A 57,671-nucleotide genomic window follows, 5' to 3' on the forward strand; every position below is an offset into this window, starting at 1 on the left:
TGCCGAAGTACGCCGGCGTCACCGAGGACGCATCCACCGTCGGCGCCAGCCCCTGCGGCGTGGCGAAGGTCACCTCGTGGCCCGCGTCCAGCAGCAGCTTGACCGGCTGCATCAGCTCGTTGAGATAGAAGCCGGTGGACAGCACCTTGCCGTCCTTCAGGTCCAGGTGGTTCTCGTCGGACAGCACCACCAGCACGTTGGCGGCATGCGCGCCGGTGGCGCCCAGGGTCAGGGCCAGCGCTGCGGCCAGTCGGGTCATCAGGTTCATGGGGAGCTCCTATCAGGGAATGGCGGCCACTTTATTCATCGCCCCAGCGGCGATAAATTGGCCCCATCGCAAAACATCTGTTCCCCGGAGAGCCAAATGAGCCGCAAGTTCGACTACCTGGGCGATGTGGAGGTGTTCCTGGCGGTGGTCGAGCACGGCTCGTTCACGGCCGGCGCCGTGGCGCTTTCCACCACGCCCTCGGTGCTGAGCCGCGCGGTCACCCGCCTGGAAGCGCGGCTGGGCCGGCAGCTGCTGCAGCGCACCACCCGCCGCGTGGGCCTGACCGACGCCGGGCGGCTCTATCTGGAACAGGTGCGCACCGCCTTCGGCCTGCTGGACGACGCCGAGCGCGACGTACTGGCCCAGGATGGTGCGCTGGCCGGCCGCGTGCGCCTGAGCGTGCCCACCACCTATGGCCACTACCGGCTGCCGCCCGTGCTGGCGCGCTTTGCGCAGCAGTACCCACAGGTGCAGGTGGAACTGAACATCACCAACCGCAACGTGGACCTGGTGGCCGAAGGCTTCGACCTGGCCATCCGCCTGGGCCAGCTGCCGGACAGCGGGCTGGTGGCGCGAAAGCTGGAAGACGCTCCGCTGCTGCTCGTGGCTTCTCCGGAGTACCTGCAGCGCCGGGGTACGCCGCAGACGCTGGACGACCTGCAGCAGCACCTGTGCCTGCCCTTCGTGATGCCGCGCACCGGGCGGCTGGCGCCGTGGATCTTCCGCGACGACGGGCGCGACGTGGACTGGCTGCCGCGTTCGTCCATCGAGACCTCCGACGATGTGCTGGGCGTGGTGTCGCTGGCCGAACAGGGCATCGGCATCTGCCAGAGCTATGAATTCATCGTGCGCGAGCGGTTGCAGCGCGGGCAGCTGGTGGAAGTGCTGCCGCAGCTGCGGGGGCGATCGCGGCCGTTCTCGGTGATCTATGCGCCGCATCGGCGGCAGTCTGCGGCGGCAAGGGCGATGATTGAGTTGCTGGTGGGGAATGCGGCTGAGGCTGGCGTCGGCTGAAGCCGGGGGCTTGTTAACGGTGTCGGGATTGAACCGTTTTTCGGGGGTGTGCGGCTGATCGCGCGCCGTTGCGTGGCGAAGCTGACTAAGAACTGTTGCAAAGTAAGCTGTCGCGCTATTCGCTTGTGGCTACAGCGGCTCAAGGGACCAGCTGGCGCAGTTGGGCGCGCTGCCAGAAGCAACGGTGAATCGCTTCCGCAGCGCGGGCCAAAGTAGCCGGGCATGCTCCGGCCGCGGGCCGGCAGCGCGTGATTCACACGAATCTATTGCGGAGTAACCACTGAGCGGGCGCCAATTCATCAAGAGCGTAGACCGCGGGATCACCCTCTTTCCAGAACGCATCGGCGATCGAACGCCGTTGCGCTTGGTCCACGCCAGCGATCAACACCGGGTCGACCATGTCGAATTGCTGCAGCAACGGCTCCTCCTCGATCTTGACCTGCAGTCGCTTGGCGTAAGGCTCGGCGGTGTCCAGTGCCCCAACAAAGGGCGAGGCAAGAATCCTGGGAGGCTGGGCAGGCAGTTGCGCAGATAGCGCGCCTGCCTGCTTGCGCGCCCCGCCTCTGTCAGTGGAATCAAAGCATGGGGCATAGTGATGCCTCCGGCGTTGGAGACACTTCCTCCGTGGCGTACCAGATAGATGGAGCGAAGCATCAATGCGGATTCCTATCAGCTTGGCCTGATACTAGATGGGAATTCCCAGCCTCTTGCAGGAATGAGTGATTCGCTCCCATGCCCCGTTAGTCTGCCTCCAGTACCTGCGGCACATAGATGCGGCGCAACGGCAGCAGGCCCTTGTGTCGCGAATCAAACTGCTCGTAGTGGGCGAAGACCAGGTCCACCAGTTCATCGCCGTCGATCAGGCGCAGGTTGGCCTTGCCCTGTTCGAAATTGCGGCAGGCAGGGCTGTAGCTGCCCAAGGTCACGAACAGCCCGTATTCGCCGTGGGACAGCTTGCCGTACAACGCCGACACGTCCTTGTCGGTCACGGTGTTGGGGCTGCTCTTGACCTGCACCTTGATGATGGGCGGTTCGATGCCCAGGTGGTCCTTGTGGGCAATCACGTCCACGCTGGGTTCGTTCACCCGGGTCTTGCGCGCGTGGTAGCCCATGCATTGCAGCAGGTGCACCACAAAGTCCTCCAGCGGGAGGCCCTTCAATTCCAGCGCCAAACGCTTGAGCACGAAGTCGCGGGTGGTGTCTTCCATGTCATCGGTAACCAGGCCCACCGAATGGTCCTGGTCCACCGGCAACGCAGGTGCATACTTGCCGCCCACCGCCGCGCGGAACTCGTCCGCATAGCTCTTGACCTGGAACAGGCTGAGCGCCGAGCCGATTTCGTACAGCGCGCCCTGAATGAACTGCAGGCGTGGCACGTGGCTCAGCCATTGCACGCTGCGGCGGTGCGGATAGCCTTGGATGGCATCGGCCACGTACTGGTACGAGCCAGTGACGCGGCCAATGTGCACTTGCTTGTCCTGCTTGGAGGGGTAAACCACCAAGTCGCCGGCCTTCATCTCGTGGAGGAACCGGTAGGGAATACCCGAAACGGTGGCAATCCCGCCCTTCTTCGCCTCCGGGTAGGCCTGCACATAGCACTGCCGGAAGGCGTCGCGGTCGGCTGCCAGCCGCGACAAGTCGCCCATGGCATCCCAGCCAATGGCAATGCAGCCTTGTTTGAGGAACAAGGCGTCGGCATCGCCGGTGCGGCCTGCATGGATGCCCCACACTACTTCATTCATCTGTATGGCCTTGTGTCTGCATGTGGGAGTCAGCCGTCTTCACGGATATCCAGCGGTGGCAACGCAGCGACGATCTTCTGGGTTTCGAGGCTGACGGTGACCACGCGCTGGAACAGTTCCAGCGGGTACTTCGGATCGTGCATGGTCTCGATGGCCCAGTCGTTGGCGTCGTTGACGATGCCGCTGGCCTTGTCCACGCGCACGGCTTGGCGTTCCATCACCCAGTCGAGCGCAGCCTTGCCATTGACCACGTACTCCCAAGCCGCCTCCGGAATGTCACGCAGGGTGATCTTGTTGTTGTAGATCACGGTGCCGCGGTCGTTGACCGACTTGCCGGTGTCCGGGTCCTTCTTCTTTCCGAACTTCATCTTCTCGACGCGGTAGTCGGCGTCCGTCAGCTTGCCCTTGGTCTCAACCGTGAGCGGGTATTTCTCAACCGTTTCGTAGTTCAAGTGCAACGCGGCGAGATAACGCCCAGCTTTGCTGAAACGCCAGAAGTCCTGCGCGGTGCGCACGCGCGGGATGCGCGGCAGTTCCTTGCTCAGGTTGTCGGCATAACGTTCGCGGTAGTCGGGCGAATGCAGCAGGCCGTAGATATAGTAGAAGAGGTCTTCCTTGCTGATAGCCTTTTCGGGGTAGGCAGACTGGAAGTGAGCCAGGCCAGCGTCGGTGATGGCGTCGCGGCGGCGCGGGCCATCGCCGGTCCCGCCGGCGAACAGGCCGTTATCGATTTGCTGGACGGCTTCGTCGTAGAGGTAGAGGGGGAAGCATTGCGAGCCGGCGACAAAATGGAAGTTTGGAACGCTGTCGGCAATCAAGCTGCTGAATCCGGCGGACTCCCCCAGTCCGGTTACACAAATGACCATATTTGCGGCATCAGGACGTGGGAAAATTCGCGGCATCTGCAGGACGCGCTCATTGAGCGTGCGATTGAAGTAGAACCACTGACGAGCAAACGGGCGGTACAATCCCTGTGTCGCGCAACTGGCATCAAACTCCAGTGCCCGTCCCCTCACCAGTTCCTGTTTCAGATTGACCGACCAACTGATGCGCGTTTGATCCGTCTCGACGAACCCGTCCACCAGCGACTGCCGTTCCTTGTGGTTCAAATCCCCATGGACGGCATTGAAACGGGCAAGCTCAGCACTGTAAACATCAATCATTCTGGAAACGTTGGCCGCGAGCTTGGATTGGAGGGCGTTGTAGGCCCAAGCGTCACGTGACGTGACGACACCTTGCGAATAATTGTCGAACAGCTTTGGCGAATCTCCTCTCTTGTCGCCCAGCACAATGAAGCGATTGAAGCTGTCGTCACGCTGCTTGAGCCAGTCTCCGTGCTCGTCCGGGGTGATGACCTGCCATGCGTCGGCGGGGATGCCGGCGACGCTTGCATAGGTTTCGATCTTCTCCAGCTTATCCTCGCGACTGAGGTGATCGCCAATGTCGTGGAAGTAGATCTGTCCGCTCTGTGCGGCATCCGGGTTCTTGACCAGCAGGGAGATAGCGATGGGGGCGCGGCTGCCACTGCCGAAGATCTTGCCGCCCTCCCTGCGCGAGGTTTCGCCGCTGGTGCGCTGGTTGCCACGTAGGTGGAAGACGTACAGACTGGAAAACTCGTCGGCCAAGCACTTGCGCAGGCCATCGGCGGTATTGGCCTCCACAAAGCCCGCGTTGGTCACGAAGCCAATGACTCCCGCATCCCCGATGCGATCACTCGCCCAGCGGATGGCGCGGATGTAGCTGTCGTACAGGCCTTTGGAGAGCGCGGCATCAGAACGGGCCGCATAGGTCTCCGCAATGCGTTGATCCAGCGTCGGATAGCTGACGTTCTGGTTGTTGTCGTTTTGGCTGCCCTGGCCGATGGAATACGGGGGATTACCCACGATCACCCGAAGCTCCAGCTTCTTCTGTCGCCTGCGGCGCTTGCTGTTGTCCACCAGCAGCGCGTCCACCAGATCCTCCTTCTCATACATCTGGAAGGTGTCGGTCAGGCAGATGCCCTCGAAGGGCACGTAGTCGCCGCCGGCGATGCCGTGGTAGGTCGCCTCGATATTGATGGCGGCGATGTAGTAGGCCAGCAGAACCAGTTCGTTGGCGTGGATCTCGTGCCTGTATTTGTGCGCCAGCTGCTCCGGTCTGATCAGACCGGACTGCAACAGGCGGGTGATGAAGGTGCCGGTGCCGGTGAACGGGTCCAAGATGTGCACGCCCTGGCTGCCGAGGGTCTGCCCGAATTCCTGCCGCAGCAGGTGGTCCACGCTGTGCAGGATGAAGTCCACCACCTCCACCGGGGTGTAGACGATGCCCAGGCGCTCGGTCATCTTCGGGAAGGCGTTGCGGAAGAACTTGTCGTACAGCTCGACCACGATCTTTTGCTTGCCGGTGGCGCTGTCGATGCCTTCGGCCCGTAGCTTCACGCTATCGTAGAATGCCTGCAGGGTGTCGGCCTCCTTCTCCAGGTGCAGTTCTTCGAGCACATCGAGCACTGCCTGCATGGCCTTGGACATGGGGTTGTGGCTGGCGAAGCTGTAGTCGGCGAACAGCGCGTCGAACACCGGCCTGGTGATCAGGTGCTGGGCCAGCATCTCGATGATCTCGGCATCGGAGACCTTGTCGTTGAGGTCGTCGCGCAGTTCGCTTGCAAAGGCGCTGAAGGCGTCGCGGGCCTTGGCCTGCGTCTCGTCCTCCAGTAGGGCCTTGATCCGGTCGATGTGGGTCTGGGCGATCTTCGCGATATCGTTGGCCCAGTCTTCCCAGTGGTGGCGGTTGCCGCACTTCTCCACCACCTTGGCGTATAGGGCGCGCTCGACTTCGCCGATCTCGAACTCGAATTCGCTTTGCACTTCGGCTTCGTAGCCAGGCTGGGCTTCACCGATAGTGTGCTTGCCCTTGGCATTGGCCGCCTTGCGGGCATTGCCGTCCACCAGCCGCGCGGTCTTGCGCTGCACGGTTTCCGCGACGGCGATGACTTCCATCCGGCTGCGGTCCGGGCCGACCAGGTCGAGCTTGTTGACCATCGCGTCGAAGCGGTCGTCATGGCTGCGCAGCGCCTGCAGCACCTGCCAGACCACGGCATAGGTGCGGTTGTCGTTCAGCGCCTCGTGCGGCTCGATGCCTGCGGGGATCACCACCGGCAGCACCACGTAGCCGCGCTGCTTGCCCGGGGCGTTGCGCATCACCCGGCCGACCGACTGCACCACGTCCACCTGCGAATTACGCGGCGTCAGGAACAGCACGGCGTCCAGCGACGGCACGTCCACGCCTTCGGACAGGCAGCGCACGTTACTGAGCACGCGGCAAGTGTCGGGCGGCGTGGCTGCCTTGAGCCAGTCGAGCTTCGCTTCCTTCTCGCCGGCGGTCATGCTGCCGTCGACGTGCTTTGCCTCGCAGGTCATGCGCACGGCGTCCTCGATGTCCTCGGCGTCCTGGTAGGCGTCCACGACCGCCTTGAACATGTCGGCGATTTCCTTCGAGCTGACCTTGTGGGTCTTGCCACCCCGGCTGGGCTCGATGACCTGACAGAACGCGACCGCGCGCTTCATCGGTTCGGCGCTTTCGCCGGCACCCTCGTGGATGCCGAGCTTGGCCAGCGCCTTCCAGCAGCCGACGATCTTGGCGGCATCATCCACTCGCAAGCTGTTGTTCTCGTCCTTCAGCAAAGTCTGGAGGCGGCGATTGATGTGGCTTTCCTCGACTGCCAGCACGATGACCTTGTAGTCGACCAGCAGGCCACGCTTGACGGCCTCCGAGAAGGTGATGACGAACAACTGCTTGCCGTACCAGGCCTCGTTGTCCATCGAGTACAGGGCCACGTTGTCGCGCTCGGCTACGGCCTTGGCCTCGTTGCCGTAGATTCGCGGGGTGGCGGTCATGTACAGGCGCTTGGCCGCGCGGATGTACCCTGCGTCGTGCACGCGCACGAAGGCGGATTCGTCATCGCCTTCAAAGGTGGCGCCAGTGGTGCGGTGGGCCTCGTCGCAGACGATCAGGTCGAACTCGGCCAGGCCCTGCTGCTGGGCCTCGTGGATGACGGCGATGGAGTGGTAGGTGCTGAACACCACGGTCATGTGGTCGCCGTCGCTGCGCGCGGCCACGCCCTTGGCCAATGCGCGGGCATCGGTGGTGGCCGGGTAACGCAGTTCGTGGGCCAGGGTCTGGATGGCGTCGTCCTGCTTGCGGCCCTTCTTCTTGCCCACGTCGCTGTCCGAGCACACGGCAAAGCTATGCAGCGGGATGGCGCTTTCCTGGGTCCATTCGGTCAAGGTCTGCTGCAGCAGCGACAGGCTAGGCACCAAGAACAGCACGCACCTGCCTTTGCCGGCTAGGCTTTCGGCAATCTTGAGACTGGTGAAGGTCTTGCCGGTGCCACAGGCCATGATCAGCTTGCCGCGGTCGGCATCCGCCAAGCCGGCGGTGACAGCCTTGAGCGCGGATTCCTGGTGCGGGCGCAGCGATTTCTTCGGCTTCAGCGCGACGGCGGCCTTCGGCTGGAATTTCGCCCAGTTGATCTGGCTGGCTTCCAGGTCATGCAGGGTGATCTTGCTGACAGGCGGCTGTTGGTCGATCAGCGCGTTCTCGGCGTTGTCGCTCCAGTGATCGGTGCTGCTGACGATGACGCGGTGGGCGAAGGGCTTGCGGCCCGAGGCGGTGAAGAAGCTGTCGATGTCCTTCTTCTGCAGCCGGTAATCGGGGTCGTAGAACTTGCACTGGATGGCGTGGAGCGCGCCGGTGCCGACTTCCTCGGCGACCAGGTCGATGCCGTCGTCCTTGGCGCTGAAGCCGTGCGTGGGCGCCCATTCGGCCCAGGTCCACACCTGGCGATAGAGGTCCTTATAGGTGGCCTCATTGCGCAGGTAGGCGAGAATCAGGTCCTCGAAGTAGGTGCCCTTTTCGCGCTCGGTCATCGAGCTCTTGCGGAGGGTGTCGAGTAGGGTCTCAAGTGCAGTCACGAATCCGGATCCTGAAAAGCGGAAAATCGAAGAAAAAAATGGACGCTACAAGACTCCAACGCCATCTGAAATCAATGACATGCTCGGCATCGCGTGCCCCGTCCAGCCCTCGATTGTAGGGGCCACCGGCTTAAAGGGCGACTAGCGCGGACGATCGGCAGCCGGGATTATTGCCCGGATCCACGTAGACCCGCGGGAACCAGCCTGCGGGGTCGGCGGAAGGACTTCGCACTCGCCCCTGGACGCCGTCAGCTGCCGGATGACCCGGGCGGACTCCAGCCTGTCGACAAAATCATTGACGGGGGGTGTAGAAGTTCGGAATCCGCTCGTTCCCTTCGTCGGTGAATACCCAGTAGGCAAGTCTCCTCTTGGCGAATCCCTCACGTTGAGCTTCGTCACGGGCGGCGTACTGGGTGATGAAGAGCCTGTACAGCGCCCGCTCCTGGCGGACGCTCCGACGCACCCAGTTGGTTGTAGAAGGCGGTCCAGTCAGCGATCACCCGTGTGGCATGTACCTGGCTCTCGAATCTATGCCGGTGCAGGCATTGCTCTTCCATTGTCCGCATCACGTGTCGACGTACTGGCCCAGGACGGTGCGCTGGCCGGCCGCGTGCGCCTGAGCGTGCCCACCACCTATGGCCACTACCGGCTGCCGCCCGTGCTGGCGCGCTTTGCGCAGCAGTACCCGCAGGTGCAGGTGGAACTGAACATCACCAACCGCAACGTGGACTTGGTGGCCGAAGGCTTCGACCTGGCCATCCGCCTGGGCCAGCTGCCGGACAGCGGGCTGGTGGGGCGAAAGCTGGAAGATGCCCCACTGCTGCTGGTGGCTGCGCCGGACTACCTGCAGCGCCGCGGTACGCCGCAGACGCTGGAGGATCTGCAGCAGCACCTGTGCCTACCCTTCGTGATGCCGCGCACCGGGCGGCTGGCGCCGTGGATCTTCCGCGACGGCGGGCGTGACGTGGACTGGCTACCGCGCTCTTCCATCGAGACCTCCGACGATGTGCTGGGCGTGGTGTCGCTGGCCGAACAGGGCATCGGCATCTGCCAGAGCTATGCGTTCATCGTGCGCGAGCGGTTGCAGCGCGGACAGCTGGTGGAAGTGCTGCCGCAGCTACGGGGGCGGTCGCGGCCGTTCTCGGTGATCTATGCGCCGCATCGGCGACAGTCAGCGGCGGCGCGGGCGATGATTGAGTTGCTGGTGGGAAATGCGGCTGAGGCTGGCGTTGCTTGAAGCCGCGAGGCTCGCTGGCGTTGTCGGGTTTGAACCGCTTTTCAGGGTATGCGGTTGATTGGGCGCCATTGCCATCCGGCTCGGACTAAGAACTGTTGCAAAGCAGGCCGTCGCGCTATTCGCTTGTGCGGTGGGCGATTGCGCCAGTTTGATTCGCCATCAGCAGAGCAGCTGCGCAAATGCGTCTGCTGGCGTCGCGTGCTGCGCGAAGGGTGCGTGCAACAATAGTTCTTCGCTCTCGGATTCCGCGATTCCTTCGCGAATTTCTATTGGCATTCGAAGCGGCTGCGTAACCAACATGACGCGCCACCGACAACGGGTGGCCGGGCCTGCAAACCCGAACTGTTAGTTGTTTACGCTTACCCGCCGGCACCGTCCTTAACCGGTGCCGGCGGGTAATCCGTCGGCCTTTCTGGCGGGCGGTGCGTGGGGGTCTTCGGACCCGCCGGGTACTGACAACTATCGTCCGGTTTGCAGCCACGCATCGTCCGCCACCCTCTTCGCGGTGGCGCTGTTAAGCACAGCCACGGAAGCCGACGCCATGAACGAATCCGACACCTTCTCTTCGTACACCGTTGTTGAGCCCATCAATGACGACACTCCCCTGCCCGACCTGAACTCCCTGCTCGGCATCCTCAAGCGCATGCGCGGCTGCGAGGGAGCAGATGGACACCCTTGGCCAGAAACCGATGTGTCACCCGGCCGCCGCGTGAGCCTGGCTAGAACCGAGCGCGCAATGGTGGGAGCGCTGACGGTGCTGGAGTTGCTGCACGCGGCGGACCGCTGCCGGGTGGCAGCGGACCCGGAGCGGCATTTGGATGAGGGGGTGGTTGATGGGCTGTTTCTGGCTTGCCGGGGGTTGGTTGAGTGGGCTTGTCATGAGGTAAGGCCGGAGTGACCTGCCTGACCGGAGCGACGTACAGCAGATTTGATTGGGCGTCACATTGATTAACACGCGCCTCCTGACAGACGCGAACATAGCAGCTCCACCCGGCTGAAGAGCATCGGAGCAAATTCCTACATCAATGAGCGATCACGGTCGAGAGCGGCGAGCCCCAGCAAGCCCGTTCGATCATCCTCCGGAAAGGACGATGCATGCAAACGAGACCGAATGAGCTGCAGTCTTTTACCGTGGCGATGTCCTAAGGCCATCCTCCGGCATTTGGCCAGCGCTACCCCAACGCGAACTCGAGCTGATCGAAGAAGCGCGGGATACTCTCGTACTGGTACATCCTCCAGTAGGCGCGCGCCTGCTGGTCTACCTTCACATGTCCGAGCAGGCGAAAATCGCGCATAGATGGAAAAGTACGCGACGCTGCCGCCAGGGATGCCGCGTCGGTATCATTGAAGTATTCGCTACCCATTGAGGGCGCATCGAAGCTTCGAATCACCTCCCCCACGATCACAAGCGCAGCTACCACATGCATCACATCGAGAAGTTCGAGCTCGTACTCCTGTAAAGAAAGATGCGCTGCCGCGCGATCGGCGTGTTGCTTTAGAAGGCCGATCCGCTTGTGGAGTCGACCGGGAGCCTTGAGTAGGTCAGTATCTGTCCGCGCGTATTCACGAAAGAATTCCCTTAAAAAGACGAGGGCGCGATGAGCATCTTCGAAAGTATTGCTTCCTCGCTCGGACCAGTAGTGCGCATGCTCTTCGAGCACTCCGTCGGGCAAGCGGCCGAAATTACCTCCAGTAAGGTCTGGCTTGGTGGCATGATCAAAGACTTTCCGGCAATTCAGGGACAGCGAGTTCAGCGTTGAGAACTCTAGGTACGACTGCGATACGCGAAAGGGCAAGTCGCCCGAGGCATCCATATCTTCAGCAGCCTGCGCGGTGCCAAGAAAATAGTAGAACGCCGGAAGGCTCATGCTTGCGCGTGACATAACGCCTCGCAGAAAGTGGACTGATCGCAGCTTCCCGTGGAGACGAAACGGCTCTTCCTTCCGCCGCATCCTCTCTGCACGCGCATCGAGATCAAATTTTCGGCTCATTGCTTCGCGCCTGCCTGGCTACGCCGCTCAAGAGTCAGAAGTCGCCGCCTGACTGGACCAAGAACACCGACGCTAGCACCTTTACAATTAGTACTCATTATTGTCATCTTCCCACATATTTCGCGCAAGCCTATCAACATCAATGCCAAAGTACTCTATCGCATCATAATGACTAGTCGAAACATAACTATCACCTAATCCGCAAGCAAGAAGCTTTGAGTATCCTGAAATCTTCAATCCGCATGCAACGCAGAAGAACTCCTCTGGCCGCATTGCTTGACGTTCAATAACACCATCTTCCGCAGTTGATGTTTTGGCTACGCCCATTGCGCGCCCCTGCACGAGCGCAGTGGCGGTACAGGAGGGACAATTAACTCGATGACCATAGTGGCGCAAAGACGCAGCCGCAGCCTGGTCCAGAGCCGTCTTCCTGTCCTCGTCTGACTTCGAATCCCAAACAACCTTATGGGCATTGATAGCACCAAGGACGCTCTTCGCGGCGCCGTCATTAAGTGCTGATATATCTTCCCTCGCCTCTTTTGCCCCAGCATCTCCGAAAAGATTTTCCAAGGAAGACCCACAATGACTCAAGAGCACATCGCAGACAGCAAAGAAGTGCGGCCGCCAGGACGACGAGCTAGAGCTTTCAAAGTTCAGGTTTCCAGAATGAAGCTCCGAGTTTCTCTTTGAGAAATGCGCCAAGCAAAAGTTGACATGCTCGCGCGTAAACGCAGGGACCAATTCTTCAGCGCGCCCAATCAATTCTGTAATCGGGGCGGTTCGAGGAACGAATTTAGCCTTCTTTGGAGCATGCCCAAGTGCATAAAGAATATTATTCCAGTCGGAGCCGTCTGCCACAAGCGCAGGCGACACATGCGAAATTGACGCTCTTATCAACATTTCCATGAGAAAAGTTGACCAAAGCCCATACTGCCAATCGGTAGAATTAGCCTGCATAGCCTCCGAATACAAGTCAGACTTGGCTAAGTAGGAGCTCTTTGACCACTCGTGATCGACCCTAACTGCCATCTGTCCTCCCTCACTCCAAGTAGACCCTCTTCAGAACTCTTCCACGAGAACTCGACGACACTTCCGACCTGCCGTGCAGGGTTCGCCAATTGTCCACCACCAGTACTTGGCCAGGCTCATCTAGGGCAACGCTACTAATCCTCACATCCCGAATCCGATCGTTAATCATTCGCACAGCACGGACTGCTATCGAATTTACGGGCTCAAGGAATAGTGTATCCCAACGGAATATATCACCATCCACCATTCTTAGCGGAATCTGACGACCATCAAGCGGCCTCCGAGATCGCAAAATTGCCTTCCTAAAGAAGTCCCGTTCCTGGGGGCTAATCAGACTATCTCTGTGCACTATATTTGTCTTCACGTCGTGGGATCCCACGATACAAATAAGCGCAAAGTAGCGCGGAGGGATGCTCCAGTGAGCCATATCGGTATGAAATGGAAATACCCCTAATCCGAAATTATGGCTATAGCTGGGACCCATACCCACACCAACCCTTGGCACGAGCTCTTGAATTGGCTCAACGCCATAAATTTTGTCAATATTTCCTAAAGTCTGCTCGACTTCAGTAAATTCGAAGTTCCTAGAAATTTGGGTCTTCGCAAATCCGACATCTTGAAGCTGTCGTTGCCATGAACTCATTCCAAGACTCCAGAATTTTGAGAGCTCAACGGCTCATCCATAGAATATGAATTGGCCCAATGCGAACAGCTACAGTGGCTGCTTCACCTGAATCTCGGATGTCAACGAGCGCTCACCCTTTTTCTTCTGCCCTAATATTCCAATCACGCCGCTCTTTGGATTCTCCACAGGTTGTGCATACGAACTCACCCGTATTTGACCCCAAGTGATACTCCTGCTCTACTCGAGGGTGATTGCAGGGCTTATTCCCCCAACTTTTCCGAAGTTTTTCCGCCTCTCGCATTTGCATAGCAATCCCTTGTGTATGCCTGAGAAATTAGGTGTTGACCGTTTTGATCTTACGACCACAGAAGATCTTGGACAAGCTACCTCGAATTGACCCCCAAAGTGCCGGAAAGCCGCTTTGGATGTAAATCGCCATGAATGGCGCAAAGCACCTCATCAGCGCTCGCGGCGAACAAAAAAGGGCGCCTCTCGGCGCCCTTGTTCTTTCAACTCATTCCCACTCAATGGTCGCCGGCGGCTTCCCCGAGATGTCATAAACCACCCTCGACACCCCCCGCAACTCATTGATAATCCGGTTGCTCACCGTCCCCAGGAACTCATACGGCAGATGCGCCCAATGCGCGGTCATGAAATCAATCGTCTCCACCGCACGCAGCGCAATCACCCACTCATATGCCCGCGCGTCGCCCACCACGCCCACCGACTTCACCGGCAGGAACACGGCAAACGCCTGGCTGGTCTTGTCGTACAGATCCGCCTTGCGCAGTTCATCAATGAAGATGGCATCGGCCTTGGCCAGCAGCTCGGCGTATTCGCGCTTCACTTCACCCAGAATGCGCACGCCCAGGCCCGGGCCCGGGAACGGATGGCGGTAGACCATGGTGCGCGGCAGGCCCAGCTCGACGCCCAGGCGGCGCACTTCGTCCTTGAACAGCTCGCGCAGCGGCTCCACCAGGCCCAGCTTCATGTGCTCCGGCAGGCCACCCACGTTGTGGTGGCTCTTGATCACATGCGCCTTGCCGGTCTTGCTGCCGGCCGACTCGATCACGTCCGGGTAGATGGTGCCCTGCGCCAGCCACTTGGCGTTCTTCAGCTTGTTGGACTCTTCGTCGAAGATCTCAACGAACAGGTTGCCGATGATCTTGCGCTTGGCCTCCGGGTCGCTCACGCCTTCCAGCGCGGCGAAGTAACGGTCGGCGGCATTCACGCGCACCACCTTCACGCCCATGTGCTCGGCGAACATCGCCATCACCTGGTCGCCTTCCTGCCAGCGCAGCAGGCCGGTATCCACGAACACACAGGTCAGCTTCTCGCCGATCGCCTTGTGCAGCAGTGCGGCCACCACGGACGAATCGACGCCGCCGGACAGGCCCAGGATCACTTCGTCATCGCCCACCTGTTCGCGCACGCGGGCGATCTGGTCTTCGATGATGTTGGCGGCGGTCCACAGGGTCTGGCAGCCGCACACATCCACCACGAAGCGGCGCAGCAGCGCCTGGCCCTGCAGGGTGTGGGTCACTTCCGGGTGGAACTGCACGCCGTACCAGCGCTTTTCTTCGTTGGCCATGGCAGCCACCGGAATGCGGTCGGTGGTGGCGGTGATGGTGAAGCCCGGCGGTGCGACGGAGACGTGGTCGCCGTGGCTCATCCAGACATTCAGCTTCGGCTCGCCGCCGTGGTCGCTCAGGCCCTTGAACAGCGCATCGGGGTTGATCACGTTCACTTCGGCGTGGCCGAACTCGCGCTGGTCCGCCGCTTCGGTGGCACCGCCCAGCTGCGCGGCCAGGGTCTGCATGCCGTAGCAGATGCCGAAGATCGGCAGGCCGCTGTCGAACACTTCCTGCGGCGCGGCCGGGGCGCCCGGCAGCGTGGTCGACTCCGGCCCACCGGACAGGATGATGCCCTTGGCGCCGAACGCGGCGATCTCGGCCGGGTTGTGGTCCCACGCCCAGATTTCGCAGTAGACGCCCAGCTCGCGGATGCGGCGGGCGATCAGCTGCGTGTACTGCGCGCCGAAATCGAGGATGAGGATCTTGTCGTTATGGATGTTGGTCATGGTGCCGTTCCAGTGGTGTTTTTCGCAGCGCCCGGCGCTTCAAGGCTCTGCGTCAGCGTGGCGATGAACGCCTCGCGTTGTTGAATATGTGAGGGGTCTTCCTCGTCCCAGCGCAGCATCAGCAGGCCGTGCGGTGCGTTGGGGTTGGCGCGGTCGGCGCGCGGCAGCTCGGCAATTTCCTGCACTTCGGTGCCGGGCACGATGCGCCGTTGAAAGGCGTGCATCGGGTAACCGGAATCCACGGCGTTGCCCCAGAACGCGGACTGCACGCTCATCCGTTTCGGCTCCAGCGGCCCCAGCTCGGCGGTGACCACAGGATCTTCAAGCCTGTCACCCAGATCGGTAACGCACCGCAGGATGACCTGCAGCGGGCGCTCACCGGTGCCTTTCAGCAGCCAACGCTGCGCGCCAGCGGCCTGCACCTGCCAGCCCTTCGGCAGCGAGAACGCGTTCTGGCACGCCTGTACGTCCTTCACTTGCGAAACCGCCGCGCCCGGAGACCCGGAGCGCGGCGGCGGTTCGGACAACGAACAGCCTGCCATCAGCAGGCTGCCCGTAATCGCAAGAGCAGTTCGCAAGCGCATCAGGCGCGGTAGTTCGGCGGCTCTTTGGTGATGGTCACGTCGTGGACGTGGCTCTCACGCTGGCCGGCGCCGCTGATCTTCACGAACTTGGGCTTGCTGCGCATGTCTTCGATGGTGGCGCAGCCCACGTAGCCCATGGTGGCGCGCAGGCCGCCCATCAGCTGGTGGATGATGCCGCCCACCGGGCCGCGGTACGGCACGCGGCCTTCGATGCCTTCCGGCACCAGCTTGTCGGCGGTGGCGGCGTCCTGGAAGTAGCGGTCCTTCGACCCCTTCTCCATGGCAGCCAGCGAACCCATGCCGCGGTAGCTCTTGTACGAACGGCCCTGGTACAGCTCGGTCTCGCCCGGCGATTCCTCGGTACCGGCCAGCAGGCCACCGACCATGATGGTCGAGGCACCGGCGGCCAGCGCCTTGCCGATGTCGCCCGAGTAGCGGATGCCACCGTCGGCGATCAGCGGGATGCGGTCCTGCAGCGCTTCGGCCACCAGGTCGATGGCGGTGACCTGCGGCACGCCGACGCCGGCAACGACGCGGGTCGTGCAGATCGAGCCCGGGCCGATGCCGACCTTGACTGCGTCCGCACCGCTGTCCAGCAGCGCCAGTGCGGCTTCGCCGGTGCAGATGTTGCCACCGATGACCTGCACGTTCGGGAAGTTCTTCTTGACCCAGCTGACGCGGTCCAGCACGCCCTGCGAGTGGCCGTGCGCGGTATCGACCACGATCACGTCCACGCCGGCGGCGACCAGCGCTTCCACGCGGCGATCGGTATCGCCACCCACGCCGACGGCAGCGCCGACCAGCAGGCGGGTCGACAGATCCTTGGCAGCGTTCGGGAAGTCGGTGTTCTTCTGGATGTCCTTGACGGTGATCAGGCCACGCAGTTCGAACGAATCATTGACCACCAGCACCTTTTCGATGCGGTTGCGGTGCAGCAGCTGCAGCACTTCGTCAGACGCGGCGCCTTCCTTGACCGTGATCAGGCGATCCTTCTTGGTCATGATGTGGCGGACCGGATCATCCAGCTCGGTCTCGAAGCGCATGTCGCGGTGGGTCACGATGCCGGCCAGCAGGCCGTCGCTGCCCACCACCGGCACGCCGGAGATGTTGTGCGCCTGGGTCAGGGCCAGCACGTCGCGGATGGTGGTTTCCGGGCCGACGGTGATCGGGTCACGGATGACACCGGCCTCGAACTTCTTGACCTTGGCCACTTCCGCGGCCTGCTGTTCCAGGCTGAGATTCTTGTGGATGATGCCCATGCCGCCGAGCTGGGCCATGGCGATGGCGAGGCGGGCTTCGGTGACGGTATCCATGGCGGCGGACAGGATCGGAAGCTTCAGCTTCAGGTCTCGGGTCAACCGCGTTTCGAGGTTGACGTCCTTGGGCAGGATGGTCGAGTGGGCGGGGACGAGCGAGACGTCGTCGTAAGTGAGTGCTTCAGCCTGGATGCGCAGCATCGGCATACCCGAGATGTGGGGAAGCGCGACATTTTACCCTGTTTTCGCGTCGCGTGGCAGGGGGTAGATGCGACGCAGTGTCGCGCGGGCGGCGATCGGTTCAGGAGGGCTTGGGTGGGTGCCAACCTTGGTTGGCACGATCCGTCCGGCACCTGGACCCCAGATGGGCCGATGGCCCCGATGGATGTGTGCCAACCAAGGGTGGCACCTACCAGGAGCGGGTCGGCGGGAATCGCGGGGCATCAATGCAACCCCGGTAGCGCCGGGCCATGCCCGGCGAGCGCAGCGGCGCCGCAAACATCCGCCGGGCATGGCCCGGCGCTACCCTCAGGAGGCTTCTGCCGCTTCCAGGGTGTTCTGCATCAACGTGGCCACGGTCATCGGGCCCACGCCACCCGGCACCGGGGTGATCCAGCTGGCCCGCTGGGCGGCGGCCTCAAACCCGACATCGCCCACCAACCGGCCGTCATCCAAGCGGTTGATGCCCACATCGATCACCACCGCGCCCGGCTTCACCCACTCGCCCGGCACGATGCCCGGGCGGCCCACCGCCACCACCAGGATGTCGGCGTTGCGCACGGCCTGTTCCAGCACGTCCTTGGGGGTGAACTTGTGGCAGCTGGTCACGGTGCAGCCGGCAATCAGCAGCTCCAGGCCCATCGGCCGGCCGACGTGGTTGCTCACGCCGACGATGGTGGCGTTGCGGCCACGCACCGGCTGGTCGGTGTGGCCCAGCAGCGTGGTGATGCCGCGCGGGGTGCACGGGCGCAGGCCGAACTCGCGCAGCGCCAGGTGGCCGACGTTTTCCGGGTGGAAGCCGTCCACGTCCTTGCGCGGGTCGATGCGCTGGATCAGCCGGCGCGCGTCGGGGATGCCCGGCAGCGGCAGCTGGATCAGGATGCCGTTGATCTTCGGATCGGCGTTGAGCTGGTCGATCAGCTCGAGCAGCTCGGCTTCGGTGGTCCCGGCCGGCAGATCGTAGTCATGCGCCTCGATGCCGACCTTCTCGGCGGCACGGCGCTTGTTGCGCACATACACGGTCGAGGCCGGGTCGCCACCGACGAGCACCACGGCCAGGCCCGGACGGCTGCCACCGGCGGCCACGCGGGCGTCGACGCGCACCTTCAGGCTGACGAGCAGGTCCTCGGCGATACGGCGGCCATCAAGGATGCGGGCAGGATGCTGGGGGGCGGAATCGTTCATCGGGGGCAGGCGTGGGGCGGCGGGGACGCTATTGTCCCCGATTCAGGCCCCCTCGCCCACCGCCAATCCGGGCGGCCGCTGCGCTCGCCGGGCATGGCCCGGCGCTACCCCACCCGTGCGCACCACGGTAGCGCCGGGCCATGCCCGGCGAACGCGATGCGCGGCACCTCACTCTTCCTCTTCCGGCACATCCTGCGGGTTCAGCGTCTTGCTCTCGCGCTTCGGCGCAGTGAACGGCGTCGGCGTCGGCACGCCCTGCGGGCTGTTGCCGTAGACCATCCGCGCGCCGGCATTCAGACCACCACCGGCAATCTCCAGTTCAAAACGCTCGGCATCGCGGCGGCGGATCTCGGCGGCAATCTCCACCGCGTCATCCTCATCCGCGCCCAGCTCCACCAGCGCGGCCTGGCCGAACAGCACCGCCGATTCAAACGTCTCGCGGATCTGGAAATCAACACCGGCATGGATCAACCGCAGCGAATGCTCGCGGTCGAACGAGCGCACCATCAGCTTTGCCTGCGGGAACTCGTGCGACACCAGCTCAACAATGCGGTCAGCCGCCTCGGCCTTGTCCACGCACACCGCAATCGCACGTGCGGTGGCCGCGCCCGAGGCATGCAGCACGTCCAGTCGCGTACCGTCGCCGTAGTAGATCTTGAAACCGAAGCGCGCCGCGCTCTGGATCATCTCCACATCGTTGTCGATGATGGTCACGTCCACGTCGCGCGCCAGCAGCGACTGGCTGGCGACCTGGCCGAAGCGGCCGAAGCCGATCAGCAGCACGCTGCCGGACAGGCCATCGGCCTCGTCCACGCCGTCCATGTTCACCGTCGGCTTCGGCGCGATGCGCTTGTAGAGCAGCACTACAAGCGGCGTCAGCGCCATCGACAGCACCACCACGGCGGTGAAGTTGGCATTGATCTCCAGGTTGATCACGCCGGCCGATGCGGCGGCGGAGAACAGCACGAAGGCGAACTCGCCGCCCTGCGCCATCAGCACGCCCCGGTCAAGCGCCTGCGCGTGATCGCTGCCCATGATGCGCGCGACTACGTAGATGCACAGCGCCTTGGCCGCCATCAACGCCAGCACCAGGCCGAGGATCAGCTGCCAGTTGCCCGCCACCACGCCCAGGTCCAGCGCCATGCCGACGCTGAGGAAGAACAGGCCCAGCAGGATGCCGCGGAACGGCTCGATGTCCGCTTCGATCTGGTGGCGGAAGGTCGACTCGCTCAGCAGCACGCCGGCCAGGAACGCGCCCATCGCCATCGACAGGCCCGACAGCTGCATCAGCAGCGCCGCGCCCAGCACCACCAGCAGCGCGGCGGCGGTCATCACCTCGCGCGCCTTCGATTCGGCCAGCACGCGGAACAGCGGGTTGAGCAGGAAGCGGCCGACCAGCACCAGGCCGACAATGGCACCCACGCCGATCGCCACCGACAACCAGCGCGAGCCCTCGCCATCGGCGCTGCCCGCGCCCGGCGCCATCCAGGCTACCAGCGCCAGCAACGGCACGATCAGCAGGTCTTCGAACAGCAGGATGGAGACGATCTTCTGGCCCGACGGCAGCGCGATGTCACCACGCTCGGCCAGCAGCTGCATCACCACCGCGGTGGAGGTGAGCACGAAGCCGGTGGCGCCGATGAAGGCCACCTGCCACGGCAGCCCGAACAGCTTGGCGATGCTGGTCAGCACCAGCGCACAGGTGACGATCTGCAGCGTGCCCAGCCCGAAGATTTCCTTGCGCAGGCTCCACAGGTGCGAGGGCCGCATTTCCAGGCCGATCACGAACAGGAACATCACCACGCCGAGTTCGGCGGTATGCAGGATCGCCTGCGGGTCGGAGAACCAGCCCAGCCCGAACGGTCCGATCGCCAGGCCAGCGGCGAAGTACCCCAGCACCGAGCCCAGGCCGGCCCGGCGGAACAAAGGCACCATCACCACCGCCGCGCCCAACAGGGCCACGACCTTGACCAGCTCGCTGGTCGCTGCTTCTACCGCCATGCGGTGTGTTCCCCAAGATCCAGAATCGGGTTCAACAATAGAGCAATGCCGATGACGGCAATAGCACGCATGTTGCGCCGGATTGTCTTGGAAGTGGAACGATGCAGGGAGTGACTCCCGGCATCATCCCGAAACCATGCATCCGCGTCGGTGGGTGCCAACCATCACCCGCTTCGGTAGGTGCCAACCATCACCCGCTTCGGTAGGTGCCAACCTTGGTTGGCACGAGAGCGCCGACCAAGGTCGGCATCCACCAAGGCATTCCCCGGCCGGGGTTACCCACCCCGGCAGAACGCGGCGTAATCGATATATCCCGGGAACGGCACACCCGGCGCGCACACCGGACACTGCGGGTCCGGCCGGATGCCGGTCTCGCGGAAGCGCATGCCCAGCGCATCGAAGCGCAGCAGGCGGCCCACCAGCGGCTCGCCGATGCCCAGCAGCAGCTTCAGCACCTCGGTGGCCTGCAGCACGCCGGCCAGGCCAGGCAGCACGCCCAGCACACCGGCCTCGGAACAGTTCGGCGCAAACTCCGGCGGCGGCGGTTCCGGGAACAGGCAGCGGTAGCACGGCGCCACGCCGCGCTGGCGGCCGGCGTCAAACACGCTTACCTGGCCGTCAAAGCGCTCGATAGCGGCATACACCAGCGGTCTGGCGTGCTTGATGCAGGCGTCGTTGAGCAGGTAGCGCAGCGGGAAGTTGTCCGAGCCATCCAGCACAACGTCCACGCCGTCGAGCAGCGCATCCACGTTCTCAGAGGTCACCCGCTCCGGCACCGCCTCGACCTCGATGGAGGGATTCAGCGCCAGCAGGCGCTCGCGAGCGGAATCGACCTTGAGCTGGCCGACGCTGGCTTCGGTATGCACGATCTGCCGGTGCAGGTTGCTGCGCTCCACGCGGTCGTGGTCGGCGAAGCGCAGGTGCCCTACCCCAGCGGCCGCCAGATAGAAGCCGGCTGGCGCACCCAGGCCGCCCGCGCCCAGCACCAGCACGCGCGACTGCTGCAGCCTGCGTTGCCCGGCTTCACCCACCTGCGGCAACAGCAAATGGCGCGAGTAACGATCGTAGAAATCACGGTCGGCGGCGCTGGCCAGCGGCTGCACCAAGGGCAGCGACTGCTCGCGCCAGGCCACGGTACCGCCCGTCACGGAAGCGACGTTTGTGTAGCCGGCCTCCAGCAGGAACTGCGCAGCATCGGCCGAGCGTTTGCCGCTCTGGCAGATCAGCAGGATCTCCTGGTCGTGCCGCAGCAGATGCGTGGCCGGGTCGGCCTGCAATTCGCCCTTGGCCACGCCGCGCGCGCCCTCGGCCATCCCGCCGGCCCGTTCATGCGCCTCGCGCACATCGATCAGCACGGCGCCGTGGGCCAGGCGCTCGCGTGCCTGCGCGGGGGAAAGCTCTTGGATGCTCATGGCCGCATTATCGCGCACGCGGCGGCAAGCCGCCTTGACCGATACCTGCAAACATGGGGTAGTGCCGGCCGCTGGCCGGCATGGCCATGAACGCACCGGACGACCCGAGGTTGCCGGCCAGCGGCCGGCACTACCGGTAGGGGCGCGAACAAAAAAGGCGGCCCTGCGGCCGCCTTTTTCGTGAATCACTTGCCCTTGACGTGCTTCATCAAGCGCCGCTTGGACTTGATCTGCCGCTCGGTGAGGGCGTTCTTCTTGCCCTCGTACGGGTTGGTACCCTCGCGGAAGATGAAGCTCACCGGCGTGCCGATCAGCTTGAAGCGCTTGCGGAAGAAGTTCTCCAGGTAGCGCTTGTACGACTCCTGCAGTTCCTTCAGGCGCGTACCGTGCACGATGAAGGTCGGCGGGTTGGAACCGGCGGGGTGCACGTAGCGCAGCTTGGAGACGTGGCCGCGAATGGTCGGCGGCGGGTTGGTCTCGTAGGCCACTTCCAGCGCCTTGTTCACTTCGCTGGTGGTGAAGGTCTTGTTCGCCGATTCGTGCGCACGATGCACCGCACGGAACAGCTCGCGCAGGCCCGAGCCGTGCTTGGCCGAGATGCGCACCGATTCGGCCCACGGCACGAAGCCCAGCTTCAGCGACAGCATGGTTTCCGCCTGCTCGCGCTGGTACTCGGTCAGGCCATCCCACTTGTTGATGGCGATCACCAGCGCGCGGCCGGCGTCGAGCACGGCACCGAGCACGGTGGCGTCCTGGTCGGTCACGCCTTCGGTGGCGTCGAGCATCAGCACGGCCACCTGGCACTGCTCGATCGACTGCATGGTCTTGACCACCGAGAACTTCTCGACGACCTCATCCACGCGCGAACGACGGCGCAGGCCGGCGGTGTCGATCAGGCGGTACTCACGGCCGTCGCGCTCCAGGTCCACCGCGATCGAGTCGCGGGTGGTACCCGGCACGTCGGAGGCGATCATGCGCTCCTCGCCGAGGATGCGATTGACCAGGGTCGACTTGCCCACGTTCGGGCGGCCGACGAAGGCGATGCGGATGCGGTTCGGATCGTTGTCCAGCTCTTCGCCGCTGCCTTCTTCCGGCAGGCGCTGGATCACTTCGTCCAGCAGGTCGTCCAGACCTTGGCGATGCGCAGCCGAGACGGTCAGCATCTCGCCGAAGCCATAACGGGCGAACTCGGAACGCACGCTGTCCTCGTCGGTGCCGTCGATCTTGTTGATCAGCAGCAGCGTCGGGCGCGACAGCTTGCGCAGCCAGGCCAGGATCTCGTCGTCCAGCGCCGAGGTGCCCTCGCGGGCATCGACGACGAACAGGATCAGATCGGCTTCGGCCGCGGCCGCACGGGCCTGGCGCGTGGTGGCGCCGGCCAGGCCTTCGTCTTCCCCGGCGATACCGCCGGTATCCACGACGAGGAAATGATTGTCCTCGTCGAGGCGGCAGACACCGTAGTTGCGGTCGCGGGTGACGCCGGGCTGGTCGTGGACCAGCGCGTCACGGGTGCGCGTAAGCGCATTGAAAATAGTCGACTTGCCGACATTCGGCCGTCCAACCAGGGCGACCAGAGGCAGCATCGCGATTACTCCAATTTTTTAGTTTGCCAACCGGAAGGCGGTCAGCTTGCCATCCACGTTCTGCACCAGCAGCACACCGTCTACGACGACCGGCTGGGCCAGCAGGGCGTCGCCGCCACTTTTTGCCCGTGCCGCCATCGCACCATCGGAGGCCTGCAACCAGTGCACGTATCCCTTGTAGTCACCGACCACGACGTAGTCGCCGTGCAGTGCCGGGCCGGTCAGGGAGCGACGGGCCAGTGCCGTCTGCGACCACATGGCTGCGCCGCTGGCCTTGTCCAGGCCGAACACGCCGCCCTTGTTGTCGGTCACGAACACATTGCCCGACGACACCGCCACGCCACCTGCGCCGCCATGGTCGCGCGCCCACAGCGGGCGACCGGTCGGGCCTTCGATGGCCATGGTCTGGTTCTTGAAGCTGCTCACGTACAGGGTGTTGCCGTCGAGCACCGGTGCGCCGTCGACGTCCGCCATGCGTTCCAGCTCGGTGCGGCCTTCGCCGTTGCCGAGGTTCTGTTCCCACAGCGTGCGGCCATCCTGCTGGGCCAGGGCCGCAACCGCGCCCTCGTCCTTGCCGATGAACAACACGCCCGGGCCGGTCACCACCGGCGCGTTGCCGCGCACGGTCAGCGCCGGCAGCTCGCTCGGGTTGAACCACTTCTGGGTGCCATTGCCGACATCGAAGGCGGTCACACGACCGTCGTTGCTGCGCACGTAGACCATGCCCTGGGCAACGGCCGGCGCGGCGATGACTTCACCCGGAACACGGGCGCGCCACTTCTCGCTGCCGTCGTTGATGTCCAGCGCGATGACCTGGCCATCCAGCGTGCCGATCACGACCAGGTTCTCACCGACACCCGGGCCGCCGGACAGGCGCAGCTTGGCCTTCTTCTTTTCCTTCTTCGGCTCCCAGGTCCAGACCTTCTTGCCGGTCTGCAGGTCGATGGCGTGCACGCCACCGGTGATCGCCGCAGCGAACACGTGGCCGTTGGCCACCGCCGGGCCCTGGCGCACACCGATGCGACGCTCGCCCTTGCCGAGGTTGACCGACCAGATCTTGCTGACCTTCACGGTCGGCTCGAACTTGACCAGCTCAGCCGGTTCCTGTGCCTTCTTCGCCGCCGCGTCCTTGCCAGCGAACCAGCCCTTCATGGTGCCGCAGCCGGTCAGGGCCATGCCCATCAGGAGCACGGTGGCGACGCGGGTGATCATGACCTTCTGACTCATCAAACCGACTCCGCAGGGGCGGCAACGGTGCCGCCGGCGTCCATAACCTTGGTTTCCAGCAGGCGCCGCTGCGGCGCTGCCACGTCCAGCGTCTTCAGCGCCTTCTCGTACTGTACGCGGGCATCGTCACGCTTGCCCTGCGCCATCAGCGCATCGCCATGGATTTCCAGGCTGCTGCTGTCGGTGGCGCTGCCCAGCAGCTTGATGGCCTCGTCGCTCTTGCCGGTGGCCACCAGCAGGCGGGCCACACGCTGGTCGACCACGCGCTGCAGGTCGCCTTCGACCTTCACGTTGCGCAGGGTGGCCAGTGCCTCTTCGTTCTTGCCGGCGTCGACCTGGGCCTTGGCCAGCTGCAGCGCCGCGAGGTCGCCGTAGATGCTGGACGGACCGGCTTCGAGCGCCTTGACCGCCTTGGCGGCGTCGTCGAGCTTGTTCTGCTGCAGGCCCTGCAGGGCCTTCTGGTACTCGACATTGGCCGAGGCCAGCTTGCTGCCCTGCTCCTTCTGGTACCACTGCCAGCCGGCAATGGCACCGATGGCGATGACTACGCCACCGAGGATGCTGGCGCCATTCTTCCGCAGCCAGCTGCGGACGCGTTCACTTTGTTCGTGCTCGTCGAGCAGATCGTCGATCGCCATGCGTACTCTCGCCCCGCCCGTCGGGAGGGACCATTGGGTTTAATCGAAGGTGGTGAAACCGCGCCTCAGTGCGAAACCGGGACTACGGAGCCTTCAGAGGATACCTGAAAGCGTGCCACGTTGGCTCGCTGGTAGGGGGTCAGATCGACGATAGCGCCGTTCTGCTGAACCTGGACCGCCGAGGCGTTGCCCAGGGTCACCCGGGTCACCTGGCCCGGCGTGAAGCTGCGGGTCTCGCCGGACTTGATCAATGCCTTCTCGACGGTGCTGCCGTCCGGGCCGCCGATGTCGACCCAGCTGTCGCCGCTGAACTGCATTTCCAGCGCATTGCCGGCAGCCGGGGCCGGCGCCGGGCGCGGCACCGGGGCCAGCGAGGCGACGTAAGGGGTGGCCGCCGGCTTGCTGGCCGGGGCCGTGGTCGCTTCGGCCGGGGCGGCCGTCTCGCTGACGGTTGCGGACGGCGTGACCGGCACGGCGGCCGGGATCACGTCCAGCGAGGCGGTGCTCGGCGACGGGGTCGCGCTGCCGTCGAAGTGGCCACGGGTGGCGAACCACACCGGCACCGCCAGCACGGCGGTGATGCCGACATACAGCACGCGCCGGCCGAGGTTCTCGGCAATGCGGCGCGCACGGGGGGTATGGGTATGGCTGACCAGAGTGGGCGGAACCACCGGGCCGACCTGGGCCTGTTCCAGCAGCTCGCCCACGTCCACGTCGAGCAGGCGCGCATAGCTGCGCAGCTGGCCGCGCACGAACACCGGCGCCCCCAGCTTCTGCCATTGTTCCTCTTCCAGCGACTTGACCACCTGGACCGGCATGCGCAGGCGCGAGCCGACATCTTCGAGGGTCAGTCCGGCCGCTTCACGGGCCTGGCGCAGGCGGGTGCCGCAGCCGGCCGCAGTCTCGAGAGCGCTCACAGTCTGGTCATCAATCACAATGCATCAACCCTGGAGTTAGGAGCCCGCTTCCTGCGGAAATTCCTGTCGAATCCGCTGCAGATAACGATCAGATGCCGCCCGATCGCCCAGCCTCGCTTCGATTTGAGACGCAAGTTGTAACACGGAACGCGTTGCGGGTGCAGCCGCAATCCTACGTTCGGCGAACGCCCGGGCCTCCATGTAGCGGCCCTGGCGGAAGCTCAGCTGGGCCATCGACTCCAGCGCGACCGGGTTGGCCGGCGCCGCGACGAGCGCCGCGCGCAGGTCGCGTTCGGCACGTTCGAGCTGGCCAGCGTCCAGCGCGCAGCTGCCGGCATTGGCCTGCGCTTCGCCCGGGGTGGCATAGCCCGGCGCCTGCAGCGCCCGGTCGAACCAGACCAGCGATTCGGCCGGCTGGCCCTGCTGGCACAACCAGGCACCGTAGTTGTTGAGCACGTCTCCGCGCTGCGGCGCCAGTTCGGCGGCCTTGCGGAAATTCTCGCCCGCCTGGCGGGTGCGGCCACGACGGTCATCGATGCCGGCCTGCAGCACCAGCGCATCGGGCGCCTCCGGCGCCAGCTTCAGCGCTTCGCGCACCTTGCGCTCGGCGGCGTCGAGATTACCGACCTGCATGTCGCGGGTCGCCAGGGTCAACAGGTCGCGCCAGCGCACTTCGCGCCGCACGCTTTCCGGGTCCCCCACCGAATAGACCGGTGCCTGGCTCGGCCCGAGCTTGGCCTTGGGATGGGATTTGCAGCCGCCGACCGCAACGGCCAGCACGCCTGCGAACAGAACCAGCCAGAGGCGGTCAGGCCGCGGCATCACTCCCCTTCCCCGCCTGCAGCGTCTTGTTGAACTCCGCCTGGCGGCGGGTGCGGTCCATCACCTGGCCCTTGAGCTGGCCACAGGCGGCGTCGATGTCGTCGCCACGGGTGCGGCGGACCATGGTCAGCACGTTGCTGTCGAGCAGGATCTTCTGGAAGGCGCGGATGTGCGCTTCTTCCGAACGCTCGTAGCGGGTGCCCGGGAACGGATTGAACGGGATCAGGTTGACCTTGCCCGAATCCTTGGCCTGCACCGCGTTGTCGAACTGGCGCATCAGGCGGGCCAGCTCGCGGGCATGCTCGGGCTTGTCGTTGATGCCCTTCATCAGGGTGTATTCAAAGGTGACCGACTCGCGGCGCTTGTTGGCGCGCAGGTAGCGTGCGCACGAGGCCATCAGCTCGGCGATCGGGTACTTCTTGTTGAGCGGCACCAGCGTCTCGCGCAGCGCGTCGTTCGGCGCATGCAGCGACACCGCCAGCGACACGTCGCTTTCGGCAGACAGGCGGTCGATCTGCGGCACCAGGCCAGAGGTCGACAGGGTCACGCGCTTGTTGGCCAGGCCGTAGCCCAGGTCGTCGCGCATCACGCTCATGGCGCGCACGACGTTGTCGAAGTTCATCAGCGGCTCGCCCATGCCCATCATCACCACGTTGGTGAGGCGGCGCATCTGGTGCGGCACGTTGCCCAGGTGGCGTGCGGCAACCCACACCTGGCCGATGATCTCGGCGGTGGTCAGGTTGCGGTTGAAGCCCTGGGTAGCGGTGGAGCAGAACGTGCAGTTCAGGCCGCAACCGACCTGCGAGGACACGCACAGCGTGCCGCGGGTCTTGTCCGGGATGTACACGGTCTCGATGGCGTTCTTGCCATCCACGCCCATCGCCAGCAGCCACTTGTGGGTACCGTCGGCGGAGGGCTTGTCGAACACGATGTTGGGAACCAGCACCTCGGCATGGGCCTGCAGCTTGGCGCGCAGGACCTTGCCGAGGTCGGTCATTTCATCGAAATCGGTGACGTAGCGATGGTGGATCCACTTCATCACCTGATGGGCGCGGAACTTCTTTTCGCCGAGAACCTCAACGAAAAACTTCTCCAGGCCCGCGCGATCAAGGTCGAGCAGGTTCTGCTTGCCAGCCGTGGGTGCCGACTTCGGCAGCGGCTGGATGGCGGGGGACTGTACGACCTCGTTCACGGCATTACTCTCAGCGCGAGACGACTTCGGTGGCGGCGAAGAAGTAGGCGATCTCAATCGCGGCATTCTCGACCGAGTCCGAGCCGTGGGCGGCGTTGGCATCGATGGATTCGGCGAAGTCGGCGCGGATGGTGCCCGGCGCGGCTTCCTTCGGGTTGGTGGCGCCCAGCAGATCGCGGTGGGCCAGGACGGCGTTCTCGCCTTCCAGGGCCTGGATCATCACCGGGCCGGAGATCATGAACTCGACCAGCGCGTTGAAGAACGGACGCTCGCGGTGCACGGCGTAGAAGCCTTCGGCTTCACGACGGGACAGCTGCTTGTACTTGGCGGCCACGACCTTCAGGCCGGCCTTCTCGAAGCGGGCGTAGATTTCGCCGATGACGTTCTTGGCAACGGCGTCCGGCTTGATGATCGAAAGGGTGCGCTCCAGCGCCATGGGATGTCTCCAATGGAATCGGGCCGCTGATGGCCCGAAGGGTAACATGAAAAAAACCCGCGTCGGGACGCGGGCTTAGCCTGATAAACGTAGGCGAATTGTAAAAGATAAAGCTGCGGCATGGTAGTGCCGGCCGCTGGCCGGCAACCCCGTCGCGGCCAAGGGTCGGATTCCCGCAGGGGCTCTGACCCATTCCGGGGCCCACCGTTGGGGTCGGAGCCCCATTCGGGGATCCGACCCCACCCCATCGCATTCACCCACCTGAGTGAAATCTGACCGGCCCGGGCAATTTTGCTGCACTGCAAAATGCCATACGCTACCGTCTGGTCCTAGTATCAAACAATCGTTTGATTAAGGTCCGCCCGCCGATGGCCAAACCCGCCCACTTTTCGACCAAGGACCGGATCCTCGGCGCGGCCGAGGAGCTGTTCGCCCAGCACGGCTTCGCCGGCACCTCGCTGCGCCAGGTGACCAGCCAGGCCGATGTCAACATCGCTGCGGTCAACTACCACTTCGGCTCCAAGGAAAACCTGGTCAACGAGGTGTTCCGCCGCCGCATGGACGAGATGACCGGCGCCCGCCTGTCACAGCTCGAACGTGCCCGCGCCGAGCACCCGGGCGAACTGCGCCCGGTGCTGGCCGCCTTCGTCGAGCCGGCGCTGGCGCTGGCCCAGGACCGCCAGAACGGCGGCGCCTTCGTGCGCGTGATCGCCCGCGCCTACGCCGAGAAGAACGACAACCTGCGCAAGTTCCTGTCCGACCACTACGGCCACGTGCTGCGTGCGTTCGGCAAGGCCATCGGCGAATGCGTGCCGGACCTGAGCAAGGAGGAGCTGTACTGGCGCCTCGACTTCCTGGCCGGCTCGCTCACCTATGCCATGGCCGATTTCGGGCTGATCAAGCGTCCCGCCGGTGTCACCGAAGCGGCGCATCGTGCCCATGCCGCCCACGAACTGATCCATTTCGCCGAGGCCGGGTTCCGCGCCGCCGCACGCGCCAGCGCCCTGCCCGCTTCCCTTTGATTCCACCCAGTAACTGCTGACCAACAAAGGCCCTACACCATGTCCAATTCCCTGCTAGTCCGCCGCGCCGCCGTGCTGGGTGCCGGCGTCATGGGTGCCCAGATCGCCGCCCACCTCACCAACGCTGGCGTCGACACCGTGCTGTTCGACCTGCCTGCCAAGGAAGGTCCGGCCGACGGCATCGTGCTGAAGGCGATCGCCAACCTGGGCAAGCTGAGCCCGGCGCCGCTGGCCAGCAAGTCGCTGGCCGAAGCCATCACCCCGGCCAACTACGAGTCCGGCCTGGAGCAGCTGAAGGACTGCGACCTGATCATCGAGGCCATCGCCGAGCGCATGGACTGGAAGCAGGACCTGTACAAGAAGATCGCCCCGTTCGTGGCTGACCACGCGGTGCTGGCTTCCAACACCTCGGGCCTGGGCATCAACAAGCTGGCCGACGTGCTGCCCGAGCAGCTGCGTCACCGCTTCTGCGGCGTGCACTTCTTCAACCCGCCGCGCTACATGCACCTGGCCGAACTGATCCCGGCCACCACCACCGACGCCGCCGTGCTGGAAGGCCTGGAAGAATTCCTGGTCACCACCCTGGGCAAGGGCGTGGTGTACGCCAAGGACACCCCGAACTTCATCGGCAACCGCATCGGCGTGTTCTCGATCCTGTCGACCATCCACCACACCCAGCAGTTCGGCCTGGGCTTCGATGAAGTGGACGGCCTGACCGGCCCGCTGGTCGGCCGCCCGAAGTCGGCCACCTACCGCACCTCCGACGTGGTCGGCCTGGACACCATGGCGCACGTCATCAAGACGATGGGCGACACCCTGCCGAATGATCCGTGGCATGAGTTCTTCAAGTCGCCGAAGTGGCTGGATGCGCTGATTTCCAAGGGCGCGCTGGGCCAGAAGACCGGCGCCGGCATCTTCCGCAAGGTCGGCAAGGACATCGTCGTACTGGACCTGGAGAAGCAGGACTACCGTCCGGCTGATCGCGCTGCCGCGCCGGAAGTGGTCGAGATCCTGAAGATCAAAAATCCGGCCGAGAAGTTCGCCAAGCTGCGCGAGAGCCAGCACCCGCAGGCGCAGTTCCTGTGGGCGACCTTCCGCGATCTGTTCCACTACAGCGCCTACCACCTGGCCGACATCGCCGAGACCGCGCGCGACGTCGACCTGGCCATCCGCTGGGGCTACGGCTGGTCGCTGGGCCCGTTCGAGACCTGGCAGGCCGCCGGCTGGAAGCAGGTGGCACAGTGGATCGCCGATGACATCGTGGCCGGCAAGAGCATGAGCAATGCGCCGCTGCCGGACTGGGTGTTCGATGGCCGCGACGGCGTGCATGCCGCCGAAGGCAGCTACAGCCCGTCGCGCAACGCCAAGCTGCCGCGTTCGTCGCTGCCGGTGTACCAGCGCCAGCGCTTCCCGGATCCGCTGTTGGGCGAGAAGTTCGCGCCGGGCGAGACCGTGTTCGAGAACGACGGCCTGCGCATGTGGCACGACGGTGATGGCATTGCCGTGGTCAGCTTCAAGACCAAGATGAACACCGTGTCCGACCAGGTGCTGGACGGCCTGCAGGAATGCGTCAGCCGCGCCGAGAAGGACTTCCAGGGCCTGGTGATCTGGCAGCAGAAGGAGCCCTTCTCTGCCGGTGCCGATCTGGCCGGTGCACTGGGCCTGCTGCAGGCCGGCAAGGTCGACCAGTTCGAAGAAATGGTTGCCAACTTCCAGCGCACCAGCCAGCGCATCAAGTACTCGCTGGTGCCGGTGGTTGCCGCCGTGCGTGGCCTGGCCCTGGGTGGTGGCTGCGAGTTCCAGATGCACAGCGCCAAGACCGTGGCCTTCCTGGAAAGCTACATCGGCCTGGTCGAGGCCGGCGTCGGCCTGCTGCCGGCCGGCGGTGGCCTGAAGGAACTGGCCGTGCGCGCCTCGCAGGCCGCAGGCCCGGGCGGTGATGTGTTCGCCGAACTGAAGAAGACCTTCGAGACCGTAGCAATGGCCAAGGTGTCCAACTCGGCGGTCAACGCCAAGGAACTGGGCCTGCTGCGCAGCACCGACAAGGTGGTGTTCAACAGCTACGAAGCGCTGCACATCGCCAAGGCCGAAGCTCGCGCCCTGGCCGAAGCGGGCTACCGTCCGCCGCTGCCGGCACGCCGCATCCAGGTGGCCGGTGACGTGGGTATCGCCACCTTCAAGATGATGCTGGTCAACATGCTGGAAGGCCGCTTCATCAGCCCGTACGACTACGAGATCGCCGAGCGCATCGCCACCGTGCTGTGCGGTGGCAAGGTCGACCGCGGCACCCTGGTGGACGAAGAGTGGCTGCTGACCCTGGAGCGCAAGCACTTCGTCGAACTGGCCCAGCAGGAAAAGACCCAGGCCCGCATCGCGCACATGCTGAAGACCGGCAAGCCGCTGCGGAACTGACGGAAGACATCGGTAGTGCCGGCCGCTGGCCGGCAAGCTCTTCCAAATCCTATTCAAGAGATCACTGCAATGACCAAGCAAATCCAGGACGCCTACATCGTCGCCGCCACCCGTACCCCGGTGGGCAAGGCGCCCAAGGGCATGTTCCGCAACACCCGCCCCGACGACATGCTTGCGCACGTGCTGCGCAGCGTCGTCGCCCAGGCCCCGGGCGTGGACGTCAACCGCATCGATGACGCCATCATCGGCTGCGCCATGCCGGAAGCCGAGCAGGGCATGAACGTGGCACGCATCGGCGTGCTGCTGGCCGGCCTGCCGAACACCATCGCCGCGCAGACCGTGAACCGCTTCTGCTCCTCCGGCCTGCAGGCCGTGGCGCAGGCCGCCGATGCGATCCGCCTGGGCAACGCCGACCTGATGCTGGCGGGCGGTACCGAGTCGATGTCGATGGTGCCGATGATGGGCAACAAGATCGCCATGGCGCCGAGCGTGTTCGACAACGACCACGTCGCCATCGCCTACGGCATGGGCATCACCGCCGAGAAGGTCGCCGAAGAGTGGAAGGTCTCGCGCGAAGACCAGGACGCCTTCGCCCTGGCCTCGCACCAGAAGGCGATGGCCGCGATCCAGAACGGCGACTTCAAGGATGAGATCAGCCCGTACGAGATCGTCTCGCACCTGCCGGACCTGGTCGACGGCCAGCGCATCATCACCCGCAACAAGGTGGCCGACACCGACGAAGGCCCGCGCCCGGACTCCTCCGCTGAAGGCCTGGCCAAGCTGCGCCCGGTATTCCGCAACGGCCAGTTCGGCGGCACCGTCACCGCCGGCAACTCGTCGCAGATGAGCGATGGCGCCGGTGCCGTGCTGCTGGCCTCGGAGCAGGCGATCAAGGATTACGGCCTGACCCCGCTGGCGCGTTTCGTCAGCTTCTCGGTGGCCGGCGTGCGCCCGGAAGTGATGGGCATCGGCCCGATCGCCGCGATCCCGAAGGCCCTGAAGCAGGCCGGCCTGACCCAGGACCAGCTGGACTGGATTGAACTGAACGAAGCCTTCGCCGCGCAGTCGCTGGCGGTGATCCGCGATTGCGGCCTGGACCCGAGCAAGGTCAACCCGCTGGGCGGCGCCATCGCCCTGGGCCATCCGCTGGGCGCGACCGGCGCGATCCGTACCGCCACCCTGCTGCACGGCCTGCGTCGTCGCCAGCAGAAGTACGGCATGGTGACGATGTGCATCGGCACCGGCATGGGCGCGGCGGGTATTTTCGAGGCGCTGTAAGGTTCAAGGCGTTGCCTCGATGGGCTTCATGGCGTGGGTCGGGTTGGCAGGGCTGCCCGGGACACGCCGTGAACCCTTCCATGGGGGCTCGATGGCGCCATCCATGGCGCCAACGGTCCCGGGCAGCCCTGCCAACCCGGCCCTTCCAGCCTCCCCGCGGCGGAGGGATGAGCAAAGGCAGGGTCAAAGGCCGGGGTCAGATCCCTTTGCTGCGCAAAGGGCTCTGACCCCAACAAGCAAAAAGGCAGCCATCGGCTGCCTTTTTGCTTTTGCTTTTGCTCTTGCCCTTGATTCCGCCCTTCCCGTCCGCGCCGCACGGAAACTGTCGAGAGGGGGCGGATGGCCCTCTCCAAAACCGTTGGCGCCATGGATGGCGCCACCGAGCACCATGGAAGGGCTTTGGCGTGTTTTGGAGAGGGCCATCCGCCCCCTCCGCCACGTATCAATCAAAGCGCTGACGGAGCGCTTGATAAACCCCTTATTCCGCCAGCATCGCCGCCAGCTTCTCCCGCGCCGGGCCGGCCAGCTTCGGGTTGTCCAGCGCGAAGCGGATTGTCGCCTCCACCAGACCCAGGTGCGTACCGCAGTCGAAGCGGGTACCCTCGAAACGATAGGCATCGACTTCTTCGGTCTTCAGCAGCTCGGCAATCGCATCGGTCAGCTGGATCTCGCCGCCGGCACCGGTCTGGGTCTGTTCCAGCAGTTCGAAGATCTTCGGGCTCAGCACGTAGCGGCCGACCACCGCCAGATCACTCGGCGCGTCCTCCGGCTTCGGCTTCTCGACGATCTGCGAAATGCGGCCCTTGCGGCCATCGAACGCCTCAGTGGCGACGATGCCGTAGCTGGCGGTCTTTTCGTGCGGCACGTCTTCGACCGCGATCACGCTGGCACCGCTGGCCTCATTGAGGTCGGCCATCTGCTTCAGCGCACCGGCACCGCGATTCCAGATCAGATCGTCGGGCAGCAGCACCGCGAACGGCTCGTCACCGATCACAGCCTTGGCACACAGCACTGCGTGCCCCAGGCCCAGCGCCTCGGCCTGGGTCACGAAGATCGCGCGCACGCCGTTGGGCAGCACATGCCGGATCAGCTCCAGCTGCTCCTGCTTGCCGGCGCGCTCGAGCTTCTGCTCCAGCTCGTAGGCCTTGTCGAAATAATCGGCAACCGCGTGCTTGTAGCGGTTGGTGATGAACACCAGCGTGTCGCAGCCGGCTTCGATGGCTTCATCAACGGCGTACTGGATCAGCGGCCGATCAATGATCGGCAGCATCTCCTTCGGCACAGTCTTGGTTGCTGGCAAAAAACGCGTTCCCAGTCCTGCCACCGGGAAAACTGCCTTGCGAATTCGCTTGCTCATTGGTGCCTGTTCGCCTCACGTGCCGGAAAGGGCACGACTTTAGCGGATGAAATGTAAGCATCCTGTTCGATTGGCGAGAATTCCGGCATCGTCGCAAACAGGATTTCCTGGATGCTGGCAGTGTCGTAGCTGGCAATCGCCTCACGCAGGCGCGGAACGTTGCCCAGCACCAGGTCGCGCGAGAACGTACGCACGCCGGCCTCGAGAATCTTCGGGTGCGCGGTCGAACGGTAGTCTTCGTCCGAATAGAACAGCGTCTCGTGCAGCTTCTCGCCCGGGCGCAGGCCGGTATAGATGATCTGGATGTCCTTGTACGGCTGCTTGCCGGTCAAACGGATCATCTGTTCGGCCAGCACGCGGATCGGCACCGGCTCGCCCATGTCCAGAGTGTAGATCGCACCATGCGACGCCGACGCGGCCGCCTGCAGGATCAGCTGGCAGGCCTCGGGGATGGTCATGAAGTAACGGCTGACTTCCGGGTCCGTGACCGTGACCGGACCACCGCGCAGGATCTGCTCGCGGAACAGCGGCACCACGCTGCCGGCCGACGCCAGCACGTTGCCGAAACGCACCGTGACGAAACGGGTGTGCGTGGACTTCTGGTCCAGGCTCTGGCAGATCATCTCGGCGTAGCGCTTGCTCGCACCCAGCGCATTGACCGGGTCGACCGCCTTGTCCGTGGAGATAAACACGAAATGCTCCACGCGGGCTTCCAGGCACGCGCGGGCGACGTTCTCGGTCGCCAGGATGTTGTTGCGCACCGCTTCGCGCAGCTGGCGCTCCAGCACCGGCACGTGCTTGTAGGCGGCCGCATGGAAAGCGGTATCGACCGGGTGCAGCGACAACGCATGGCGAATTACCGCCGGGTCACCGCAGTCGCCCAGCACCGCCTCGATCTCGACATCGGGGAAGCTGCGCCGCAGCTCGCCCTCGATGGTCAGCAGCAGCAGCTCGCTGATCTCCAGCAGGATGATGCGACCTGCACCGTGCCGCGCGCACTGGCGACAAAGCTCCGAGCCGATCGAACCACCGGCGCCGGTGACCATCACAGTGCGCCCACCCAACCAGCCGCGGATCAGGTTCCAGTCCGGCATGATCGGCTTGCGGCCCAGCAGATCCTCGATCGCCACTTCCTTCAGCTGGCCCGGCAGCGACTGGCCCTGCAGGATGTCGCTGAGCTTGGGCACGGTACGGAACGGAACGCCGGTGCTTTCGCAGATCGCGACAACGCGCTGCATGCCTGCGGCGTCCAATGACGGCATGGCAATGACCAGCAGCTTGGCAGCGGTCTCGCGGACCACTGTCGGGGCGTCATCCAGGGTGCCGAGGATCGGCAGGCCCTGCAGCTTGGCACCCCGCAGGTGTGGTGCATCGTCGAGCAGGCCGACCGGCTCGAAGTTGCCGGAACGACGCAGGTCGCGCACCAGTGTTTCCGCCGCCTGGCCGGCGCCGAGGATCAGCACGCGGCGGGCGCTGGAATCGGACTGCAGTGCCTGATAGTCCTTCCAGGCCCGGTACAGCAGGCGCGGTGCGCCCAGCAGGGCCGACAGCGCGAACGGGTAGATCACCAGCACCGACATCGGCACGCCGTCGAAGCGCTTCCACATCAGCACCAGGACGATGGCGACCATGCCGATGAAGCTGGCCTTGAAGATGTTCAGCAGGTCGCTGACGCTGGCGAACCGCCACAGCCCGCGATACAGGCCCACGCGCCAGAACACCAGGCCCTGCAACAGCAGGACCAGGGTGGTATCGACGTTCCACAGGGGCAGCGCCGGAGCGTTGGGCAGGATCGAGTAACGCCCTGCATGGAGCAACTGCCAGCATGCCCAGACCATGAAAAGGTCGTGGCAGACGATGGCCGAACGCGGCATCAGGCCGAGGATTCTGTCCCGCCAGGGTGAAGCCATAAGTCAGGTATTTCCTTGTCGGTAGCGCATTCCATTGCGCAGGAGGAGCCAGAGGACGCTCAGCGCGGTGAACCACGCGATCGCCACGGCAGCCTCCCACCTCGGCTGCAAATTGGAGCAGACATTGAACACTGTAATACTGAACAGGCCCAAAGCAAAGTACATCCCTGTCACCTGGGGGTGACTGGCTCCTGCCTGCACCGCGCGCTGGTAGACGTGCTGGGTGTGGGGTTCCATCCAGCGTTGTCCTGAAATGATGCGCGCCAGCAGTGTGAAGCCCGCGTCCACGAGGAACGGCGAAACCGGGACCAGCAGCAGGATCCAGTTGATATCGGTACGCACGCTGGCGAGTGCCAGCACCGCTGCGACCGCATACCCCAGCGCTCCACTTCCTACATCGCCCATGAAGATCCGGGCCCGAGGGAAGTTGAACGGCAGGAATCCAAGGCAGGCCAGGCCCAGGGCCACGGCAGCCAGCGAGTACGGCCACGGCAGCACCGGCGCCAGCCCCAGCATTGCCACGACGGCCTGGCTGGCGGCAATGCCGTTGATGCCGTCCATGAAATTCCAGATGTTGATCAGTGAGGCGGTGAACAGCAGCACCAGCGCCGCCAACAGCCAGCTGCCGCCATTCACCTTCACCAGGCCGGCCAGCAGCGTCGCGGCGATGAAATGCACCAGCAGGCGACGCATCGCTGGCAGGGGCTTGTGGTCGTCCCACCAGCCGATACCGGCCACCAGCACCAGCCCAAGGCTGGCCACCAGTACTGTCGGCGTGCTCTCGGGCCAGGCCCAGATGGCCACGGCTGCAGTCACCAGCAGGCTGATGACGATGGCGATGCCGCCACCGCGCGGCGTAGCGACGCTATGGCTGCGGCGTTCGCCGGGCTGATCCATCAACTGCTGGCGCAGCGCATAGCCGCGTGCCGCCCAGGTCAGCACCGCACTCAGCAGGGCGAGCGCCAGCAGCGCGCCCATCACAAGCCAAGGCATGGATCAGAGCACCGCGTAGTTCAGCAGCGGCTTGACCGTCCCCCACTCCTTGCAGCTCGGACACTGCCAGTGGTGGGTACGCGCCCCGAAGCCGCAGCGGGTGCAGCGATAGGCCGGGTTGCGCACCAGCAACTGGTCAGTGATGTGCTTGAGGTCATGCAGGGTGGCTGTGGAATCGGCGCCCTCGGCCAGGGTGAGGTCGATCAGCGCGGACTCGCCACGCACCGACGGGCGATCCTTCAGCTGGCGGCCGAGGTAGGCACGCGCCGGGGCCACGCCTTCCTGCTCTTCCATCAACCGGGTCAGCGCCAGCACCGGGGCAATGCCACGGTAATGCTCTGTCATCTCCGACAGGAACGCGCGCGCACCTGCCAGATCGCCCACCTTGCGATAGTTCTGCATCAACGCCGGCAGCAGTTCCGGCAGGTATTCGGGGTCGTTGCGCGCGGCGCGCTCGAAGGCGCGCACGGCGGCCTCAGGATTGCCCGCGTCGGTTTCCAACCGGCCCTCGATGATGCCGGCGCGCACCGACATCGCATCGGCCTGGTAGGCGCGGGCGATCGCTGCCCTCGCCTCTTCCAGCTTGCCGGCGCCACGGAATCGCTCGGCCAGTTCGCACTCGAACTGCCCGATCAGCTTGCCCATCGGCTCGCCGGTGACATCCTCGAACCGGGTGGCGTTGTCGATGGCCTTTTCCCAATCGCGCTCGGCCTGGTAGATACCGATCAGGTGCTTGAGCGCCTGCGGTGCGCGCTGATCCAGCTGGGCCAGCTCGGTGAACACGGTCTCGGCACGATCCAGCAGGCCGGACTTCATGTAGTCCTCGCCCAGGGCCAGCAGGGCCTGCACGCGCTGTGCGTCACTCAGGTCATGGCGATTGACCAGGCCCTGGTGCAGGCGGATGGCGCGGTCGACTTCGCCACGACGGCGGAACAGATGGCCCAGCGCGACCTGGGTCTCGAAGGTTTCCTTGTCCAGCTCGGCGATGTGCAGGAACAGCTCGATGGCCTTGTCCGGCTGCTCGTTGAGCAGGTAGTTCAGGCCACGGAAATAGGTGCTCGACAGGCGGCTGACCTGGCTGTCACCGTGGCGTTGGCCACCACGCCGCCCGATCACCCACCCGGCCAGTGCGGCCAGCGGTACGAACAGGAAGAACCAGAACCACTCGGTGACGAAATCCATCTTCGATCAACGTCCATCAAAAGATTGGGGGGAAGCAACCGGTGCCGGCGAAGCGGCAGCGGACTTGTTGGCGCGACGCAGCTGGCCGTAGAGCGGAATGACCACGCTCACCAGCACCAGCCCGGCACCGACCACGACACCGACCAGCAGCGCGGCAATCAGGGCCACGCCCACCGAAGTGTGCAGTTGGGTAAACAGCAGGTTGATCGACATTGCGGTCATGTTGACCGCACCGATGATCAATCCAAGGATCAGCACCGCCAGCAGGACCAGCAGACGAAAAACCTTCATGCGACAGCTCCAGTGGCAGGAGTCCGTAGCTTATCCGACTCGCGGCTGGATTCGCACGCGGTGGCGCGACGGCAGGCTCAGGCCGGATCGGCGTCCAGCGGCAGCACACTGCTGACCCGCTCGCGCAGTTCCTTGCCCGGCTTGAAATGGGGGACATGCTTGCCCGGCAGGGCAACCGATTCGCCGGTCTTCGGGTTGCGACCCAGGCGCGGCGGACGATAGTGCAGCGAGAAGCTGCCAAATCCACGGATTTCGATGCGATCCCCGGCGGACAGCGATCCGCCCATCATTTCCAGCAACGACTTCACCGCCAGATCGACATCATCGGCCTTCAGGTGCGCCTGGCGGCGCGCAAGGATTTCGATCAGTTCGGATTTGGTCATTACCGGCTCACATCAGGGGCATCTCAGCCTGAAACGGCCCGGGCAATGCCCGGGCCGTCCAGGAAACAACGAACAGCCTAAGGCCGATTACTCGGACTTGTTGCCGTTCAGCTGTGCACGCAGCAGCGCGCCCAGCTGGGTGGTGCCGCTGGAAGCCGAAGAGGACTGGTATTCCTCCAGCACTTCGCGCATTTCAGCGTCGTCCTTGGCCTTGATCGACAGCTGCAGGGTACGGCCCTTGCGGTCCATGCCCACGAACTTGGCTTCGACCTTGTCGCCGACCTTCAGGTGCTGGGTGGCGTCGTCAACGCGCTCGTTGGCGATGTCGCGGGCCGAGACGTAACCTTCGATGCCGTCAGCCAGCTCGATGATCGCGCCCTTGGCGTCGACTTCCTTCACCACGCCTTCGACCTTGGAACCCTTCGGATTGGCAGCCATGTACTGGCCGAACGGATCCTGCTCCAGCTGCTTCACGCCCAGGGAGATGCGCTCGCGCTCCGGATCGACGGCCAGGACGACGGCGTCCAGGGTATCGCCCTTCTTGAAGTTGCGAACGACGTCTTCGCCGGTGGTGTTCCAGCTGATGTCGGACAGGTGGACCAGGCCGTCGATGCCGCCGTCCAGGCCGATGAAGATGCCGAAGTCGGTGATCGACTTGATCTGGCCCGACACCTTGTCACCCTTCTTGTGGGTGGCAGCGAAGGTTTCCCACGGATTGGCGGCAACCTGCTTCATGCCCAGCGAGATGCGGCGACGCTCTTCATCGACGTCCAGCACCATCACTTCGACTTCATCACCCACCTGGACAACCTTGGACGGGTTGACGTTCTTGTTGGTCCAATCCATCTCGGAGACGTGCACCAGGCCTTCGACGCCCGGCTCGATCTCAACGAACGCACCGTAATCGGTGACGTTGGAGACCTTGCCGAAGACGCGGCTGTTGGCCGGGTAACGACGGCCGATGTTGTCCCACGGATCCTCGCCCAGCTGCTTCAGGCCCAGCGAAACGCGGTTGCGCTCGCGGTCGAACTTCAGCACGCGGACGTCCAGCTCGTCGCCGACGTTCACGACTTCCGACGGGTGACGCACGCGCTTCCACGCCATGTCGGTGATGTGCAGCAGGCCGTCGATACCGCCCAGGTCCACGAACGCGCCGTAATCGGTCAGGTTCTTGACGACACCCTTCAGGATCGCGCCTTCCTGCAGCTTGTCCATCAGCTGCTCGCGCTCTTCCGAGTGCTCGCTTTCGACGACAGCGCGGCGCGAGACCACGACGTTGTTACGCTTGCGGTCCAGCTTGATGAGCTTGAACTCGAGTTCCTTGCCTTCCAGGTAGGCCGGATCGCGCACCGGGCGCACATCGACCAGGGAACCCGGCAGGAAGGCGCGGACATCCTTGATGTCCACGGTGAAACCACCCTTGACCTTGCCGCTGATGCGGCCGGTGATGGTTTCGTTCTTTTCCAACGCTTCTTCCAGCTCGTCCCACACCATCGCGCGCTTGGCCTTCTCGCGCGACAGGACGGTTTCGCCGAAGCCGTTCTCGATCGAGTCGAGGGCGACCTTGACGATATCGCCTTCGGCGACGTCGATTTCGCCAGCGTCGTTACGGAACTGTTCGATCGGCACGATGCCTTCGGACTTCAGGCCAGCGTTGATCACCACGACGTCGCCGCGGACTTCAACAACGGTACCGCTGACGATGGCGCCCGGCTTCAGCTTGGCCAGGTTGGCCTGGCTGGCTTCAAACAGTTCGGCAAATGATTCGGTCATTAGATTTACTCTGTTGGACACATGGGTCGGTGGCGTCCCCTTCAGGGGAATGGCGACCGCCCGCCTGTTGGTCGACCCCGGAAACGCAGGTCGTGTGTAGTAGGAAAACCGCCACGCATCATTGCGCGACGGAGCGGGTACAGCACTGCTTTGCGCGACCACTGCCGATGCGACTGGCAGTGCTCCCGCGCGAACGGATCAGGCAGCCGGAACCGGAAGCAGATCCATCACTCGGGCAACGACATCATCGATGCCGATGCCTGTGGTGTCGATGAGGACAGCATCGTCTGCCGGCTTCAGGGGCGCCACGGTACGCTGAGCATCACGGGCGTCGCGGGCCATGATCTCGCGCAGGAGGTCATCAAAGTTAACAGAAACCCCCTTGTCTTTCAACTGCTTATGCCGGCGCTCTGCGCGCTCCTCGGCACTGGCGGTCAGGAAGACCTTGTAGGGGGCGTCCGGAAAGATCACCGTGCCCATGTCGCGGCCGTCGGCGACCAGGCCCGGCAGCTCCCTGAATGCGCGCTGGCGCTCCTTCAGGGCGGCCCGGACCTCCGGGATGGCGGCAATGGCCGAGGCCAGCGCCCCGGTGGTCTCCAGGCGCAGCTCGTCGGTGGCATCGGTGCCGTTGACCATGACCCGCATGGCATCGCCCTGCTCGACAAACTGAACGTGGGTGTCAAAGGTGCAGCGGACCAGCGCGGAGGCGTCGGAGGTGTCGATGTCGGCCCAGCTTGCGGCCACGCCCACCGCCCGGTACAGCGCGCCCGAATCCAGGTAATGCCAGCCCATCCTGCGCGCGATGATGCGGCTGATGGTACCCTTGCCGGCCCCGGATGGGCCGTCGATGGTCAGGACGGGAGCGAGTGGATTCATGGGGGTCCCAGAGCGTGTGAAGAGGCCATTCTAGCCCCTGCCAGACGCCCCCAGCGGGATCTTTTGTGCAACCACTTGAAACCATGAGGAAAAGCCCGGTAGAATGGCGGGCTTGAACGAGCGTCAACTGCCGATTGTCTTTCGCATATCGCGGCCACGCTCCACCCGAACAACTACTGTTTACGCCGAGGTATGCCATGAAAGTCCTGTCCTCCCTGAAGTCGGCGAAGGCCCGTCACCGTGACTGCAAGGTCGTGCGTCGTCGTGGCAAGATCTTCGTCATCTGCAAGTCGAACCCGCGTTTCAAGGCGCGTCAGCGCTAAGCCTCACAGCCTTCCGGCTGCGGCTGGCCCTACGCGGGGCCGACCCGATGCAAGAAACCGCCTTCGGGCGGTTTTTTGTTTATGCGGCTTTTTCCTGCCGTTTTTGCTGTAATCGCCTTTCTTGACCACTGGGGAGTAGATCGAGATGAAGCGTTACCTGTCCGCCCTGGCCGTGATGGCCACCCTGGCCGCCGCCACACCGGCACTGGCCGATACCCTGCTTGTCGACCGTGCCCGCGAGAAGCCGGCCGGTGCCCTGCCCGTGCGCGGCCAGAGCATGCAGCAGGTGCAGGCGCAGTTCGGCGCGCCCAGCGAACAACTGCAGCCGCGTGGCGGGCAGAAGCGGCAATGGCCGACCATCAACCGCTGGGTGTACCCGCAGTTCACCGTCTACTTCGAGAAGCAGAAGGTGATCGACGTGGTGGCCAACCAGGCGGACCCGAACGAAATCGGCCCGAAACCACCGATCCGTTGATCCCTTTTCCCGCCCTGGGCGGGCCTGTGTAGCGAGACCATGAACCAGACCCTTCGTTTTCCTGCCGAGTGGGAAGCCCAGAGCGGCGTCCTGATTGCCTGGCCTACCGCCGACACCGACTGGGCCGACCGCCTGGGCCAGGTGGAAGAGACCTACATCGCCCTGGTCGCGGCCATCACCCGCTTCCAGCCGGTGCTGATCTGCGTGGCCGACGACGATGTGGAGACCTATGCCGAAATGCGGCTGCGCTCCAACCGCATCGACATGGACAAGGTGCACTTCACCACGGCCGCCTACGACGATACCTGGCTGCGCGACTCCGGCCCGATCACCCTGCGCCGCGCCGACGGCGGTTTCCAGCTGCTGGACTTCCGCTTCACTGGCTGGGGCGGCAAGTTCGACGCCACCCTGGATGACCAGCTGGTGGGCGTGCTCGACCAGGCTGGCGTGTTCAACGACGCCCCGGTACGCAGCATTCCGTTCGCGTTGGAAGGCGGTGGCATCGAGACCGACGGCGAAGGCACCCTGCTGACCACCTGGAAGTGCCTGCACGAACGCCACCCGGACCGCGACCGCGCCAGCCTGAGCGCCGACCTGGCCGACTGGCTGCAGCAGGACCGCGTGCTGTGGCTGGACCACGGCTACCTGGAAGGCGACGACACCGACGCCCACATCGATACCCTCGCCCGCTTCGCCTCCGCTGACAGCATCGTCTATCAGGCCTGCGACGACGAGAGCGATTCGCACTACGCCGAGCTGCAGGCGATGGGCAACGAGCTGGCCGCGCTGCGCACCAAGGACGGCCAGCCGTATCGCCTGTTCCCGCTGCCGTGGGCGCGGCCGGTGATCGACGAAGGCCGCCGTCTTGCTGCGTCGTACGCCAACTACCTGATCGTCAACGGCGCGGTGCTGATGCCGGCCTATGGCGACCCGGCCGACGACCTGGCCCGTGATGTGCTGGCCCAGGCGCATCCGGGTCGCGAGATCGTGCAGGTGCCTTGCCGCTCGCTGATCTGGCAGAACGGCAGCCTGCACTGCATCACCATGCAGCTGCCGGCCGGGTTGTTGAAGGTCTGACGGATGACGCCGGGCCCCGCCCGGCACCGCCCGGCACCGCTTTTGTAGAGTCGAGCCATGCTCGACTGGCTTCATGTAGAGCCGAGCCCACGCTCGGCTGGCCGCTCGCGCGATCGAAGCAGAGCGCAGCCGAGCATGGGCTCGGCTCTACAACACCGGCCATTCAGCGCGCAACACGCCGTCGCCGCCCATCCGCGCTAACATGCAGGTTTTCCCCCGCAGGAACGCCCCGCATGAACTCGCGCAGCCCCCTTACCGTCGCCCTGATCCAAGAGCGCAACCACGGTGATGCCGCCGCCAACCTGGCGGTGATCGAAGCACGCGTGGCCGAGGCGGCTGCGCAGGGTGCCAAGCTGGTGCTGCTGCAGGAACTGCACAACGGCCCGTATTTCTGCCAGCACGAATCGGTGGACGAATTCGACCTGGCCGAATCCATTCCGGGCCCGAGCACCGAGCGCCTGGGCGCACTGGCGAAGAAGCATGGCGTGGTGCTGGTCGGCTCGCTGTTCGAGCGCCGCGCTGCTGGCCTGTACCACAACACCGCCGTGGTGTTCGAGAAGGACGGCAGCCTGCTCGGCAAGTACCGCAAGATGCACATCCCGGACGACCCGGGCTTCTACGAGAAGTTCTACTTCACCCCGGGCGACATCGGCTTCAAGCCGATCGATACTTCGGTGGGTCGCCTGGGCGTGCTGGTGTGCTGGGACCAGTGGTACCCGGAAGCGGCGCGCCTGATGGCGCTGGCCGGTGCCGAGCTGCTGCTGTACCCGACCGCGATCGGCTGGGACCCGGACGACGTGCAGGACGAGAAGACCCGCCAGCGCGACGCCTGGGTGCTGAGCCACCGTGGCCACGCCGTGGCCAACGGCCTGCCGGTGCTGAGCTGCAACCGCGTCGGCCACGAGGCGTCGCCGCTGGGCGCGTCGGGCATCCAGTTCTGGGGCAACAGCCACGTGCTCGGCCCGCAGGGCGAGTTCCTGGCCGAGGCCGGCACCGAGGCCACCGTGCTGCTGTGCGACGTCGACCTGCAGCGCAGCGAGCATGTGCGCCGCATCTGGCCGTTCCTGCGTGATCGCCGCATCGATGCATACGGCGACCTGCTCAAGCGCTACATCGACTGAGCCGGAGCCCGCGCATGGCCGTCCTCATCCGTGATGCCGGTCCGGCCGACATCGACGCAATCACCGCCATCTACGCGGTGGAAGTGACCGATTTCGTCAACACCTACGAGTACGACATCCCGGACGCGACCGAGATGCTGCGCCGCATGCGCGACATCATTGATCGTGGCTTCCCCTACCTGGTCGCCGAGATCGACGGCCAGGTGGCTGGCTATGCCTATGCCAACACCTATCGCACCCGCATTGCCTACCAGTGGACCGTGGAGAACTCGGTCTACGTCGATGCCGCGTTCCAGGGCAAGGGTGTCGGCACCGGCCTGCTGCAGGCCTTGATCGACGCCTGCGTGGCACGTGGCTACCGGCAGATGGTGGCGGTGATCGGCGAACCGACCAACACCGCCTCGATCAAGCTGCACGAACGCTTCGGCTTCGAGCTGGTGGGCGTGTTCCGTGGCCTCGGCCGCAAGCATGGCCGCTGGCTGGACACCGTACAGATGCAGCGCGCGCTCGGCGATGGCGCCGACACCGCCCCCTCCAATGAATGAACCCATGACCGAAACCCTTCCCGAGACCGGCGACGACCTGTTCGCCGGCCAGCCGGTGCGCGTCGTCGAACGCGACGGCGTGCGCTACACCCTGCTGGGCACCGCCCACGTCTCCCGCGCCAGCGTCGAGGCCGTTGAAAAAGCCATCGACAGCGGCCGCTTCGATGCCGTTGCCGTCGAGCTGGACCCGCAGCGCCTGCAGGCGCTGAGCGACCCCGACACGCTCGCCAAGCTCGACCTGGTCGAGGTGATCCGCAAGGGCCGCGTCGCCCTGTTCGCCGCCAACCTCGCTCTGTCCGCCTATCAGCGCCGCCTGGCCGAGCAACTCGACATCGAGCCCGGCGCCGAGCTGAAACGTGCGGTGGAACTTGCCCGCGAACGCAACCTGCCGGTGCACCTGATCGACCGCGAGGTTGGCCTGACCTTCCGCCGCGCGTCGCAACGGCTGGGCTTCTTCGGCAAGCTGAAGCTGGTTGCCGGCCTCGGCGCCGGCCTGTTCTCGTCCGAGGAAGTGGGCGAGAACGAGATCGAGAAGCTCAAGCAGGGCGACATGCTGGAATCGAGCTTCGGTGAGTTCGCAAGCGAGAGTCCGGCGCTGTACGAAACCATCATCGGCGAGCGCGACCGCTACATGGCCACCCGCCTGCGCGAAGAACACGACCCGCGCCAGCGCGAAGTGCTGGCAGTGGTCGGAGCCGGCCACCTGGCGGGTCTGGCACGCCACCTGGAAACCGACACCGAGGCACCGGCGCCGCTGCGCGCCGAGCTGGAGGCGGTGCCGAAGAAGCGCAACATCCCGTGGTTCACGCTGGGCATCCTGGCGATCGTGGCGACCGGCATCGGCGTAGGCTTCTACCGCGGCGGCCTGGGCGTAGGCACCGAGCTGCTGGCAACCTGGGCGATGTATACCGGCGGCCTGGCCGGCCTGGGCTGCCTGCTGGCCGGTGGTCACCCGCTGAGCATCCTCACCGCGATCGCGGTAGCCCCGTTCAAGCCGTTCCGCCTGAGCATCCCGACCGGCGCCTTCTCGGCACTGGTGGAAGCGCGTGTGCGCAAGCCAGCCTACGAGGACTTCCTGAAGCTGCGCGACGATGCGCAGAGCCTGAAGGGCTGGTACCGCAATCGCGTTACCCGCGTGGTGCTGACCTTCATGCTGACCAACATCGGCAGCATGCTTGGCCTGTGGCTGACCACGTTCAAGGTGTGGGGAAAGGTGGCGGGATGACGTCCCAGCGCTCGTGCCTATACTCAGCGTTTTAGGAAGGAACACTTCAATGGATGCATACGATGCGCTGATGCGCGATGGTTTCGTGGTGGTGCGCCAGGCGATTGCACCCGCACTGGTCCAGGACATCAACGCGCGCATCGTGCGCTTCAAGCAGCGCAATCCAAAGGCGGTGTCGCGCAACCTGGACGAACACAAGCGCATGTATCGGGTCGTCAACCTGCACCTGGCGGTGGATGCGATGACCCGCCTGCTCACTGACAACCCGGCCATCGACGTCTGCGATCGTTTCCTCGGCGAACCGACCACGCTCTACACCAGCCTCTACTACGAGCGCGGATCGGAACAGTCTTTGCATCGCGATACGCCAGTGTTCTGCACCTCTCCGGGCGAGCGCTACATGGGAGTGTGGACCGCACTGGATGCGGTTGATGAAAGCAATGGCCCCCTTCGCGTGGTTCCGGGCAGCCACCTGTTGCCGCCGATTGACGTGCAGGCGCTGCGACGCACTGTCTTCGGCGACGGCCCGATCAGCGCCATGTCGCCGGAAGGCTGGACCGCCTATCAGGATGCGGTGGCGCGTCAATGCGAAGACGCTGGCCTGAAGCCGCAGTCGGTGCACGTGCAGCCTGGCGATGTGATCGTCTGGCACCCGCAGCTGTTCCACGGCGGCGCGCCACATCCCTCTGCCGGAACGCGTCGCAGCGTGGTCATGCACGTAACGCCGAAGTCGATGCCGGTGGGCCACATGGATGTTTTCTACGGGCAAACTCCTCCGCTGTCCAAAGCACCGTGGCGCTATTACCGGCGTGGCCAGCGTGAGATCGCACGGTTCGGGCAGGTGGATTTCGGTCACGAGTACACGCGCCGGACCTGGTTCCTGCGCAAGGCCTGACCCAAGCCGAAAAAAGGGGGGAGGCCGCCCCACTACGACCGGCCTCCCCCACACCACAACACGTTGGCGCGTATTACGGTCGAGCAAGCTCGACCACTACACCGCGGTCCCCGCCACGACCTCCACACCTCGCGCGCGACGGATCAGCCGCGTCACGGCATTGCGCAGGTCATCGAGCACCGCGTAGATCGTCGGCAGGAACAGCAGGCTGACCACGGTCGAGAACGCCAGGCCGCCGGCAATCGCGCGCGCCATCGGCGAGTACTCCGGGCCATTGCCGAACATCTGCGTGTCGGTCAGCGAGATCGGCACCATCGCCAGGATCGCCGTGCCCATGGTCATCATGATCGGGCGCAGGCGTTCGCGTGAGCCTTCCACCAGCGCCTGGGTACGGCCCATGCCGCTGCGCCGCAGGTTGTTGATGTGCTCGATCATCACGATGCCGTTGTTCACCACCACGCCCATCAGCACCAGGATGCCAATGAAGGACATGATCCCGAACGAGGTGCCAGTGATCCAGAAAAGCCAGAACACGCCGAAGATCGAGAACAGCACGCCGCTCATGATCGCCGCCGGGAACAGCAGCGACTCGAAGACCGCCGCCATCACCACGTAGATCATCACCAGCGCGATCAGCAGGTTGAACACCATCTGCTGCATGGCTTCATCATCGTTGCCGTAGTCGCCGCCATCGAAGGTGAAGCCGTAGCCGGCCGGGAAGTTCATCGGCTTGAGCACGGCCTCTATCGCCTTGCGCCCGTCCGGTGCGGTGACCTTCCCGGCCAGGTTGGCCTTGATGGTCAATGTCGTCTGACGATTGGTACGGCCGATCTGGGTGGCCGACGAACCAACGTCCACGGTGACCAGGCTCAGCAGCGGCACGCTGCGGCCATCGCCGGTACGCACGCTGAAACCGGCCAGGTCTTCCGGGCTGCTCTGCTCGGCGCCGGCAAAGCGCACCCACACCGGCACTTCATTGTCACCGCGACGGAACTCGCGCATCGGTGCGCCGCGCAGCGCCAGGCCGACGAAGCTGGCCACCTGTTCGGCGTTGAAACCGAACGCTGCGGCACGCTCACGGTCGACGCGTACCTTCAGCTCGCCGCCCTTCTCGCCGTTGTCGATGCGCACGTCCCGCAGTTCGGCACGCTGCGCCAGCAACGGCACCACTTCCTGGCCGATCTCCTGCAGCATCGAGCTGGAATCGCCCACCATCTGCACCTGCACGCCCTGGTTGCCGCCACCCCCGCCATCGCCGCCCTGGTTGCCGACGAAATAGTCGGTGCGGGCGGACTTCGGCAGGCCCTTGCGCAACTCTTCCTGCAGCGCCTTGATGTCCTTGGCGTACCTCTCGTCCAGGGTGACCACCGTGGAGCTGCCTTCCTGCTCGCTGTACCAGGAGTACACCTGCTTCACGTGCAGGCGCTCGCGGTTCTGGTCGATCCAGCTCTCCACGCGCGCCACTTCCTCGGACATCTGCCGGTAGGTGTAGGCGCCCTTCCACATGTAGCCGATGAAGATGTCCTTGCCGCCCTCGCCCCCGAACATGTCGACCTTGGTCAGCTTCATCGGCACCAGGCTGACCAGTACCACCAGCAGGATGCCGAGCAGGCTCCAGCCGCGGTGGTGCAGCGACCAGTCCAGCAGCTGTGCATAGCGCCGCTGCAGGCGCGCGATCAGGCCGGTCTGCGAGTGCACCAGCTTGGGTGTGGCCATGCGTGCGGACAGCATCGGAATCAGGCTGACCGCGACCAGCCACGAGGCCAGCAGCGAGACCGAGATGGTGATCGCGATCTGCGCCATGAAGATGCTGATGTTGTTGGTCTCGCCGAACAGGTTCGGCACGAACACGATGCAGTGGCACAGCGTACCGGCGCTGAGCGCGATGGCCACGTTGCGGGTGCCGATGATCGAGGCCAGCCGTGGCTGCCCCGGCATGCGCTCGCGCTCCTGGTAGATGCTCTCCACCACCACCACGGCGTTGTCGACCAGCATGCCCACGGCCAGCAGCAGGCCCATCATGGTCAGGATGTTCAATGTCACCCCGACGAAGTACATGAAGCCCAGGGTGATGGTGAAGCAGATCGGAATGGCCAGGGTCACCATCAGCGTCGACGGCCAATGGCGCAGGAAGAAGAACAGCACCGTCACCGACAGGATCAGGCCGACCGCACCGGCTTCGGCCAGCTCCAGCAGCGACGAGGTCACCGCCTTGCCCTGGTTGTCGATCACCTTGATCTGCACGTCGCGCATCGACGGCTGCGCGCGGATCGCCTCGACTTCGGCCAGCGCCGCGCGCGACACGTCCACCAGATTGGCGCTGCGCTCCTTGAAGATGTCCAGGCCGACCGCCGGGTTGCCGTCCAGGCGACGCCCGTAGTTCATCCGTGCAGGCTTCAGGCGGACGTCGGCGATATCGCCCAGGCGCAGGCCCTTGGCGTTGATCACCAGGTCGCGCATCTCCTGAAGGTCGGTGATCTCGCCCACCGGCTGCACGCGCACGCGCTGGCCGTTGTCGTCGATCTGCCCGGCCGAGATCGAGAAGTTCAGCGTGCGCAGGCGCTCGCTCAGCTCGTTGATGCTCAACCCATGCGCGTTGAGCCGGTTCGGATCGATGGCGATCTCCACCTCGTTCGGCGGTGCACCGGTGATGTCGACGCGGGCCACACCGGGAATACGCTCGATGCGCCGTTTGAACTCACGGTCGAGCATGTCATAGGCAGTGGTCAGGTCGGTGGTACTCGCCAGGCGTACCTTCAGTACCGGCTGGTCACTGCTGGACCACTTGAACACGTTGTAGCGCTGCAGGTCGTCGGGCAGGTCGCTGCGGATCGCATCGATACGCTCGCGCGCGTCGGACGCGGCAATGGCGATGTCGCGGTCCCAGTCGCTGAACTCGATATAGATCAGCGCCGCCTCGGAGGTGGCCGATGAGCGCATGCGCTTGATGCCGGTCATCGTCGCCAGCGACTCCTCGACCGGGCGGATGATGGTCCGCTCCACTTCCTCGGGCGTCGAACCGGTGTATGGGATCTGCACGAACAGGAACGGCGCGGAGATGTCCGGCAGCGCCTCCAACGGCAGCCGGAACGAAGCGATCAGGCCGATCACTACCAGCGACACGAAGCACATGATGGTGGTGACCGGGCGGCGGATGGAGAACTCGGCAACGCTCATGCCGGCTCCTCCACACCTGCCGTGCCGCCCTCGTCGCCATGCAGGCCTTCACCGGCATGCTTGCGGCCGCGCTCACGGTAATAGGCGTCGCCGCGACGATCCATCAGGTCGTACACCACCGGGATCACCAGCAGCGTCAGCAGCGTCGACACCAGCAGGCCACCGATCACGGTGATCGCCATCGGTGCACGCACTTCGGCGCCCTCGCCCATGGCCACCGCCAGCGGCAGGAAGCCGAACAGCGTGCACAGCGTGGTCATGATGATCGGGCGCAGGCGCGAACGCGCACCTTCCACCAGCGCCTCATGCTTGGCCACGCCGGCTTCGCGCAGCTGGTTGACCTTGTCGATCAGGATGATCGCGTTCTTGGTGACCAGGCCGACCAGCAGGATCAGGCCGATGAACACCACCACCGAGATGGGCTTGCCGGTCAGCATCAGCGCCAGGATCGCGCCGACCAGCGCCAGCGGGATGGTGAACAGGATCACGAACGGGTGCAGCAGCGACTCGAACTGCGAGGCCATCACCAGGTAGACCAGGAAGATCGCCAGTCCAAAGGCGAAGATCAGCGACTTCGCCGCCTGCGCCAGCTCTTCGCCCTGGCCACCGATGTGCAGGCCAACGCCCGCACCCAGCGGCTGCTCGGCCACCATCTGCTGCACTTCGCGCATGGCTGCGCCGAGGTCGATGTCGCGCAGGTTGGCCGATACCACCGCCACCCGGGTCTGGTCGGCACGATGGATCTCGCTGGGGCCGGTGGTGGCGACCACGTCGGCCACCGCGTCCAGGGTGACCGGGCGGGTGCTGCCCGGATTGACGATCAGCCGGCGGATGCTCTCGACGCTGGCGCGGTCACCTTCCTGGGCACGCACCAGCACGTCGATCTTGCGATCACGGAAGCTGTAGCGGGTGGCGACGTCGCCGCGCACCTTCTTCACCACCACGTCGGCGATCTGGCGGGTGGTCAGGCCCAGCGCACCCGCGCGCTCCTGGTCGAAGCGGATCTGGATTTCCGGGAAGCCCTCTTCCACCGTCGACTTCACGTCGGCGTAGTGCGCATTGCCGCGCAGCATCGCCGCCAAGCGCTGGCCGGCCACTTCCAGGGTCGCCATGTCCTGCCCGCGCAGTTCGATTTCCAACGGCGTGGAGAAGCTGAACAACGCCGGCCGCGCGAAGTCGACCTGGGCGCCCGGGTGCTGGCTCATGGTGCCGCGCAGGCGTTCGGTGATTGCCGCTTCAGTGCGCGCGTTGCCACCGCCTTCCATCACCACAGTCAGCTTGCCGATGTTCTCGCCGCTTTCGGTCGGACTGGCATCCAGCCGGGTGCCGCTGCCACTGACGCCATACAGCGAGGCCACGCCCTCCCCCTTGCCGTGCGCCAGCTGCAGCTCGCGCACCAGCGCATCGGTCTGCTTCAGCGGCGTGCCGGCCGGCAGCTTCACCGTCATTTCGAACCGGTCCTGCGCCAGCTGCGGAATCAGGTCCGCGCCAAGCATCGGTACCAGCGCCATGGTCGCCACGAAGATGATGGCTGCCACGCCCAGCACCTTGCCGGGATGCGCCAGCGCACTCGGCAGCAGGCGCAGGTAGCCTCGCTCGGCGCCTGCATAGGGCTTCATCGCCAGGTCGCTGGCCTTGCGCATCACCGGGCCGACCACTGCCACCACGCCACGCCACACGCGCACGACAAGCCAGGCCAGCGCATAGAAGCTCCAGCGCACGCTGGCAACCACGCCACGGCGGCCCAGCGCGACCGGCTTCTGCCAGCGCTTCTGCGGCTGCCATGCTTCGTTCGGCGCCTCTTCCGGGAACGCCAGCGGCGGCCGCCCCTTCAGCGAGCTCAACATCGGGATCAGGGTCATCGACACCAGCAGCGAGATCGCGATGGCGATCGCCACGGTCAGCGCCTGGTCGCGGAACAGCTGCCCGGCGATGCCATCGACGAACACCAGCGGCAGGAACACGGCGATGGTGGTCAGGGTCGAGGCGACCACCGCCATGCTCACTTCGCGGGTGCCGGCAATCGCCGCCTGCAGGATGCCCAGGCCACGCTCGCGGGCCTTGGCGATGCTCTCCAGCACCACGATCGAGTCATCCACCACCAGGCCAGTGGCCAATGCCAGGCCGCCCAGCGACATCACGTTCAGGCTCAGGCCGAGCTGGCCCATGAAGAAGAACGTGGCGATGATCGATACAGGCAACGACAGGCTGATCACGAACGTGCTCCAGCCATCGCGCAGGAACAGGAAGATGATCAGGATTGCCAGCAGGCCACCGATCACCGCGTCCTTCTTGACGTCGGCGATGGCGTGCTCGATGAAGCGCGACTGGTCCTCGATGGTGGTCAGCTCGACATCGGACGGGAACGTGCCCTTGATCTGCTCCAGGCGCTTGCGCAGCGCTTCGGCGGTGGACACGGTGTTGGCGTCGCCTTCCTTGTAGATGGCCAGCTCGACCGATTCCTTGCCGCCCAGGCGGATGATCGCTTCACGCTCCTTGTAGCCCTGCCGCACCGTGGCCACGTCCTTCAGGCGTACCGGCACGCCATTGGCGACCACGCTGGAGCCACCACCGGACGATGCGCTCTGTGCCGCCGACGCGGCGGCGATGGCTGCCGCCGAACCGGTCGACGCGGCGATGTTGAACATCTGCTGCAACGCCGAGTCGGCTGCGCTGCCATTGGCGGCCTGGGTGGTCACCAGCAGGTTGCGGATTTCCTCGAGGTCGGCGAACTGGTTGACAGTACGCACCAGGAAGCGCTGGGAGCCCTCCTCCAGGCGGCCGCCGGAGATGTTGATGTTCTCGTCCTTGAGGCGCTTGATGACGGTGTCGATCGGCAGGTTCAGCTGCGCCAGCTTCTGCTGGTCGATGTCGACCTGGATCTCATCTTCCAGGCCACCGCCCACCTTCACTGCTGCCACGCCGGTGACCGGCTCCAGCTTCTTCTTCAGGTCTTCATCGGCATAGCGGCGCAGGCCGGTCAGCTCGCGGACCGCATCGGCATCGCTGGTCGGCGCCGTCTTGTTCGACAGCACCAGGCGCATGATCGGCTCGGTGGACGGATTGAAGCGCAGCAGCACCGGGGCCTTGGCCTCCAGCGGCAGGTTCAGCGCTTCCATCTTGTCACGCACCTCCAGGCTGGCCTGGTCCATGTTGGTGCCCCAGGCGAACTCCAGCACCACATCGCTCTGGCCGGTGCGCGAGACCGACTTCAGCTTGCGCAGGTTCTTGACCACGCCCACCGCTTCTTCAACCGGCTGGGTGATCAGGGTTTCGATTTCGGTCGGCGCCGCACCGGTGTATTCGGTGCGCACGGTCAGCGTCGGGTAGCTCAGGTCGGGCAGCAGGTTGACCTTGAGGTTGCCGAGCGCGATCAGGCCGAACAGCAGCAGCGTGACCGTGCACATGGCGATGGTCACACGGCGACGCGTGGCGAATTCCACCAGGCCGCCGCGCATGCCGGCGGCGGCGCCGTCGCTCGCCGGCGAGGCACCGTGGTCGTGGCCCGGGGCAGTCATTGCTTGCTCCCGGCCTTGTCTGCGGGCTTGGCGGCCGCCGCGACCGCCTTCGCCTTCGGATCGGCGATCACCTGCACCGTGGTGCCGTCGCGCAGGGCGACCTTGCCGGCGGTGACCACCTGATCACCGGCCGCCAGGCCATCACGGATCTCCACCCACGGGCCCTCGGCGTAACCCAGCTTGACCGGAACGCGTGCGACCTTGCCTTCGCGCACGCGGAACACCGCCGGCTCACCGTCGTCGAGCAACGCCAGGCGCGGCACCACCAGCGCATCGGCACGCTGGTCGTAATCGATGCGGATGCGCCCGAACATGCCGGGCTGCAGCGCGTGGGCGGCGCCATCGAAGGCGCTGACCACGCGAAACGTGCCGCTGCCCGAGTCCACCACCGGCGCGATGCGGTCAACGGTGCCGGTGAAGCTCTGGCCCGGCAGTGCGTCGGCCGCCAGCGTCACCGGCTGGCCGGCACGCAGGGTGGCCAGCTCACGTTCGGGTACGTTGAGCGTGGCCTCCAGCCGCGAGTTGTCGACGATGCGGAAGATCGGTGTATTGATCTGCACGAAGTTGCCGGTCTTGATCGAGCGTGAGGCGATCACACCCGAGATCGGTGCCACGACCGTGGTGTAGGACAGCTCCAGCGTAGCCAGGCGGTACTGCGCACGGACGTTCTCCAGGTCGTAGCGCAGCTGGTCGACATCGGCAGCGCTGACCATCTGCTGGCCGACCAGCTTCTGTGCGCGCTGGTAGTTGTTTTCCAGCTTGCGCATCTGCGCTTCGCTCTGCGCCACGGCCAGGCGTGCACGGTCCGGGTCCAGCCGCACCAGCGGCTGGCCGGCGGTGACCCGCTGCCCTTCCTCGACCAGCACCGCCAAGGCCACGCCGGAGGTTTTGGCGACCACCTGCGACTCTGCACGTGGCTCCAGCGCCGCGGTGCCGGTGTAGCTGGCTGCGACGGCACGATGGCTGGCCACCGCCACTTCGACCGGGACTGCGTCGACCTTCTTCTCCTCCTTGGTCTCGGCGGCCTTGGCTTCGGAATTGGGCCCTGCGGCGCAACCGCCCAGCAGCAGGGAGGTGGAGATCAGCAGTGCGGCAGCGCAGATTCCGCTGCGACGGCCGGACAGGAAGGTTGGGTGCGACATCGTCAGGTCCCTGGAGGATGCGTGGACAGGTGTGGTAGCAAAGTAATGCACCACTTCACAGCAACACCATATCCCAAAGGTCATGGTGCCTTCGTGCCACTGGTCGGCCCGCCCCCCATTTCAGCTAGATGAAACCTGGGGCTATACTCGGGTCGTTCCGTACCCCACGCCGGAACGACCAGACCCGAATCCCCGGAAACGACACCATGCGCCCGCAGCCGCTCGCCGCTTGTCTCGCTCTGGCCGTCCTCCTGCCCCTTGGGGCCGCCGCACAGCCCGCTCCCGCTCCTGCCACACCCACCCCGGCGCCTGCCGCCGCGCCGGCGCCTGCCACGCCCACCGGCAACTTCGACAATGGCCGTGTCCTGGCCTACACCTGCCAGGGGTGCCACGGCATCACCGGCTACAAGAACGCCTACCCCAGCTACCGGGTGCCGAAGATCGGCGGCCAGACCCAGCAGTACCTGGCCCAGGCCCTGACCGAGTACCGCCAGGGCAAGCGCCGGCATCCGACGATGCAGGCGCAGTCGATGAGTTTCAGCGAACAGGAGATCGCCGATCTCTCTGTTTACCTGTCCACCGTCAAGTAAGGCCCGCCCATGTCGAAAGCCGCGCATCCGATGCGTCACGCCATCGCCCTGTCCGTTGCCCTGCTGCTGGCCGCCTGTTCGCAGTCGCAGGTGGAGAACAGCGAGAAATCCGCTGCCGACCCGGGCCATGCCAGCGGCGAACACGGTTCTTCGTCCTCCGCCGGCCTGCCGGCAGGCCGCGAGGCCGCCGGTGAGGCGCGCGCCAAGGTGAAGGGCAAGGCCACCAACCAGAGCTGCATCGACTGCCATGGGGCCGACGGCAATGCGCCGATCGATCCGACCTATCCGAAACTGGGTGGCCAGTACGGTGACTACCTGGCGCACGCGCTGCAGGCCTACCGCGCCGGCGACCGCCAGCATGCGCTGATGACGCCGCAGGCGAAGGACCTGAGTGATCAGGACATCGCCGATCTGGCGGCGTATTTCGGTAGCCGGCCGAGCCAGTTGCGGGATCTGCACGGGGTCAAATGACCGCCGCCCCCCGGTGGGGCGGACCCTGGTCCGCACGGACCGTTGATTGGTGGGTGCGGACCGTTGGTCCGCACAGATCCGCATATCCACGCATGGCGTGGATCTACTGATTCTTCATCCGATCAATCGGCGCACTGCTGGCGCCGACCGATACTCAGCCTTCCAGCTCTTCCCAGCGCGCGTACGCGGCATCCAGCTCGGCCTGCACCTTGGCCAGCTGCTGGGTGTGCGCGGTCACTTCCGCACTGCTGCGGGTATAGAACGCCGGGTCGTTCATCGCCGAGGTCAACCCTTCGACGTCGCCTTCCAGCTTCTCGATGGTCTTCGGCAGCTGCTCCAGCTCGCGTGCTTCCTTGTAGGCCAGCTTGCGCTTGGGGGCAGCCGGGGGGGCAGCGGCCGGGGCGGCGGCCGGCGGCTTGGCTGCGGGGACCGAGGCAGGCGCCGCGATGCTGGCCGCATAACGCTGCCAGTCGCTGTAGCCACCGACGTACTCGCCGATCACGCCGTCGCCTTCCATCACCAGCGTGGAGGTCACCACGTTGTCGATGAAGTCACGGTCATGGCTGACCAGCAGCAGAGTGCCGGTGTATTCGCCCAGCAGCTCTTCCAGCAGCTCCAGGGTTTCCACGTCGAGGTCGTTGGTCGGTTCGTCCATCACCAGCAGGTTGGACGGCTGCGCGAACAGCTTGGCCAGCAGCAGGCGGTTGCGCTCTCCACCGGACAGGCGGGTAATCGGCGCACGCGCGCGTTCCGGGGTGAACATGAAGTCCTGCAGGTAGGCATGCACGTGCTTGCGCTTGCCGTTGAACTCGAGGAAATCGCGGCCTTCGGCCACGTTCTCGATCGCGCTCCAGTCTTCGCGCAGCACCGCGCGGTACTGGTCGAAATAGGCGATCTGCAGGTTGGTGCCGGCGTTGACTTCGCCCTTGGCCGGCTGCAGCTCGCCCAGCAGCAGCTTCAGCAGCGTCGTCTTGCCGCTGCCGTTGGGACCGATCAGGCCGATGCGGTCGCCGCGCATGATGGTGGTGGTGAAGTCGCGGACCATGGTGCGCTCACCGAAGGCGAACGAAATATCCTTGACGTCGATGACCTTCTTGCCAGAGCTGACGCCCTGTGCGGCTTCCATCTTGACGTTGCCGCTGAGATCACGGCGCTGCGAACGCTCCACGCGCATCGCCTTCAGGCGGCGCACGCGGCCCTCATCGCGGGTGCGGCGCGCCTTGATGCC

45 protein-coding genes and 1 pseudogene (2 of these 46 running past the window's edge) are annotated in these 57,671 nt (G+C 64.9%); 15 read left to right on the forward strand and 31 right to left on the reverse strand.

Annotated features, from left to right (window positions below):
- Nucleotides 1-268, reverse strand: partial view of a type 1 glutamine amidotransferase domain-containing protein gene (locus AC5P7X_RS15335; RefSeq protein WP_495215104.1) — the beginning only. 572 nt of this gene lie to the left of the window's left edge; only the first 268 of its 840 coding nucleotides appear in the window; its start codon is at nt 266-268; its stop codon lies beyond the left edge, outside the window.
- Between the two features lie 96 nt (nt 269-364).
- Between AC5P7X_RS15335 and AC5P7X_RS15340 the strand changes: the two genes are divergently transcribed.
- The gene (locus AC5P7X_RS15340) at nt 365-1,282 is read left to right on the forward strand and encodes a LysR family transcriptional regulator (protein WP_495215105.1); all 918 of its coding nucleotides are present in this window, start codon (nt 365-367) and stop codon (nt 1,280-1,282) included.
- A gap of 253 nt (nt 1,283-1,535) precedes the next feature.
- On the opposite strand, the gene AC5P7X_RS15345 is transcribed toward AC5P7X_RS15340, so the two are convergent.
- The 3 genes from AC5P7X_RS15345 to AC5P7X_RS15355 form a co-directional block, all read right to left on the reverse strand.
- A complete protein-coding gene (locus AC5P7X_RS15345) occupies nt 1,536-1,700 on the reverse strand; it encodes a hypothetical protein (RefSeq protein WP_262089707.1) in 165 nt (54 codons plus the stop codon).
- A 322-nt stretch (nt 1,701-2,022) separates the two neighbouring features.
- Nucleotides 2,023-3,024 (reverse strand): DUF8426 domain-containing protein, encoded by a 1,002-nt coding sequence (locus tag AC5P7X_RS15350; RefSeq protein WP_262089708.1) that lies wholly within the window; start codon nt 3,022-3,024, stop codon nt 2,023-2,025.
- A gap of 29 nt (nt 3,025-3,053) precedes the next feature.
- On the reverse strand, nt 3,054-7,973 hold the full coding sequence (locus AC5P7X_RS15355) for a DEAD/DEAH box helicase (RefSeq protein WP_480988376.1): 4,920 nt from the start codon (nt 7,971-7,973) through the stop codon (nt 3,054-3,056).
- Between the two features lie 574 nt (nt 7,974-8,547).
- On the opposite strand from AC5P7X_RS15355, the pseudogene AC5P7X_RS15360 reads away from it, so the two are divergent.
- Nucleotides 8,548-9,210: pseudogene (locus AC5P7X_RS15360) on the forward strand (substrate binding domain-containing protein); the annotation flags it as partial.
- 541 nt (nt 9,211-9,751) lie between these two features.
- Complete coding sequence (locus AC5P7X_RS15365; protein WP_154329374.1) at nt 9,752-10,108, forward strand: hypothetical protein; 357 nt, start codon at nt 9,752-9,754, stop codon at nt 10,106-10,108.
- A 274-nt stretch (nt 10,109-10,382) separates the two neighbouring features.
- Here the strand turns inward: AC5P7X_RS15365 and AC5P7X_RS15370 are convergent, their stop codons facing one another.
- From AC5P7X_RS15370 to ndk, 15 genes are all read right to left on the reverse strand, one after another.
- Complete coding sequence (locus AC5P7X_RS15370; RefSeq protein ID WP_164227460.1) at nt 10,383-11,201, reverse strand: hypothetical protein; 819 nt, start codon at nt 11,199-11,201, stop codon at nt 10,383-10,385.
- An 87-nt stretch (nt 11,202-11,288) separates the two neighbouring features.
- Nucleotides 11,289-12,230 (reverse strand): hypothetical protein, encoded by a 942-nt coding sequence (locus tag AC5P7X_RS15375; RefSeq protein ID WP_164227461.1) that lies wholly within the window; start codon nt 12,228-12,230, stop codon nt 11,289-11,291.
- A gap of 1,139 nt (nt 12,231-13,369) precedes the next feature.
- Nucleotides 13,370-14,935 carry a glutamine-hydrolyzing GMP synthase gene (guaA, locus tag AC5P7X_RS15380; RefSeq protein WP_188238470.1) on the reverse strand — a complete coding sequence of 522 codons (1,566 nt, stop codon included), beginning with the start codon at nt 14,933-14,935 and terminating at the stop codon, nt 13,370-13,372.
- Nucleotides 14,932-15,411, reverse strand: coding sequence for a hypothetical protein (locus tag AC5P7X_RS15385; RefSeq protein WP_495215119.1), 480 nt, complete (start codon nt 15,409-15,411; stop codon nt 14,932-14,934). Before AC5P7X_RS15385 ends, guaA begins: the two co-directional genes overlap by 4 nt.
- A gap of 107 nt (nt 15,412-15,518) precedes the next feature.
- Nucleotides 15,519-16,976, reverse strand: a complete 1,458-nt coding sequence (gene guaB, locus AC5P7X_RS15390; RefSeq protein ID WP_005409308.1) for an IMP dehydrogenase — start codon at nt 16,974-16,976, stop codon at nt 15,519-15,521.
- Between the two features lie 327 nt (nt 16,977-17,303).
- Nucleotides 17,304-18,179 (reverse strand): bifunctional methylenetetrahydrofolate dehydrogenase/methenyltetrahydrofolate cyclohydrolase FolD, encoded by an 876-nt coding sequence (gene folD / locus AC5P7X_RS15395; RefSeq protein WP_495215106.1) that lies wholly within the window; start codon nt 18,177-18,179, stop codon nt 17,304-17,306.
- Between the two features lie 168 nt (nt 18,180-18,347).
- On the reverse strand, nt 18,348-20,180 hold the full coding sequence (locus tag AC5P7X_RS15400) for a monovalent cation:proton antiporter-2 (CPA2) family protein (RefSeq protein WP_053498433.1): 1,833 nt from the start codon (nt 20,178-20,180) through the stop codon (nt 18,348-18,350).
- Between the two features lie 275 nt (nt 20,181-20,455).
- Complete coding sequence (gene moeB / locus AC5P7X_RS15405; RefSeq protein ID WP_495215107.1) at nt 20,456-21,592, reverse strand: molybdopterin-synthase adenylyltransferase MoeB; 1,137 nt, start codon at nt 21,590-21,592, stop codon at nt 20,456-20,458.
- A gap of 185 nt (nt 21,593-21,777) precedes the next feature.
- A complete protein-coding gene (der, locus tag AC5P7X_RS15410) occupies nt 21,778-23,175 on the reverse strand; it encodes a ribosome biogenesis GTPase Der (protein ID WP_495215108.1) in 1,398 nt (465 codons plus the stop codon).
- An 18-nt stretch (nt 23,176-23,193) separates the two neighbouring features.
- Nucleotides 23,194-24,402: an outer membrane protein assembly factor BamB gene (bamB, locus tag AC5P7X_RS15415; protein ID WP_005416243.1), complete on the reverse strand. Its 1,209-nt coding sequence runs from the start codon at nt 24,400-24,402 to the stop codon at nt 23,194-23,196.
- Nucleotides 24,402-25,040, reverse strand: coding sequence for a YfgM family protein (locus AC5P7X_RS15420; RefSeq protein ID WP_014036903.1), 639 nt, complete (start codon nt 25,038-25,040; stop codon nt 24,402-24,404). The genes bamB and AC5P7X_RS15420 overlap by 1 nt, the downstream gene beginning before the upstream one ends.
- Nucleotides 25,041-25,105: 65 nt before the next feature.
- A complete protein-coding gene (locus tag AC5P7X_RS15425) occupies nt 25,106-25,975 on the reverse strand; it encodes a RodZ domain-containing protein (RefSeq protein WP_346608118.1) in 870 nt (289 codons plus the stop codon).
- An 18-nt stretch (nt 25,976-25,993) separates the two neighbouring features.
- On the reverse strand, nt 25,994-26,779 hold the full coding sequence (gene pilW, locus AC5P7X_RS15430) for a type IV pilus biogenesis/stability protein PilW (RefSeq protein ID WP_372486152.1): 786 nt from the start codon (nt 26,777-26,779) through the stop codon (nt 25,994-25,996).
- A complete protein-coding gene (gene rlmN, locus AC5P7X_RS15435; protein WP_005409296.1) occupies nt 26,766-27,971 on the reverse strand; it encodes a dual-specificity RNA methyltransferase RlmN in 1,206 nt (401 codons plus the stop codon). Before rlmN ends, pilW begins: the two co-directional genes overlap by 14 nt.
- Before the next feature lie 10 nt (nt 27,972-27,981).
- Complete coding sequence (gene ndk / locus AC5P7X_RS15440; RefSeq protein WP_005409295.1) at nt 27,982-28,407, reverse strand: nucleoside-diphosphate kinase; 426 nt, start codon at nt 28,405-28,407, stop codon at nt 27,982-27,984.
- A 368-nt stretch (nt 28,408-28,775) separates the two neighbouring features.
- Between ndk and AC5P7X_RS15445 the strand changes: the two genes are divergently transcribed.
- The 3 genes from AC5P7X_RS15445 (at nt 28,776) to AC5P7X_RS15455 (ending at nt 33,119) form a co-directional block, all read left to right on the forward strand.
- Nucleotides 28,776-29,429 carry a TetR/AcrR family transcriptional regulator gene (locus tag AC5P7X_RS15445; protein ID WP_005409294.1) on the forward strand — a complete coding sequence of 218 codons (654 nt, stop codon included), beginning with the start codon at nt 28,776-28,778 and terminating at the stop codon, nt 29,427-29,429.
- A gap of 39 nt (nt 29,430-29,468) precedes the next feature.
- The gene (locus tag AC5P7X_RS15450) at nt 29,469-31,841 is read left to right on the forward strand and encodes a 3-hydroxyacyl-CoA dehydrogenase/enoyl-CoA hydratase family protein (RefSeq protein WP_014036899.1); all 2,373 of its coding nucleotides are present in this window, start codon (nt 29,469-29,471) and stop codon (nt 31,839-31,841) included.
- 69 nt (nt 31,842-31,910) lie between these two features.
- Complete coding sequence (locus AC5P7X_RS15455; RefSeq protein ID WP_053500881.1) at nt 31,911-33,119, forward strand: acetyl-CoA C-acyltransferase; 1,209 nt, start codon at nt 31,911-31,913, stop codon at nt 33,117-33,119.
- 478 nt (nt 33,120-33,597) lie between these two features.
- Here AC5P7X_RS15455 and galU read toward each other — a convergent pair whose 3' ends face one another.
- The 8 genes from galU to cmk form a co-directional block, all read right to left on the reverse strand.
- Nucleotides 33,598-34,476, reverse strand: a complete 879-nt coding sequence (gene galU / locus AC5P7X_RS15460) for a UTP--glucose-1-phosphate uridylyltransferase GalU (RefSeq protein ID WP_032954121.1) — start codon at nt 34,474-34,476, stop codon at nt 33,598-33,600.
- Nucleotides 34,473-36,386: a polysaccharide biosynthesis protein gene (locus tag AC5P7X_RS15465; protein ID WP_032954120.1), complete on the reverse strand. Its 1,914-nt coding sequence runs from the start codon at nt 36,384-36,386 to the stop codon at nt 34,473-34,475. The genes galU and AC5P7X_RS15465 overlap by 4 nt, the downstream gene beginning before the upstream one ends.
- Nucleotides 36,387-36,389: 3 nt before the next feature.
- Nucleotides 36,390-37,379, reverse strand: coding sequence for an MraY family glycosyltransferase (locus tag AC5P7X_RS15470; RefSeq protein ID WP_032954119.1), 990 nt, complete (start codon nt 37,377-37,379; stop codon nt 36,390-36,392).
- Nucleotides 37,380-37,382: 3 nt separating this feature from the next.
- Nucleotides 37,383-38,561 (reverse strand): lipopolysaccharide assembly protein LapB, encoded by a 1,179-nt coding sequence (lapB, locus tag AC5P7X_RS15475; RefSeq protein WP_005416232.1) that lies wholly within the window; start codon nt 38,559-38,561, stop codon nt 37,383-37,385.
- A 6-nt stretch (nt 38,562-38,567) separates the two neighbouring features.
- On the reverse strand, nt 38,568-38,852 hold the full coding sequence (locus AC5P7X_RS15480) for a lipopolysaccharide assembly protein LapA domain-containing protein (protein ID WP_005416231.1): 285 nt from the start codon (nt 38,850-38,852) through the stop codon (nt 38,568-38,570).
- A 77-nt stretch (nt 38,853-38,929) separates the two neighbouring features.
- Nucleotides 38,930-39,235: an integration host factor subunit beta gene (locus tag AC5P7X_RS15485; RefSeq protein WP_005409286.1), complete on the reverse strand. Its 306-nt coding sequence runs from the start codon at nt 39,233-39,235 to the stop codon at nt 38,930-38,932.
- Nucleotides 39,236-39,322: 87 nt separating this feature from the next.
- A complete protein-coding gene (rpsA, locus tag AC5P7X_RS15490; protein WP_005416230.1) occupies nt 39,323-41,008 on the reverse strand; it encodes a 30S ribosomal protein S1 in 1,686 nt (561 codons plus the stop codon).
- Between the two features lie 198 nt (nt 41,009-41,206).
- The gene (gene cmk, locus AC5P7X_RS15495) at nt 41,207-41,884 is read right to left on the reverse strand and encodes a (d)CMP kinase (RefSeq protein ID WP_049411481.1); all 678 of its coding nucleotides are present in this window, start codon (nt 41,882-41,884) and stop codon (nt 41,207-41,209) included.
- A 197-nt stretch (nt 41,885-42,081) separates the two neighbouring features.
- Between cmk and ykgO the strand changes: the two genes are divergently transcribed.
- From ykgO to AC5P7X_RS15530, 7 genes are all read left to right on the forward strand, one after another.
- Nucleotides 42,082-42,207, forward strand: coding sequence for a type B 50S ribosomal protein L36 (gene ykgO / locus AC5P7X_RS15500; RefSeq protein WP_005409283.1), 126 nt, complete (start codon nt 42,082-42,084; stop codon nt 42,205-42,207).
- Between the two features lie 175 nt (nt 42,208-42,382).
- Nucleotides 42,383-42,682, forward strand: a complete 300-nt coding sequence (locus AC5P7X_RS15505) for a hypothetical protein (protein WP_227837998.1) — start codon at nt 42,383-42,385, stop codon at nt 42,680-42,682.
- 39 nt (nt 42,683-42,721) lie between these two features.
- Nucleotides 42,722-43,759, forward strand: coding sequence for an agmatine deiminase family protein (locus AC5P7X_RS15510; RefSeq protein ID WP_005416227.1), 1,038 nt, complete (start codon nt 42,722-42,724; stop codon nt 43,757-43,759).
- A 233-nt stretch (nt 43,760-43,992) separates the two neighbouring features.
- The gene (locus AC5P7X_RS15515; protein ID WP_005416226.1) at nt 43,993-44,880 is read left to right on the forward strand and encodes a carbon-nitrogen hydrolase; all 888 of its coding nucleotides are present in this window, start codon (nt 43,993-43,995) and stop codon (nt 44,878-44,880) included.
- Between the two features lie 14 nt (nt 44,881-44,894).
- The gene (locus AC5P7X_RS15520) at nt 44,895-45,425 is read left to right on the forward strand and encodes a GNAT family N-acetyltransferase (RefSeq protein WP_005416225.1); all 531 of its coding nucleotides are present in this window, start codon (nt 44,895-44,897) and stop codon (nt 45,423-45,425) included.
- Nucleotides 45,426-45,429: 4 nt separating this feature from the next.
- The gene (locus tag AC5P7X_RS15525) at nt 45,430-46,650 is read left to right on the forward strand and encodes a TraB/GumN family protein (protein WP_088123866.1); all 1,221 of its coding nucleotides are present in this window, start codon (nt 45,430-45,432) and stop codon (nt 46,648-46,650) included.
- A 49-nt stretch (nt 46,651-46,699) separates the two neighbouring features.
- Nucleotides 46,700-47,545: a phytanoyl-CoA dioxygenase family protein gene (locus AC5P7X_RS15530; RefSeq protein WP_329842523.1), complete on the forward strand. Its 846-nt coding sequence runs from the start codon at nt 46,700-46,702 to the stop codon at nt 47,543-47,545.
- A gap of 96 nt (nt 47,546-47,641) precedes the next feature.
- Here the strand turns inward: AC5P7X_RS15530 and AC5P7X_RS15535 are convergent, their stop codons facing one another.
- The 3 genes from AC5P7X_RS15535 to AC5P7X_RS15545 are packed head-to-tail and all read right to left on the reverse strand — an operon-like array spanning nt 47,642 to nt 55,382.
- Nucleotides 47,642-50,722, reverse strand: coding sequence for an efflux RND transporter permease subunit (locus tag AC5P7X_RS15535; RefSeq protein WP_495215111.1), 3,081 nt, complete (start codon nt 50,720-50,722; stop codon nt 47,642-47,644).
- A complete protein-coding gene (locus AC5P7X_RS15540) occupies nt 50,719-54,240 on the reverse strand; it encodes an efflux RND transporter permease subunit (RefSeq protein WP_053499673.1) in 3,522 nt (1,173 codons plus the stop codon). Before AC5P7X_RS15540 ends, AC5P7X_RS15535 begins: the two co-directional genes overlap by 4 nt.
- Nucleotides 54,237-55,382, reverse strand: a complete 1,146-nt coding sequence (locus AC5P7X_RS15545; RefSeq protein WP_049411461.1) for an efflux RND transporter periplasmic adaptor subunit — start codon at nt 55,380-55,382, stop codon at nt 54,237-54,239. The genes AC5P7X_RS15540 and AC5P7X_RS15545 overlap by 4 nt, the downstream gene beginning before the upstream one ends.
- Nucleotides 55,383-55,588: 206 nt before the next feature.
- Between AC5P7X_RS15545 and AC5P7X_RS15550 the strand changes: the two genes are divergently transcribed.
- Both AC5P7X_RS15550 and AC5P7X_RS15555 read left to right on the forward strand, forming a co-directional pair.
- Complete coding sequence (locus AC5P7X_RS15550) at nt 55,589-55,972, forward strand: c-type cytochrome (RefSeq protein ID WP_005416219.1); 384 nt, start codon at nt 55,589-55,591, stop codon at nt 55,970-55,972.
- Nucleotides 55,973-55,981: 9 nt separating this feature from the next.
- Nucleotides 55,982-56,443 carry a c-type cytochrome gene (locus AC5P7X_RS15555; protein ID WP_005416218.1) on the forward strand — a complete coding sequence of 154 codons (462 nt, stop codon included), beginning with the start codon at nt 55,982-55,984 and terminating at the stop codon, nt 56,441-56,443.
- Between the two features lie 154 nt (nt 56,444-56,597).
- On the opposite strand, the gene AC5P7X_RS15560 is transcribed toward AC5P7X_RS15555, so the two are convergent.
- Nucleotides 56,598-57,671, reverse strand: the 3' portion of a protein-coding gene (locus AC5P7X_RS15560) for an ATP-binding cassette domain-containing protein (protein WP_206620126.1). The gene runs 801 nt beyond the window's last position; 1,074 of the gene's 1,875 nt are visible here — the last part of the coding sequence; the start codon falls outside the window, past its right edge; it ends in the stop codon at nt 56,598-56,600.

This window comes from Stenotrophomonas sp. YJH_SMC_53 (assembly GCF_059369995.1).

Bases quoted from the DNA above. Each gene is read 5' to 3' on its own strand.
- AC5P7X_RS15470 (WP_032954119.1), bottom strand. From the start codon at position 37,379: ATGCCTTGGCTTGTGATGGGCGCGCTGCTGGCGCTCGCCCTGCTGAGT.
- AC5P7X_RS15530 (WP_329842523.1), top strand. From the start codon at position 46,700: ATGGATGCATACGATGCGCTGATGCGCGATGGTTTCGTGGTGGTGCGC.
- AC5P7X_RS15400 (WP_053498433.1), bottom strand. From the start codon at position 20,180: ATGGCGGTAGAAGCAGCGACCAGCGAGCTGGTCAAGGTCGTGGCCCTG.
- lapB (WP_005416232.1), bottom strand. From the start codon at position 38,561: ATGGATTTCGTCACCGAGTGGTTCTGGTTCTTCCTGTTCGTACCGCTG.
- AC5P7X_RS15445 (WP_005409294.1), top strand. From the start codon at position 28,776: ATGGCCAAACCCGCCCACTTTTCGACCAAGGACCGGATCCTCGGCGCG.
- rpsA (WP_005416230.1), bottom strand. From the start codon at position 41,008: ATGACCGAATCATTTGCCGAACTGTTTGAAGCCAGCCAGGCCAACCTG.
- der (WP_495215108.1), bottom strand. From the start codon at position 23,175: ATGCTGCCTCTGGTCGCCCTGGTTGGACGGCCGAATGTCGGCAAGTCG.
- AC5P7X_RS15505 (WP_227837998.1), top strand. From the start codon at position 42,383: ATGGCCACCCTGGCCGCCGCCACACCGGCACTGGCCGATACCCTGCTT.
- AC5P7X_RS15370 (WP_164227460.1), bottom strand. From the start codon at position 11,201: ATGAGCCGAAAATTTGATCTCGATGCGCGTGCAGAGAGGATGCGGCGG.
- ykgO (WP_005409283.1), top strand. From the start codon at position 42,082: ATGAAAGTCCTGTCCTCCCTGAAGTCGGCGAAGGCCCGTCACCGTGAC.
- guaA (WP_188238470.1), bottom strand. From the start codon at position 14,935: ATGACCAACATCCATAACGACAAGATCCTCATCCTCGATTTCGGCGCG.
- AC5P7X_RS15365 (WP_154329374.1), top strand. From the start codon at position 9,752: ATGAACGAATCCGACACCTTCTCTTCGTACACCGTTGTTGAGCCCATC.
- AC5P7X_RS15455 (WP_053500881.1), top strand. From the start codon at position 31,911: ATGACCAAGCAAATCCAGGACGCCTACATCGTCGCCGCCACCCGTACC.
- AC5P7X_RS15555 (WP_005416218.1), top strand. From the start codon at position 55,982: ATGTCGAAAGCCGCGCATCCGATGCGTCACGCCATCGCCCTGTCCGTT.
- AC5P7X_RS15510 (WP_005416227.1), top strand. From the start codon at position 42,722: ATGAACCAGACCCTTCGTTTTCCTGCCGAGTGGGAAGCCCAGAGCGGC.
- AC5P7X_RS15480 (WP_005416231.1), bottom strand. From the start codon at position 38,852: ATGAAGGTTTTTCGTCTGCTGGTCCTGCTGGCGGTGCTGATCCTTGGA.
- AC5P7X_RS15420 (WP_014036903.1), bottom strand. From the start codon at position 25,040: ATGGCGATCGACGATCTGCTCGACGAGCACGAACAAAGTGAACGCGTC.
- galU (WP_032954121.1), bottom strand. From the start codon at position 34,476: ATGAGCAAGCGAATTCGCAAGGCAGTTTTCCCGGTGGCAGGACTGGGA.
- AC5P7X_RS15520 (WP_005416225.1), top strand. From the start codon at position 44,895: ATGGCCGTCCTCATCCGTGATGCCGGTCCGGCCGACATCGACGCAATC.
- AC5P7X_RS15515 (WP_005416226.1), top strand. From the start codon at position 43,993: ATGAACTCGCGCAGCCCCCTTACCGTCGCCCTGATCCAAGAGCGCAAC.
- AC5P7X_RS15525 (WP_088123866.1), top strand. From the start codon at position 45,430: ATGACCGAAACCCTTCCCGAGACCGGCGACGACCTGTTCGCCGGCCAG.
- AC5P7X_RS15485 (WP_005409286.1), bottom strand. From the start codon at position 39,235: ATGACCAAATCCGAACTGATCGAAATCCTTGCGCGCCGCCAGGCGCAC.
- AC5P7X_RS15550 (WP_005416219.1), top strand. From the start codon at position 55,589: ATGCGCCCGCAGCCGCTCGCCGCTTGTCTCGCTCTGGCCGTCCTCCTG.
- AC5P7X_RS15340 (WP_495215105.1), top strand. From the start codon at position 365: ATGAGCCGCAAGTTCGACTACCTGGGCGATGTGGAGGTGTTCCTGGCG.
- AC5P7X_RS15350 (WP_262089708.1), bottom strand. From the start codon at position 3,024: ATGAATGAAGTAGTGTGGGGCATCCATGCAGGCCGCACCGGCGATGCC.
- bamB (WP_005416243.1), bottom strand. From the start codon at position 24,402: ATGAGTCAGAAGGTCATGATCACCCGCGTCGCCACCGTGCTCCTGATG.
- AC5P7X_RS15545 (WP_049411461.1), bottom strand. From the start codon at position 55,382: ATGTCGCACCCAACCTTCCTGTCCGGCCGTCGCAGCGGAATCTGCGCT.
- moeB (WP_495215107.1), bottom strand. From the start codon at position 21,592: ATGAGCATCCAAGAGCTTTCCCCCGCGCAGGCACGCGAGCGCCTGGCC.
- pilW (WP_372486152.1), bottom strand. From the start codon at position 26,779: ATGCCGCGGCCTGACCGCCTCTGGCTGGTTCTGTTCGCAGGCGTGCTG.
- folD (WP_495215106.1), bottom strand. From the start codon at position 18,179: ATGAACGATTCCGCCCCCCAGCATCCTGCCCGCATCCTTGATGGCCGC.
- AC5P7X_RS15465 (WP_032954120.1), bottom strand. From the start codon at position 36,386: ATGGCTTCACCCTGGCGGGACAGAATCCTCGGCCTGATGCCGCGTTCG.
- AC5P7X_RS15540 (WP_053499673.1), bottom strand. From the start codon at position 54,240: ATGACTGCCCCGGGCCACGACCACGGTGCCTCGCCGGCGAGCGACGGC.
- AC5P7X_RS15450 (WP_014036899.1), top strand. From the start codon at position 29,469: ATGTCCAATTCCCTGCTAGTCCGCCGCGCCGCCGTGCTGGGTGCCGGC.
- AC5P7X_RS15375 (WP_164227461.1), bottom strand. From the start codon at position 12,230: ATGGCAGTTAGGGTCGATCACGAGTGGTCAAAGAGCTCCTACTTAGCC.
- cmk (WP_049411481.1), bottom strand. From the start codon at position 41,884: ATGAATCCACTCGCTCCCGTCCTGACCATCGACGGCCCATCCGGGGCC.
- AC5P7X_RS15535 (WP_495215111.1), bottom strand. From the start codon at position 50,722: ATGAGCGTTGCCGAGTTCTCCATCCGCCGCCCGGTCACCACCATCATG.
- ndk (WP_005409295.1), bottom strand. From the start codon at position 28,407: ATGGCGCTGGAGCGCACCCTTTCGATCATCAAGCCGGACGCCGTTGCC.
- guaB (WP_005409308.1), bottom strand. From the start codon at position 16,976: ATGCTGCGCATCCAGGCTGAAGCACTCACTTACGACGACGTCTCGCTC.